General features: G+C 64.8%; 55 protein-coding genes and 1 riboswitch (1 of these 56 running past the window's edge). Of the genes, 14 read left to right on the top strand and 41 right to left on the bottom strand.

Going from position 1 to position 56,567, the window contains the following annotated elements:
• Positions 1-1,593 carry the 3' portion of an ATP-dependent helicase HrpB gene (gene hrpB / locus BV95_RS01890; RefSeq protein ID WP_037446996.1) on the top strand. Its footprint begins 891 nt before the window's first position, so only the last 1,593 of its 2,484 coding nucleotides appear in the window; the start codon falls outside the window, past its left edge; it ends in the stop codon at positions 1,591-1,593.
• A 58-nt stretch (positions 1,594-1,651) separates the two neighbouring features.
• Positions 1,652-1,930, top strand: a complete 279-nt coding sequence (locus BV95_RS01885) for an ETC complex I subunit (protein ID WP_037446665.1) — start codon at positions 1,652-1,654, stop codon at positions 1,928-1,930.
• A 39-nt stretch (positions 1,931-1,969) separates the two neighbouring features.
• Here BV95_RS01885 and BV95_RS01880 read toward each other — a convergent pair whose 3' ends face one another.
• Positions 1,970-2,524 carry a Pycsar system effector family protein gene (locus BV95_RS01880; protein WP_037446663.1) on the bottom strand — a complete coding sequence of 185 codons (555 nt, stop codon included), beginning with the start codon at positions 2,522-2,524 and terminating at the stop codon, positions 1,970-1,972.
• A gap of 81 nt (positions 2,525-2,605) precedes the next feature.
• On the opposite strand from BV95_RS01880, the gene BV95_RS01875 reads away from it, so the two are divergent.
• From BV95_RS01875 to BV95_RS01865, 3 genes are all read left to right on the top strand, one after another.
• The gene (locus BV95_RS01875) at positions 2,606-2,848 is read left to right on the top strand and encodes an acyl carrier protein (protein WP_013847355.1); all 243 of its coding nucleotides are present in this window, start codon (positions 2,606-2,608) and stop codon (positions 2,846-2,848) included.
• 142 nt (positions 2,849-2,990) lie between these two features.
• On the top strand, positions 2,991-4,214 hold the full coding sequence (spt, locus tag BV95_RS01870; RefSeq protein ID WP_037446659.1) for a serine palmitoyltransferase: 1,224 nt from the start codon (positions 2,991-2,993) through the stop codon (positions 4,212-4,214).
• A gap of 122 nt (positions 4,215-4,336) precedes the next feature.
• A complete protein-coding gene (locus BV95_RS01865; protein WP_037446657.1) occupies positions 4,337-6,328 on the top strand; it encodes an ATP-binding protein in 1,992 nt (663 codons plus the stop codon).
• Here the strand turns inward: BV95_RS01865 and BV95_RS01860 are convergent.
• A complete protein-coding gene (locus tag BV95_RS01860) occupies positions 6,285-7,166 on the bottom strand; it encodes a hypothetical protein (protein WP_037446656.1) in 882 nt (293 codons plus the stop codon). The two genes, BV95_RS01865 and BV95_RS01860, sit on opposite strands and share 44 nt — an antisense overlap.
• Before the next feature lie 257 nt (positions 7,167-7,423).
• On the opposite strand from BV95_RS01860, the gene BV95_RS01855 reads away from it, so the two are divergent.
• A complete protein-coding gene (locus BV95_RS01855; protein ID WP_037446655.1) occupies positions 7,424-8,197 on the top strand; it encodes a hypothetical protein in 774 nt (257 codons plus the stop codon).
• A gap of 26 nt (positions 8,198-8,223) precedes the next feature.
• On the opposite strand, the gene BV95_RS01850 is transcribed toward BV95_RS01855, so the two are convergent.
• From BV95_RS01850 to BV95_RS01720, 27 genes are all read right to left on the bottom strand, one after another.
• Positions 8,224-8,871, bottom strand: a complete 648-nt coding sequence (locus BV95_RS01850; protein ID WP_037446653.1) for a DUF938 domain-containing protein — start codon at positions 8,869-8,871, stop codon at positions 8,224-8,226.
• Positions 8,868-10,439, bottom strand: coding sequence for an aminomethyl-transferring glycine dehydrogenase subunit GcvPB (gcvPB, locus tag BV95_RS01845; protein ID WP_037446651.1), 1,572 nt, complete (start codon positions 10,437-10,439; stop codon positions 8,868-8,870). Before gcvPB ends, BV95_RS01850 begins: the two co-directional genes overlap by 4 nt.
• Positions 10,436-11,794, bottom strand: coding sequence for an aminomethyl-transferring glycine dehydrogenase subunit GcvPA (gene gcvPA / locus BV95_RS01840; RefSeq protein ID WP_037446650.1), 1,359 nt, complete (start codon positions 11,792-11,794; stop codon positions 10,436-10,438). The genes gcvPB and gcvPA overlap by 4 nt, the downstream gene beginning before the upstream one ends.
• Before the next feature lie 147 nt (positions 11,795-11,941).
• Positions 11,942-12,313 carry a glycine cleavage system protein GcvH gene (gcvH, locus tag BV95_RS01835; protein WP_037446648.1) on the bottom strand — a complete coding sequence of 124 codons (372 nt, stop codon included), beginning with the start codon at positions 12,311-12,313 and terminating at the stop codon, positions 11,942-11,944.
• Positions 12,314-12,372: 59 nt separating this feature from the next.
• Entirely contained in the window at positions 12,373-13,524 is a 1,152-nt protein-coding gene (gene gcvT / locus BV95_RS01830; RefSeq protein WP_051749586.1) for a glycine cleavage system aminomethyltransferase GcvT, read from the bottom strand.
• 176 nt (positions 13,525-13,700) lie between these two features.
• Positions 13,701-13,800: riboswitch (glycine riboswitch) on the bottom strand.
• 70 nt (positions 13,801-13,870) lie between these two features.
• Positions 13,871-15,028 carry a deoxyguanosinetriphosphate triphosphohydrolase gene (locus BV95_RS01825; protein WP_037446645.1) on the bottom strand — a complete coding sequence of 386 codons (1,158 nt, stop codon included), beginning with the start codon at positions 15,026-15,028 and terminating at the stop codon, positions 13,871-13,873.
• 50 nt (positions 15,029-15,078) lie between these two features.
• Entirely contained in the window at positions 15,079-16,854 is a 1,776-nt protein-coding gene (locus tag BV95_RS01820) for an SPOR domain-containing protein (RefSeq protein ID WP_037446643.1), read from the bottom strand.
• 135 nt (positions 16,855-16,989) lie between these two features.
• Complete coding sequence (ftsZ, locus tag BV95_RS01815) at positions 16,990-18,450, bottom strand: cell division protein FtsZ (protein ID WP_037446638.1); 1,461 nt, start codon at positions 18,448-18,450, stop codon at positions 16,990-16,992.
• A gap of 109 nt (positions 18,451-18,559) precedes the next feature.
• On the bottom strand, positions 18,560-19,846 hold the full coding sequence (ftsA, locus tag BV95_RS01810; protein WP_037446636.1) for a cell division protein FtsA: 1,287 nt from the start codon (positions 19,844-19,846) through the stop codon (positions 18,560-18,562).
• A gap of 5 nt (positions 19,847-19,851) precedes the next feature.
• Positions 19,852-20,799, bottom strand: coding sequence for a cell division protein FtsQ/DivIB (locus BV95_RS01805; protein WP_037446634.1), 948 nt, complete (start codon positions 20,797-20,799; stop codon positions 19,852-19,854).
• Complete coding sequence (locus BV95_RS01800; RefSeq protein ID WP_037446632.1) at positions 20,792-21,742, bottom strand: D-alanine--D-alanine ligase; 951 nt, start codon at positions 21,740-21,742, stop codon at positions 20,792-20,794. The genes BV95_RS01805 and BV95_RS01800 overlap by 8 nt, the downstream gene beginning before the upstream one ends.
• The gene (gene murB / locus BV95_RS01795; RefSeq protein WP_037446629.1) at positions 21,739-22,674 is read right to left on the bottom strand and encodes a UDP-N-acetylmuramate dehydrogenase; all 936 of its coding nucleotides are present in this window, start codon (positions 22,672-22,674) and stop codon (positions 21,739-21,741) included. Before murB ends, BV95_RS01800 begins: the two co-directional genes overlap by 4 nt.
• Entirely contained in the window at positions 22,671-22,868 is a 198-nt protein-coding gene (locus BV95_RS01790) for a hypothetical protein (protein WP_037446625.1), read from the bottom strand. Before BV95_RS01790 ends, murB begins: the two co-directional genes overlap by 4 nt.
• Positions 22,868-24,289, bottom strand: coding sequence for a UDP-N-acetylmuramate--L-alanine ligase (gene murC, locus BV95_RS01785; protein ID WP_037446623.1), 1,422 nt, complete (start codon positions 24,287-24,289; stop codon positions 22,868-22,870). The genes BV95_RS01790 and murC overlap by 1 nt, the downstream gene beginning before the upstream one ends.
• Positions 24,286-25,452, bottom strand: a complete 1,167-nt coding sequence (gene murG / locus BV95_RS01780) for an undecaprenyldiphospho-muramoylpentapeptide beta-N-acetylglucosaminyltransferase (protein ID WP_037446621.1) — start codon at positions 25,450-25,452, stop codon at positions 24,286-24,288. The genes murC and murG overlap by 4 nt, the downstream gene beginning before the upstream one ends.
• Positions 25,449-26,651, bottom strand: coding sequence for an FtsW/RodA/SpoVE family cell cycle protein (locus tag BV95_RS01775; RefSeq protein ID WP_037446619.1), 1,203 nt, complete (start codon positions 26,649-26,651; stop codon positions 25,449-25,451). Before BV95_RS01775 ends, murG begins: the two co-directional genes overlap by 4 nt.
• 22 nt (positions 26,652-26,673) lie before the next feature.
• The gene (gene murD / locus BV95_RS01770; RefSeq protein ID WP_037446617.1) at positions 26,674-28,059 is read right to left on the bottom strand and encodes a UDP-N-acetylmuramoyl-L-alanine--D-glutamate ligase; all 1,386 of its coding nucleotides are present in this window, start codon (positions 28,057-28,059) and stop codon (positions 26,674-26,676) included.
• Between the two features lie 5 nt (positions 28,060-28,064).
• Entirely contained in the window at positions 28,065-29,138 is a 1,074-nt protein-coding gene (mraY, locus tag BV95_RS01765) for a phospho-N-acetylmuramoyl-pentapeptide-transferase (protein ID WP_037446615.1), read from the bottom strand.
• The gene (locus BV95_RS01760) at positions 29,138-30,514 is read right to left on the bottom strand and encodes a UDP-N-acetylmuramoyl-tripeptide--D-alanyl-D-alanine ligase (protein ID WP_037446613.1); all 1,377 of its coding nucleotides are present in this window, start codon (positions 30,512-30,514) and stop codon (positions 29,138-29,140) included. The genes mraY and BV95_RS01760 overlap by 1 nt, the downstream gene beginning before the upstream one ends.
• A complete protein-coding gene (locus BV95_RS01755) occupies positions 30,511-31,953 on the bottom strand; it encodes a UDP-N-acetylmuramoyl-L-alanyl-D-glutamate--2,6-diaminopimelate ligase (protein ID WP_037446610.1) in 1,443 nt (480 codons plus the stop codon). Before BV95_RS01755 ends, BV95_RS01760 begins: the two co-directional genes overlap by 4 nt.
• Positions 31,953-33,653 carry a peptidoglycan D,D-transpeptidase FtsI family protein gene (locus BV95_RS01750; RefSeq protein WP_037446607.1) on the bottom strand — a complete coding sequence of 567 codons (1,701 nt, stop codon included), beginning with the start codon at positions 33,651-33,653 and terminating at the stop codon, positions 31,953-31,955. Before BV95_RS01750 ends, BV95_RS01755 begins: the two co-directional genes overlap by 1 nt.
• A 1-nt stretch (position 33,654) precedes the next feature.
• Entirely contained in the window at positions 33,655-34,308 is a 654-nt protein-coding gene (locus tag BV95_RS01745) for a hypothetical protein (RefSeq protein ID WP_037446604.1), read from the bottom strand.
• On the bottom strand, positions 34,305-35,270 hold the full coding sequence (rsmH, locus tag BV95_RS01740) for a 16S rRNA (cytosine(1402)-N(4))-methyltransferase RsmH (protein WP_037446600.1): 966 nt from the start codon (positions 35,268-35,270) through the stop codon (positions 34,305-34,307). Before rsmH ends, BV95_RS01745 begins: the two co-directional genes overlap by 4 nt.
• A complete protein-coding gene (locus BV95_RS01735; protein ID WP_037446598.1) occupies positions 35,267-35,764 on the bottom strand; it encodes a division/cell wall cluster transcriptional repressor MraZ in 498 nt (165 codons plus the stop codon). Before BV95_RS01735 ends, rsmH begins: the two co-directional genes overlap by 4 nt.
• Before the next feature lie 183 nt (positions 35,765-35,947).
• Positions 35,948-37,204 (bottom strand): Gldg family protein, encoded by a 1,257-nt coding sequence (locus BV95_RS01730; RefSeq protein ID WP_174544429.1) that lies wholly within the window; start codon positions 37,202-37,204, stop codon positions 35,948-35,950.
• 45 nt (positions 37,205-37,249) lie between these two features.
• A complete protein-coding gene (locus BV95_RS01725; RefSeq protein ID WP_013040958.1) occupies positions 37,250-37,555 on the bottom strand; it encodes a hypothetical protein in 306 nt (101 codons plus the stop codon).
• Positions 37,556-37,597: 42 nt separating this feature from the next.
• Entirely contained in the window at positions 37,598-38,593 is a 996-nt protein-coding gene (locus BV95_RS01720) for a cysteine synthase A (RefSeq protein WP_037446592.1), read from the bottom strand.
• A gap of 251 nt (positions 38,594-38,844) precedes the next feature.
• Between BV95_RS01720 and BV95_RS01715 the strand changes: the two genes are divergently transcribed.
• Together BV95_RS01715 and BV95_RS01710 are read left to right on the top strand one after the other, a co-directional pair.
• Positions 38,845-39,732 (top strand): cell wall hydrolase, encoded by an 888-nt coding sequence (locus tag BV95_RS01715; RefSeq protein ID WP_081873245.1) that lies wholly within the window; start codon positions 38,845-38,847, stop codon positions 39,730-39,732.
• A gap of 384 nt (positions 39,733-40,116) precedes the next feature.
• Positions 40,117-40,245, top strand: a complete 129-nt coding sequence (locus tag BV95_RS01710; RefSeq protein WP_025546951.1) for an entericidin A/B family lipoprotein — start codon at positions 40,117-40,119, stop codon at positions 40,243-40,245.
• Between the two features lie 47 nt (positions 40,246-40,292).
• Here BV95_RS01710 and tatC read toward each other — a convergent pair whose 3' ends face one another.
• From tatC to BV95_RS01665, 9 genes are all read right to left on the bottom strand, one after another.
• Positions 40,293-41,078 (bottom strand): twin-arginine translocase subunit TatC, encoded by a 786-nt coding sequence (gene tatC / locus BV95_RS01705; protein ID WP_037446589.1) that lies wholly within the window; start codon positions 41,076-41,078, stop codon positions 40,293-40,295.
• Positions 41,075-41,491 carry a Sec-independent protein translocase protein TatB gene (tatB, locus tag BV95_RS01700; RefSeq protein WP_037446586.1) on the bottom strand — a complete coding sequence of 139 codons (417 nt, stop codon included), beginning with the start codon at positions 41,489-41,491 and terminating at the stop codon, positions 41,075-41,077. Before tatB ends, tatC begins: the two co-directional genes overlap by 4 nt.
• Positions 41,492-41,520: 29 nt before the next feature.
• Positions 41,521-41,760, bottom strand: coding sequence for a twin-arginine translocase TatA/TatE family subunit (locus BV95_RS01695; RefSeq protein WP_037446583.1), 240 nt, complete (start codon positions 41,758-41,760; stop codon positions 41,521-41,523).
• 29 nt (positions 41,761-41,789) lie between these two features.
• Positions 41,790-42,383: an SMC-Scp complex subunit ScpB gene (gene scpB / locus BV95_RS01690; protein WP_037446580.1), complete on the bottom strand. Its 594-nt coding sequence runs from the start codon at positions 42,381-42,383 to the stop codon at positions 41,790-41,792.
• The gene (locus BV95_RS01685; protein WP_037446577.1) at positions 42,380-43,162 is read right to left on the bottom strand and encodes a segregation and condensation protein A; all 783 of its coding nucleotides are present in this window, start codon (positions 43,160-43,162) and stop codon (positions 42,380-42,382) included. Before BV95_RS01685 ends, scpB begins: the two co-directional genes overlap by 4 nt.
• Entirely contained in the window at positions 43,163-44,176 is a 1,014-nt protein-coding gene (gene nagZ, locus BV95_RS01680) for a beta-N-acetylhexosaminidase (RefSeq protein ID WP_037446573.1), read from the bottom strand. It lies immediately after the preceding gene.
• 83 nt (positions 44,177-44,259) lie between these two features.
• Positions 44,260-44,976: an SPOR domain-containing protein gene (locus BV95_RS01675; protein WP_037446570.1), complete on the bottom strand. Its 717-nt coding sequence runs from the start codon at positions 44,974-44,976 to the stop codon at positions 44,260-44,262.
• A gap of 19 nt (positions 44,977-44,995) precedes the next feature.
• The gene (gene argS, locus BV95_RS01670) at positions 44,996-46,723 is read right to left on the bottom strand and encodes an arginine--tRNA ligase (RefSeq protein ID WP_037446566.1); all 1,728 of its coding nucleotides are present in this window, start codon (positions 46,721-46,723) and stop codon (positions 44,996-44,998) included.
• Positions 46,724-46,842: 119 nt separating this feature from the next.
• The gene (locus BV95_RS01665) at positions 46,843-47,451 is read right to left on the bottom strand and encodes a hypothetical protein (RefSeq protein ID WP_037446563.1); all 609 of its coding nucleotides are present in this window, start codon (positions 47,449-47,451) and stop codon (positions 46,843-46,845) included.
• Between the two features lie 139 nt (positions 47,452-47,590).
• On the opposite strand from BV95_RS01665, the gene ispH reads away from it, so the two are divergent.
• Genes ispH through rnhA form a run of 3 tightly spaced genes read left to right on the top strand, consistent with a single transcriptional unit; the run spans position 47,591 to position 49,963 of the window.
• Positions 47,591-48,538: a 4-hydroxy-3-methylbut-2-enyl diphosphate reductase gene (ispH, locus tag BV95_RS01660; protein ID WP_037446560.1), complete on the top strand. Its 948-nt coding sequence runs from the start codon at positions 47,591-47,593 to the stop codon at positions 48,536-48,538.
• A 4-nt stretch (positions 48,539-48,542) separates the two neighbouring features.
• A complete protein-coding gene (gene thrB, locus BV95_RS01655; protein ID WP_037446557.1) occupies positions 48,543-49,520 on the top strand; it encodes a homoserine kinase in 978 nt (325 codons plus the stop codon).
• On the top strand, positions 49,517-49,963 hold the full coding sequence (gene rnhA, locus BV95_RS01650) for a ribonuclease HI (protein WP_037446554.1): 447 nt from the start codon (positions 49,517-49,519) through the stop codon (positions 49,961-49,963). Before thrB ends, rnhA begins: the two co-directional genes overlap by 4 nt.
• 110 nt (positions 49,964-50,073) lie before the next feature.
• Here rnhA and BV95_RS01645 read toward each other — a convergent pair whose 3' ends face one another.
• Together BV95_RS01645 and BV95_RS01640 are read right to left on the bottom strand one after the other, a co-directional pair.
• Positions 50,074-51,042 carry a diacylglycerol/lipid kinase family protein gene (locus BV95_RS01645; RefSeq protein WP_037446550.1) on the bottom strand — a complete coding sequence of 323 codons (969 nt, stop codon included), beginning with the start codon at positions 51,040-51,042 and terminating at the stop codon, positions 50,074-50,076.
• Between the two features lie 9 nt (positions 51,043-51,051).
• Positions 51,052-51,546 (bottom strand): DUF2141 domain-containing protein, encoded by a 495-nt coding sequence (locus tag BV95_RS01640; protein WP_037446547.1) that lies wholly within the window; start codon positions 51,544-51,546, stop codon positions 51,052-51,054.
• 130 nt (positions 51,547-51,676) lie between these two features.
• Between BV95_RS01640 and lptF the strand changes: the two genes are divergently transcribed.
• Positions 51,677-52,897, top strand: a complete 1,221-nt coding sequence (lptF, locus tag BV95_RS01635; protein WP_037446544.1) for an LPS export ABC transporter permease LptF — start codon at positions 51,677-51,679, stop codon at positions 52,895-52,897.
• A 3-nt stretch (positions 52,898-52,900) separates the two neighbouring features.
• Complete coding sequence (gene lptG / locus BV95_RS01630) at positions 52,901-54,004, top strand: LPS export ABC transporter permease LptG (RefSeq protein ID WP_037446540.1); 1,104 nt, start codon at positions 52,901-52,903, stop codon at positions 54,002-54,004.
• A 1-nt stretch (position 54,005) separates the two neighbouring features.
• Here the strand turns inward: lptG and BV95_RS01625 are convergent, their stop codons facing one another.
• Positions 54,006-55,073, bottom strand: coding sequence for a fatty acid desaturase family protein (locus BV95_RS01625; RefSeq protein ID WP_037446538.1), 1,068 nt, complete (start codon positions 55,071-55,073; stop codon positions 54,006-54,008).
• A 158-nt stretch (positions 55,074-55,231) separates the two neighbouring features.
• Here BV95_RS01625 and BV95_RS01620 point away from each other — a divergent pair, with 158 nt between their 5' ends.
• The gene (locus BV95_RS01620) at positions 55,232-56,389 is read left to right on the top strand and encodes a hypothetical protein (protein WP_037446535.1); all 1,158 of its coding nucleotides are present in this window, start codon (positions 55,232-55,234) and stop codon (positions 56,387-56,389) included.
• The last annotated feature ends 178 nt before the right edge of the window (positions 56,390-56,567 follow it).

Raw genomic sequence — 56,567 nt, 5'->3', positions numbered from 1 at the left:
CGGGCGGCGGGCGTGACGCGGCTCGTGACGGAACGCGCCAGTCAGGCGGCTGCGACCCAGCGGGCTGGCCGTGCGGCGCGGCAGCGGCCCGGCGTCGCTTATCGCCTGTGGGAAGCGGCGGCGACGGCGGGAATGCCACCCTTCGATCCGCCCCAGATATTGGAGAGCGACCTCTCCAGCCTGATCCTCGACTGCGCGCTGTGGGGGGTGAACGATCCGGCGGACCTACGCTGGCTGGACGCGCCTCCTGCCGCCGCAGTAGCCGAGGCGCGCAAAAGACTGACGGTACTGGAGGCGCTGGACGCGGACGGACGCATCACCACGCATGGCAAGGCGCTGGCGAAGCTACCGCTGGAACCGCGCATCGGCCATATGCTGGTGCGGGCTGGAGAGATGGGGCTGGCCGACATCGCGGCGGAGGTCGCCGTGTTGCTGGGCGAGCGGGGCATTGGCGGACAGGATAACGACCTGTCGCAGCGGCGGATACGCTGGCGGCGGGAAAGCGGGAAACGCGTCGACGCGGCGCGATCCATGGCGAAGCGCTGGGCGAAGCTCATCCCTCCCCCACCCACCCCTCGAACAGAGGCACGTGACTCTGTTCGACCCTCCCTGGAAGGGAGGGGAGATAATAGTGTCGGCCTATGCCTCGCACTCGCCTTCCCCGACCGCGTCTCCAAACGCCGCTCCGCCGACGGCGCGGACTGGGCGAGCGTCGGCGGGCGCGGTTTCCGGCTCGATCCGCTCAGCCCTCTGGCGCGGGAGGAATGGCTGGCGGTAGGAGAAGTACAAGGCAGCGCCGCTGGCGCCCGCATTCTCTCCGCCGCGCCGATCAGCGAGGCGGAGGTGATCGCCCTGTTCGGCGCTCGCATCGCGGAGCATCGCACCGTGCGCTTCCGCGCCGCCAATGGCGGGATCGAGGCGTTGCGGGAGCGACGGCTGGGCGCGGTCAGGCTGTCCTCCGGTTCCGACGACCGCCCCGATCCGGCGGCGGTCGTCACCGCCCTGACCGAAGGCGTGCGGCAAGGCGGGCTGGACCTGCTCTCCTGGTCGGAAACGGCGCGCTCCCTGCGGATGCGAGCGGACTTCGCCGGGGTGGAGGCGCTGTCCGATGCCGCGCTCATGGAAAAGCTGGACGAATGGCTGCCACCACTCCTGCAAGGAAAGCGCCGCCTTTCCGAGATCGACCGGTCGCAGCTTTCCGGGATTCTCGAAGGGCTGATCGGCTGGGACGGGAAGCAACAGATCGACCGTCTCGCCCCGCCCGATTTCCGTTCGCCCGCGGGCAGCAATCATGAAATCGACTATGCCGCCGAGGGTGGCCCCCGCGTCGAACTGCGCGTGCAGGCGCTGTTCGGCCTGGCCGAGCATCCGGTGGTCGGCAGCCAGCGCATACCGCTGGTCCTCTCCCTCACCTCGCCCGCAGGCCGCCCGATCCAGACGACACGCGATCTCCCCGGCTTCTGGGCGGGTAGCTGGAGCGCGGTCGCCAAGGAAATGCGCGGGCGCTATCCCAGACATCCCTGGCCCGACGATCCGGCAGCGGCCAGCGCCACTTTGCGCACGAAACGCGCCGACGCTCGTGGCAAGCCTTGACTTCCGCTCGCCCGCTGGTGCAACGCTGCGCCAAATTCCCTCAGGAGTCTTTATCGCGATGAGCGCGCGCATCTATCAGATCCAGAAGAACGCCCTGCAATCCGGCAAGGCGCTGACCCGTAAATGGGTGCTGGAATATGCGCCCGCCGAAGCGAAGAAGCCCGATCCGCTGACCGGTTGGGCCGGTTCCGGCGACATGAAGCAGCAGATCAAGCTGAACTTCTCTTCTGAGGAAGCCGCCCGCGCGTATGCGGAGCGGGAAGGCATCGCCTATACGGTGATCCCGACGGCGCCGAAGACGCTGAAGATCCAGGCCTACGCGGACAATTTCCGATAATCTGCCGGGACATTCGTCCCCCTCAATCCTCCGTCATACTCAACGCCACCCCAGCCCCAAATCCACCACCAGGGCGATAAAACTCGCCACCACGCCGGTCAGGAACAACCGGTACGCATGGCCCAGCCAGCGATATTTCCGCCGCTGGAGCACCTGCCCATTCTGGTACATGTCCCGCAACATCGCCCGGCACAGCGCATCGTCATCCAAAACCAGCGCCATCATCCGATCGCTGAACTCCGCCTCGCTCAGGCTGGTGAAGATGCCGAAGAACAGCAGATTATCGCCCGCTCCCACCTCCCCGCGCGACCGGCTGACACTTGGCAACACCGCCATGATCGCGCAGGTCGCGGCCAGGAACACGCCCACCGCCAGCACCGCCACCGGCCACACCAGCGCGCCCGACCGCAACTGCGCCACGCACAGGGTGAAGATCACCATCGACGCGCCGATCAGCATGTTCGCCTTCTGATCGGCCATCTGGCTCAATTGCATATTGGTCTGCACCGCCGTGCGCAGCAGGTGGATCGCATTGGGCACAGGAACATTCGTCGCGTCCATCTTTTCCCCCTCCCCCTTTTTCGCGACAGTCATGCCCGATTGCCGCCTTATTCCCTTGCCAAAGAACGACGCTTGAGGGCAAAAGCCGCTCTTTCACGGAAAGCACCACGGATAATGACGGATCGCCAGCCAATTTTCGACAGCGTTTTGAGCCAGATCGCCCCCTTCAACAAAAAGGGCGTCGAACTGACCGAGGCCACCAGCTTCGCGGGCGATCTGGAATGGGACAGCCTGACCGTGATGGACTTCGTCGCCGCGATTGAAGACGAATTCGACATCATCATCACCATGAACATGCAGGCCGAGATTGAAACCATCGGCCAACTCGTGGACGCCGTGGCGAAGCTTAAGGGCTGAGCCGCCTGAAAATTCAACCGCCGTTCGGGCTGAGCGAAGTCGAAGCCCTTTGCTGAGCCAAGGCGAAGCGTGGAGCCTCGGCTCCGCTCGGCAAGAAGCTTCGACTTCGCTCAGCCCGAACGGTTTTGGGACTATTGAGACAATGACCGACGCCACGCAGACCCGCGACCTTTTCTCCAAATTCGACCCCCTGATCGCCGAGCGCGAGGCGCTGCTGGCGACCGGCGTGCGCGATCCCTTCGCCATCGTCATGGACGAGGTGAAGTCCCCGACCCAGGCGGTGATCAAGGGCAAGGACACGATCCTGCTCGGCACCTATAATTATATGGGCATGACCTTCGATCCGGACGTGGTCGCGGCGGGCAAGAAGGCGCTGGACGATTTCGGCGCGGGCACCACCGGCAGCCGCGTACTGAACGGCACTTATCAGGGCCATAAGGAAGTCGAAGAAGCGCTGAAGGATTTTTACGGCATGTCCGGCGCGATGGTCTTCTCCACCGGCTATCAGGCCAATCTGGGCATGATTTCCACCTTGGCAGGCAAGGGCGATTATGTCGTTCTGGACGCCGACAGCCATGCCTCCATCTATGACGGCTGCTTCCTGGGCGATGCGGAGATCGTGCGTTTCCGCCACAACAGCGTGGAGGATCTGGACAAACGCCTGGGCCGCCTGCCCGCCGACGCGCTGAAGCTGGTGGTGCTGGAGGGCGTCTATTCGATGCTGGGCGACGTCGCGCCGCTGCCGGACATGGTGGCCGCCGTGCGCAAGCATGCCAATTGCATGATCCTGGTGGACGAGGCCCATGGCATGGGCTTTTTCGGCCCCAATGGCCGGGGCGTCTATGAAGAGCAAGGCGTGGAAAAGGATGTCGATTTCGTCGTCGGCACCTTCTCCAAATCGGTCGGCACGGTGGGCGGCTTCTGCGTGTCCAACCATCCCAAGTTCGAGGTGCTGCGCCTCGTCTGCCGTCCCTATGTCTTCACCGCGTCGCTGCCGCCCAGCGTCGTCGCCACCGCCGCGACCTCGATCCGCAAGCTGATGCATGCGGGCGAAAAACGCGCCCATCTGTGGAAGAACAGCCAGCGGCTGCACAAGGGGCTGACCGACCTCGGCTTCAAGCTGGGCACGGAAACGCCGCAATCCGCGATCATCGCCGTCATCCTGACCGATCAGGCCCAGGCGGTGGCGATGTGGCAGGCGCTGCTGGAACTGGGCCTCTACGTCAACATGGCGCGTCCCCCGGCGACGCCTGCGGGCACCTTCCTGCTGCGCTGCTCCCTTTGCGCCGAACATAGCGACGAACAGGTGGAGCAGATTATCGCCATGTTCGAGGCGGCGGGCAAGGCGACCGGCGCGATCGGGTGATCGCGGCCTTTCGTCGCCTGCACGGCAGGACGGGCTTTTAACGCGACGGAATCCGGCGCAAAATCGGAACCTTCCCCCTGCGGCATTTCTCGCTTAATGTTGTTCATCTAGTGTAACTGTCGATGGCGGACGGGTTTTTCATGGATGAGCATGCGACCGGGTGGCGAGCGATCATAGCGCGCTTCCTGCCGCTGGTGCTCGTCATCCTGCTGATCGGATCGCTCGGCACGCTGCTGTACAGCGCCAGCCACGCCGCGCGCGACCATGAGCGCGCGCTGAAGGAACAACGCCGCAGTTTCGAGGTGATCGCCCTCGCCCGCGCATTCGAGGCGAAGACGGCGCGGGCGGAGGTGACGCTGGCCCGCTATGTCATCAGCCTGGACCCTGATACCGGCCGCCTGTTTCAGGATCAGTGGCGCACCGCCGCCAGCCAGCTCAAGACGCTGAGCTACACTACCCGCCATTCCGACTGGCAGCGCGGCAATGTAATGGCGCTACAGGCGGCGTTCGACCAGCGGGGCAAGACGCTGAGCGAGATCGGGCTGCGCACCACCTACGACCAGAAGATGGGCGCGCTTGCCCAGTTCCATCAGGCGGGCAAGTCCCGCGACCTGATGCGCATCACCGCCCTGCTGGACCAGGTCATCCAGGCGGAAAATGCCCGGTTGCAGGAACGCAGCCAGGCCGTGTCGCTGGCCGGGGACCGCAATGCATGGTTCGGCAAGACATCGCAGCTTTTCGGCCTGGTGCTGCTGGTCTGCGTGCTGTTCGCGCTCTGGTTTGCCAACGCCGCCTATAGCGAGCGGCGCAACGCCCGCCGCCAGGCGGAGGATGAGGCTGAACGCGCCGACCGGCTGGAAACGGCGGTCGCGGAACGGACGGTCGAACTGTCCGACGCCTATGAACAGCTCAAGAAGGAAACCGCCGAACGCGCCGCCGCCGAGGAAAATCTGCGCCAGATGCAGAAGATGTACGCCGTGGGCCAGCTTACCGGCGGCATCGCTCATGATTTCAACAACATGCTGGCGGTGGTGGTCGGCGGGCTGGAACTGGCCAAGCGCAAGCTGCGCCTGAAACCGCAGGAGGCGACCCGCCATCTCGACAATGCGATGGAGGGCGCCAATCGCGCCGCCGCCCTCACCCGCCGCCTGCTGGCCTTCGCCCGGTCGGAGCCTTTATTGCCCAACGCCGTCGATCCCGACGCGCTGGTGGCGGGTCTTTCCGATCTGATCGACCGCTCCATCGGCGACCAGATCACCATGGCCTTCGAAAAGGAAGCGCAGGGCTGGCGCATCTTCGTCGACCAGCATCAGATGGAAAATGCGATATTGAACCTGTGCGTCAATGCGCGGGATGCGATGGACGGGCGCGGCCGCCTGCTCATCAGGACGGGTCAGACGCAGCTCGCGCCGAATGAGATCGGGGAATGCACGGGCGGCGAGTATGTGACGCTGAGCGTCATCGACAATGGCTGCGGCATGACGCCGGAAATCCTGTCCCGCGTGTTCGAACCCTTTTTCACGACCAAGCCGGTCGGCAAGGGGACCGGGTTGGGCCTCAGCCAGATTTTCGGCTTCGTGCATCAGAGCGAGGGCGAAATCCGCATCGAATCCGAACCCGGCCAGGGCACGAGCGTACACATCTACCTCCCCCGCCATATCAGCGCGGAAGGGACGGATACGGCCGATGCGCGCGCGCCCGACCGGGAACCGGTGCTGCATCCGCCGACGCGCATATTGGTGGTGGAGGACGATCCCCGCGTCCTGAATCAGACGATGGCGGCGCTGGCGGAACTGGGCCATTTGCCGGTCGCCTGCGACCATCCGTCCAAGGCGGCGAAGCTGCTCGCCAGCCATCGCGACATCGGCCTGATCATGAGCGACGTGCTGATGCCGGACATGACCGGTCCGGAAATGGTCCGCACCCTGCCTGCGATCTACGCCCATCTGCCGGTGCTGTTCGTCACCGGCTATGCGGGCGACATCGCCGAAAGCGCGGATTTCGGCGGGCATGAAGTGCTGCGCAAGCCCTATACGCTTACCGGCCTTGCCCAGGCGCTTTCCAATGCGCTCAACGGATCGCACCACCCCGGAACAGCCGCGGCAGCAGAGTGAGCGCGCCGATCAGCGGCCAGCGGCGCTGCCATGGCTTGATCTCGATAGCCGTGCCCGCGTGGCGGTTGATCTTCCAAGCCAGATAATCGATGCCCCCTACATAGGTGAAGCTGGCCTTGGCGAGGCGGATGACGGAAAGCCATTTGCCCCGTCTTTGCAGCCGCCGCCAGCGGGTCGTCGCGTCCTCTGACGCGGGCGACGGCGGCAGCCCCTGCGCCAGCGCGGCCTCCCCGAAGCGGCGATAGCGGTCGGGATCGGCATCGACGATGGAAAGCGACCGGCCCTTCCGCTCGGCGCGCAATTCCGCGCCATAGGTCAGCGTGAAGCCGGTCCGCCAGAGCGAGAGCGCATCCTGCTCCCCGGCCATCGGGCGGGCGAGCGACAACAGGGTCGGGGCGGCGATGGCGACGGCGGCGATGGCGCGCTGGCGGGCCAGGTCGTCCGCCGCCCAGAGCAGCCGCGCCGGTTGGGCAAAGCGCGCCCAGACCGAGACATTATCGGCGGCGGGGCTGTTCAGCCGGGCGAAATCCGCCTCCGACAGCACGGCATATTTGGCGATCAGGCCGTTATGTTCGAAGGGGAAAACATTGGGCGGGATCAGCCGGTTGGCGGTCGCCAGCCAGCGCTTCCCATAAGCGGCGCGATAGTCCGACACGATCAGGTAGAAATCCAGCATCAGCCCGTCGAGATTCTTCTCCCGCAGGCAGGAGCCGTAAAAGAGCACGGCCCGCGAAGCCGCAGGATATCGGGCGGCCAGCGCGCCCGCCATGGCGGCGGCGCGGGGATCGGCGGGCGCGGAGAGTTCGGCGGCGACGAGCGAGAGGAGGCTTTGGGGCATTCATTCCGTTCAGCGCACGCCGTGCCCCCGCGGAGGCGGGAGCGCAGTTCCGGCGTCCGGTCTGGCGTCCTGCCTTCGCAGGAGCGCGGATGACTTTCAAGCCCGCCGTCCGAATATCCGGGGACGGTTTGCTCGCGGGACGGCGGGACGAACGCCATTGCATCCAGATCCGACCGAAACCCGGTCCGCGCGCCCCAGCGTTTCGCTTGCGCAATGTCTTGATATATGCCCTTATTCTTCCATCAGGGGAGTGATTTATGACCGACAGCCAGAATGCCGAAATGAGAACCCATGACCGCCGGAACGCCTTGGCGGCGATTGCCGCCATCGCCACTGGGGTCGGTCTGGCGTCGGAAGCATCCGGCCAGATCGTCAAACGCACGGATTTGGGAGGGATCGACCCTTTCGACCCCACCAATTTCGTGCCGATCGAGCCGATTCAGGTTCCCAAGGTGAAGATATTCGACGGAACGACCGAAGCGGAGGTCTATTGGGCATCGCTGGCCGAAAAGAAAAGGCGCGCCCTGCTGTCGAATCAGGATGCGAAGGTCACTGTCGAAAAAGTGAATGACGGCGGCGGCCTGACATTCCTGACGGGCGCGCTGACCGGCGAAAAGGGCCGCTATCGCGTCACTGTCGACTATATGCGGTTCATGCAGGACAGCATCATGATGGACGGGAAACCAGCCGGCCGGGCGAAGGTCGGCGTGGGGCTGCGCGTGATCGCGAACATCAACACGAAAAAAGCCGGACTGAATTTGAACGGGCTGTTCCCGATAGGCTTCAACGCTTCGACCGATACGCTTTCGGGAGATTTGGAGATCAAGACGATTGGATTGAATTCAGATCAAATCTCGAAACTGATCACGACTCCATCGGAATTGAACCAGACGTCGATCACCAAGGCGCTTGAGGCGATGGGAGCCGTTCGCGTCCTGGTGGATGCCGAAACCACGGAGAGCGTCCCTCATATATTGGCGGTCAGCCGGAATGTGAGGAATACGCCCGATCTGCTCAAATCCCTCGGTTGAGCCTGGCCGAGTTGCCCGCCGTCCGATCAGGACAGGCGGGGACGGTAAATCAGCATGAGATTGTTGGCCGGCATTTCCACCCGCCGGTCTCGCGCAAGGCCGAATGCGTCGCCGACCCGATCGAGGTCGGCGACGTTGCGAAGTCCCCATTCGGAGTTACGCTCCTTCAACGACCGATCGAACGCCCTATTGGTGGGAGCCGTTGCGACGTCGACTTCCAGGAACGGGCCATAGATTATCAGCGGAGCGCCAGGGGACAGCAGCTTCGCGCACCCTCTGAACAGCCCGGCGGTGGCGGCCCATTCGCTGATGTGGACCATGTTGATGCACAGGACCGCGTCAGCCGCTTCCACCGGCCAATCGATGGCTGCATTGAGCCGGATGGGTGGGCGCACATTGGGAAGGCCCGCTTCCTCCCGCCAGGCATCGATGGACGCCAGCGCCGCCGGATCGGGATCGGTCGGTTGCCAGTCCAGCGCGGGCAATGCAGCGGCGAAATGGACTATATGCTCTCCGCTGCCGCTCGCCACCTCCAGCACAAGGCCGGAGGATGGCAGTTCCTCGCGAAGGACAGCCAATATGGCGTCGCGGTTGCGTCCGGTTGCGGGAGCGTATCGCTTGCCCGCAGCGACGGAGCCGGAACCGGGTTCCCACGGCTCCGGCCCGCCCGTCATTCGGCGGCTTCCGCCAGTTCCGGCTCCGTCCAGGTCAGGACCGGCTTGCGGGCGGCCAGCGTCTCGTCCAGGCGGCGGCGGGGCGCGAAATAGGGCGCCCCCTTCAACGCCTCGTCGCCCGCCTTGGCGCGTTCCGCGAGGCTGCGCAGCGCCAGGATGAACTGGTCAAGCGCGGCCTTGCTTTCCGTCTCGGTCGGTTCGACCAGCATCGCGCCGTGGACGACCAGCGGGAAATACATGGTCATCGGGTGGAAGCCCTCGTCGATCAGCCCCTTGGCGATGTCGAGCGTGGTGAAGCCTTCGGCCAGCCCCTTGTCGCTGAACAGCGCCTCATGCATGCAGGGGCCGCTGCCGCCGAAGGGGGCGTCCAGCACATCGTCCAGGCTGCGCAGGATGTAATTGGCGTTCAGAACGGCGTCCGTGGCGACCTGCCGCAAACCATCCGCGCCGTGGCTGAGGATATAGGTCAATGCGCGGGTGAACATGCCCATCTGGCCATGGAAGGCGACCATGCGGCCGAAGGTCTGGCCATGATGGTCTTCCGCCGTCTCCTCCTCGACCAGCACGAACTTGTCGCCCTGCTTTTCCACGAAGGGCAGCGGCGCGAAGGGCGCCAGCGCCTCCGACAGCACCACGGGGCCGGAGCCGGGCCCACCGCCGCCATGGGGCGTCGAGAAGGTCTTGTGCAGGTTGATGTGCATCGCGTCGACGCCCAGATCGCCGGGGCGGACCCGGCCGACAATGGCGTTGAAGTTCGCACCGTCACAATAGACGAAGGCTCCGGCGGCGTGCACCGCGTCGGAAATCGTCTTCATGTCCCGCTCGAACAGGCCGCAGGTGTTGGGGTTGGTGATCATCACCGCCGCAACATCGGGGCCTAGGCGGGCCTTGAGCGCCTCCAGATCCACCCGGCCATCCGGGGTCGCCGGAATATCCTCCACCTTATAGCCGCAGAAGGCAGCAGTCGCGGGATTGGTGCCGTGCGCACTTTCAGGGACCAGAATGACGCTGCGCGCATCGCCGCGTGCCTCCAGGGCGGCGCGGATCGCCAGCAGGCCGCAAAGCTCACCATGCGCACCAGCCTTGGGGCTCATCGCAACCGAATGCATGCCGGTCAGCGTCACCAGCCAAGCGGCCAGTTCATGGATCACCGCCAGCGCGCCCTGGACAGTGGATTGGGGCGCAAGCGGGTGCAGATCGGCGAAACCGGGCATCCGCGCCACCTTCTCATTCAGGCGCGGATTATGCTTCATCGTGCAGGAACCGAGCGGGAAAAGGCCCAGGTCGATGGCGTAATTCTGGCGGCTGAGGCGCGTATAATGGCGCACCGTCTCCTGCTCCGACAGGCCGGGCAGGCCGATGCCGTCGGTGCGGGCGAGGTTGCCGAGGCGACTGACGACTTTCGGCGCTTCGGCGAAATCGACGCCGGTTGTCTCAGTCGAGCCGATCTCGAAGATCAGCGCCTCCTCCAGCATCAGGGCGCGATTGCCCGTGGCGGTCGCGGGAGTCGTATCGGCTTCGTTGAGGGCTTGCGGCGCGGTGGGGCGGCCTTCCTTCAGCATGGTCATGCCAGTTCCTCCTCAAGCGCCTTGGCAAAGGCTTCGATATCCTCCGCGGTCACGGTTTCAGTGACGGCCACGACCAGCCCGTTGCCGATCTCCGGCGCGTCCGGGAACAGGCGGCCGAGTGAAACGCCGCCCAATAGGCCCTTGTCCGCCAGATTGCGGACAACTTCGCGGGCATCCTTCGACAGGATCAGCGTGAATTCGTTGAAGAAGCTGTCGTTGAGCAGCGTGACGCCCGGCACCTTCGCCAGACGGTCGGCCGCCTGAACGGTCAGTCCATGGTTGAGCACCGCCAGTTCCCGCAATCCCTTTTCGCCCAACAGGGTCATATGGATGCTGAACGCCAGCGCGCAGAGACCAGAATTGGTGCAGATGTTGGACGTCGCCTTTTCGCGGCGGATATGCTGCTCGCGGGTCGAAAGCGTCAGCACGAAGCCGCGCTTGCCCGCCGCGTCCACCGTCTCGCCGCAGAGGCGGCCCGGCATCTGGCGGACATATTTCTGCTTGCATGCGAAGAGGCCAAGATAAGGCCCGCCAAATTGCAGGCCGACGCCGATGGACTGGCCTTCACCGACGACGATGTCCGCGCCCATATGACCCGGCGCCTTGATCGCGCCCAGCGCCACAGGCTCCGTCACGACCGCGACCAGCAGCGCGCCCGCTGCATGGGCGGCGTCGGCCAGCGGGGTCAGGTCGGCGATGCGGCCGAGAATGTCCGGATATTGGACGACGACGCAGCTCGTATCCTTGTCGATCCCGGCGATCAGCGCGTCGATGTCGGTGACGGCTTCCAGCGTCGGGGCTTCATGCACCAGCACGTCGCCGGTGAACTTCGCCATGGTGTTGGCGACCGAGACATAATGGGGGTGCAGGCCGGACGAGAGGATCGCCTTGCCGCGCTTGGTGATGCGCCGGGCCATGCCGATGGCCTCCCAGCAGGCGGTCGACCCGTCATACATGGAGGCGTTGGCGACGTCGCAGCCGAGCAGGCGCGCCACCTGCGTCTGGAATTCGAACAGCACCTGCAACGTGCCCTGCGCGATTTCCGGCTGATAGGGGGTGTAGGCGGTCAGGAACTCGCCGCGCTGGATCAGATGATCGACGCTGGCGGGAACATGATGCCTGTACGCGCCCGCCCCCAGGAAGAAGGGAGCCTCCCCCGCCGACAGATTTTTCCGCGCAAGGGCCGCCATATGGCGCTCGACCGCCAGTTCGCTGGCATGATCGGGCAGGCCCGCAATCTTGCCGGGAAGCCGGGCTTCGGCGGGAACGTCCACGAACAGGTCGTCGACCGACGACGCACCGATAACGGACAGCATGTCCTGCCGGTCAGTGTCGGTAAGGGGTAAGTAGCGCATTTTCCAAAACTCCCCCCTCCCTTTCAAGGGAGGGGTTGGGGGTGGGTGGCGAGCGAAGCGAGCCTGCCGCCATCTCGACAGGGCGGACGCTCCCTTCGGTCGCGACCCACCCCTTCCCCCTCCCTTGAAAGGGAGGGGCTTATTTCATCAAAGGCTCGCCACGAACTTCTTGTAGGCGGCTTCGTTCATCAGGCCTTCCAGCTCGCTGGCGTCGGCGATGCGCAGCTTGAAGAACCAGCCGTCCTCCTCCGCGTCGCTGTTCACCAGCGCGGGTTCGTCCTCCAGCGCGCTGTTCGTTTCGACCACTTCGCCCGAAATCGGCGCATAGACGTCCGAAGCGGCCTTGACCGACTCCACAACGGCGGCGTCGTCGCCCTTTTCGAAGCTCGTCCCCTCGGCTGGCAGTTCGACGAACACGATGTCGCCCAACTGCTCCTGCGCATAGTCAGTGATGCCGACGGTGGCGATTTCGCCCGCGACATCGATCCATTCATGTTCGTCGGTGAAATAACGGCTCATGGATTTACTCCCCACGGAATGATTTTCTTGAAAATCATGACCAATAAAAACCAGGAAAATTATGCCTTGCGGCGGTAACGGTGCGGCACGAACGGCATCGGCGCGACGGTCGCGGCGATGCGCTTGCCGCGCACCTCGATCTCCAGCGCTTCGCCCAGCCCGGCATGCGGCAGGCTGACCCAGCCCATGGCGATGGGCGCGCCCACGGTCGGCGCGAAGCCGCCCGAAGTGACCTCCCCCACCAGCACGTCGCCCGCGTAGATGGCTGCACCCTCGCGGGCGGGCAGGCGACCCTCGATCTTCAACCCCACGCGCCTGGACCCCGGCCCATCGGCCAGTTCCTTCATCACGCGGGCATGACCGATGAAGCCGCCCTCTTCGCGGCGGCGCTTCTGGATCGCGAAGCCCAGATCGGCCCCGATGGTGCTGACCGCAGGGGTCAGATCATGCCCGTAGAGCGGCAGCCCCGCCTCAAGGCGCAGGGAATCCCGCGCGCCCAGACCGATGGGCTTCACCTGCGGCAGATCGCAAAGCGCGTCCGCCAGCAACGTGACATCCCCGGCCGGAACGCTGATCTCGAAACCATCCTCGCCGGTATAGCCCGAACGGCTGATCCACAGCGGCACGCCACGCCAGACGAACGGCCCGGACTGCATGAAGATCAGGTCGGCGGTTTCGGGGATGAGACTGGCCAGCGCCTCGCCCGCTTCCGGACCTTGCAGGGCGAGCAGCGCCTGCTCGTCCATATGGTTCATCACGACCTCATCGGGCAGATGCTCGATCATCCAGCCGATATCGTCATATTTGGTCGCGCCGTTGACGACCATGTAGATGTCCGCGCCGTCGAAGGCCCCGCCACCGAGGCGCGACACCATCAGGTCGTCGAGAATGCCGCCCTCTTCGTCGAGCAGCATCGAATAGCGCTGGCGGAAGGGCTTCAGCCCCTTGATGTCGCTCGGCAACAGATGTTCCAGCGCCTCGTCCACGCCATCGCCGGAGAAGGTCAACTGCCCCATATGGCTGACGTCGAACAGCCCGGCATGTTCGCGGGTCCAGGCATGTTCGGCCATGATGCCTTCATATTGGATCGGCATATGATAGCCCGCAAAGCCGACCATGCGCGCGCCCCTGACGCGGTGCCATGCATCCAGCGGCAGGTCCTGCAGCGGCAATTCTTCTTCGATATGGGCGATGTCGTCATTGCCGGACATATGGCGGCCTTTCCGTGCGAGTAACAAGGCGACACAGACACGCGTCCGAAGCCGGACTCCATGCATTTGCCACCCCCTCTGTCACGGAACCTGAGAGCTTTGACCACCGGCCAATCGACCGGATGGCTTACCCCTTCGGTGGGACGGCATCAGACCGTCCGCTTTCCAGAGTGCCTGCCCATGATGCGGTCCTTTGGCCTGAGAGATTCCGGGGCGGTTGCTCCTTCGGCGACGGGGCGGCCTGAAAGGCTTCCCATGCTCTCCCGCATCAAGTCCGGAGTCGAATCCTCGACGCCGGAGACCCTTTCGCATTGCGTCAAACGCGCCCCGGCGTCAATCGGGCATCTCAGGCAATTTCCAGCCCGCCGAATATTTCGGCATGGCGCTTTTCGGCATAGCGATCAGTCATTCCCGCGATGAAGTCCGCGATATGACGGCTGCGCTGCGGTTCGGACGATGCGCAATCGTCGCGCCATTCGGCGGGCATCAGCTTGGGGTCGGCCTGATAGGCGCGGAACAGGTCGGTGACGATCACTCGCGCCCGGTCCGCCGCAGCCAGTTGCGATGGGTGATGATAGAGCGCCGCATACATGAAGCGCTTCAATTCCCGCTCCTGCGCCGCCAGTTCGGGTGAGAAGGCGACCAACGTGCGACCCGCCCGGCGGACGTCGTCCACCGTCTCGACGCCCGATTCCGCGATATTGGCGCGGGTGGCGGCGATCAGGTCGTTCGCCATAACGCCGATCTGCTCCCGCACCAGTTCGCGCAGCAGCCGGTTTTCGGGAATAGTGGGATAGCGGGCGCGCACCCGGTCCCAGCAGGTCTTGACCAACGGCACGGTCAGCAATTGATCGAGGGTCAGCAAACCGGCGCGCAGGCCGTCGTCTATGTCGTGATTGTCATAGGCGATATCGTCCGCGATGGCGGCCAGTTGCGCCTCCAGCGAAGCATGGCTCGGCAGGTCGAGCGGGAACAGCGCGTCCACCTCCCGCATGGCCCAGCCGGGATGGGCGATGGGGCCGTTATGCTTGGCCAGCCCTTCCAGCATTTCCCAACTGAGGTTCAGCCCCCGGAACAGCGGATAGGGGCTTTCCAGCAGCATCAGCGTGCGCAGCGTATGCGCATTGTGATCGAAGCCGCCATGGTCGTCCATCGCCGCCTCCAGCGCATCCTCCCCCGCATGGCCGAAGGGGGGATGGCCGATATCATGGGCCAGGCAGAGCGCTTCGGTGAGGTCTTCGTTCAACCCCAGCGTCCGCGCCGTGGTGCGGCCGATCTGCGCCACCTCGAGGCTATGGGTCAGGCGGACGCGGAAATGATCGCCGTCGGGCGAGACGAACACCTGCGTTTTGTGGCGCAGGCGGCGGAAGGCGATGGAGTGGATGATGCGGTCCCGGTCGCGCTGGAACATGTCGCGGGGGCCGCGCACCTCGCCGCCGGGTTCGGAATGGAGGCGGCCCCGGCTGCTGCCGGGGTGCGAAGCATAGGAGGCAAGCAGCGTCATACCGGCGCTCCTTAATAGTGTTTTCCGCCTTTTCCGAGTCGTCAATCGCCCTATTTGGCGGGGAGTCGTTCGACTACCTCGCCGGCATCGCTTTTCCAGGCGAACACGTCCGCGCCCGCCGCTTTCAGCTTGTCCTCCAGCGTCTTGGCGCGGTTGAAACTGGCGAACGGCCCGACCAGCAGGCGGTTGGTGCGGCCCCAGCCAGCGACCCAGGCGTCCTGCGGTTCCAGCGAGTCATATTTCTTGCGCAACCCCTTCATGGTGAAGGCCAGCGCGCCCTTGTTCGCACCGGTACCCACCTGAAGCCAGTTGCGCGACGGATTGGCGGCAAGGCGCGCCTTTTCCTCGGCGGCTTTCTTCTTTTCCTCGGCCAGTTGCTTCGCCTTGGCGTCGGCTTCGGCCTTTGCCTTGGCGGCGGCGGCTTTCTTCGCCTTGTCGGCTGCCGCTGCGGCAGCGGCCTCGCGTTCGGCGCGGCGGGTGGCCTGCATCTGCGCGATTTCCGTCAAATCCACGGCGACAGCGCTTGGCTGGCGTTCGGATTCGGGCACGTCGATGGCGTGTATGATGTCGGCCAGCGACCGGGTCACGGCAGGGTCGATCTGCGGCTGGGGCGTGGCGGTCGAAGGCGCGGCTGCGGCCGTGGCGGCGGGCGGCGTTGGGGCCGGTGATGGGGCTGGCGCGCTTTGCGATTGCGGCGCGGATGCCTGGGCCAGCGTGATTGCGTTAAGCTGGCTGGATGGCGGGGTGGCGGGCGCGGCGGGCTGGTTCTGGACGGACTCGAAGCCGGGCGCCGGAGGCCCCTGCACATTCGGAGCGAGCGTGGCTTGCGACGCAGGCGCAGGCGCAGGCGGTTGCGCCGGTTGGGAGGCGGCCTGCCGTACTGGCGCCGGTGCGGCACGAGGCGGCGCTTCCGCTTGGGCAAGCGTGGCGGCCCCTGTCCCGTTGCTGCGCGAACGCCGGTCCTGTCGCGCCGGTTTAGCAGGCTGAGGCGTCTCCGCAACCGGCGGCCTGACGACCGGCGCGGCGGACGCGAAGGCGGGCGGCGTCGGCGTAATAGCGGCGATGGTGGTGCCGACATTGGCGGGGAAATGCCCGAAATGCACTGCCGCCGCCTTCTGGGCAGCGGTCAGATAGGGCATCTTCTGCATATAGGGCAGGATCGCCGTGGCGAGTTGCGACGGCATGGTCTGCTCCGCGATCTTCTTCGCGTCGGCCTGACGGTTGTTCATCGCCAGGATGAAGGCGCGATACCGCCAGGCGGCCCGGTCACTCTTGTAGAGCAGCGGTTTCAGCACTCGTTCCGCCGCGTCCACCTGACCCGATATGCCAAGCGACGCCGCGTAACGATGCGTCAGTTCCACATCGTCGGGCGTCCGCTGCAGCGCGGCCTGATAGTCGCGCTGCGCCCCGGCCTGATCGCCGGTCATATCCCTGGCAAGGCCCCGATCACCCAGCAACGTCGCTTCGGAATAGCCCAGCCGCACCGCCTGATCGAACAGGCGCAGCGCCTCGGCCGGATTCTGGTTCTTCAACATGACCCGGCCAAGGCCTGCCTTCACCTTGCCGTTATTGGGCTGAAGCACGTCCGCGCGGGCGAAGAAACCGGCCGCCGCGCGCGCATCGTCCATGTCGAGCGCCGCTTCGCCCGCGCCGATCAGCGCCGTCACGTCACGCGGATTGGACGCCAGCCGGGCCAGATGATTGTTGAGAATTTCGCCGCTGGGGCGGATCGCCTGCACCTGCGCGGGCTGCGCCGAAACCCATTGCACCGGCACGATGCCCGCCAGAAGCAACGCGCCGAAAATCCATATATTATCGCGTTTCACAGGCAGCCTTTTAGCGGAAGGAGGCAGGGCAATGGAATATGTCGAAAGAAAAAGCGCGCCCGGTTGCCCGTGACAACCGATAGCGCGCCTGTCCTGTAGGAGCGGAGCAGGAGCGGGCTTGGGGCCCGCCTCCTGTTACTGGTTGCTTTGACGGTTGAGGAAGCGCGGAATGTCGGGAGCCGACGCGCCGTCGTCGCTGGCGGCAGCACCCTTTTCCGCGCCGCGGGTCAGGCCCGCCATGCGTTCGAACAACGTGCCGCCGGTGGCCACGCGGGGGGCGGCCTGCGGCGCAGGGGCAGGCGCGGGCTTGGCTTCCGCTTCCTCGGCCCCCAACAGCAGTTCGTCCTGCGACGGGTCTTCATCGGAGAAGACGGCGGCCGGACGCGGCGGCGCGAAAGGCGCGGACTTGGGCTGCTCCGCAACCGGCGGGGTCAGCGGCGCGGGAGCGGGCGCGGCGGGCACGTCCAGTTCCAGCGTTTCCGGCAGTTCCGGCGTTTCGGGGGCCGGTTCCGGCGCAGCCGCAGGCGCCGGGGCAGCGGCAGGCTTGGGCGCGGCGGCGGTCGGCACCGCGACGGCCGGGCGGCTAGCGAAGCTGAAGGGCTGGGTCAGCGGCGCGGTGGCGCCTGCCGCATCGCTGTCGATGCCGGTGGCGACCACCGACACGCGAATCTTGCCGTTCAGGCCGTCGTTGAAGGCCGAACCCCAGATGATGTTCGCGTCCGGATCGACCAGTTCGCGGATATGGTTGGCGGCCTCGTCCACTTCCATCAGGCGCATGTCCTCACCGCCGACGATGGACACGATCACGCCCTTCGCGCCGCGCATCGACACGCCGTCCAGCAGCGGGTTGGCGATCGCCTTTTCGGCGGCCTGCAAAGCGCGGCCATCGCCTTCGGCTTCGCCGGTGCCCATCATCGCCTTGCCCATCTCCCCCATCACCGAACGGACGTCGGCGAAGTCGAGGTTGATGAGGCCAGGCATGACCATCAGGTCGGTGATGCCGCGAACGCCCTGCTGCAACACCTCGTCCGCCATCTGGAAGGCTTCCTTGAAGGTGGTGTTGGGGTTGGCGATCAGGAAGAGATTCTGGTTCGGAATGACGATGAGGGTATCGACATGCTTCTGCAATTCCTCGATGCCCGCTTCGGCCGACTTCATGCGGCGATTGCCCTCGAAGGTGAAGGGCTTGGTCACGACGCCGACGGTCAGGATGCCGCGATCCCGCGCCGCCTTGGCGATGACGGGAGCCGCGCCGGTGCCGGTGCCACCGCCCATGCCGGCGGCGATGAAGCACATATGCGCGCCGTTCAGCGCGTCCTCGACCGAGGTGATCGTCTCCTCAGCCGCCGCCTTGCCGATTTCCGGGCGCGAACCGGCGCCCAGCCCTTCGGTAATTTGCGGGCCAAGCTGGATGCGCCGCTCCGCCGGGGAGGCGTTCAGCGCCTGCGCGTCGGTATTGGCGACGATGAAATCCACGCCCTCGACCGACGCGGCGATCATGTTCGCGATGGCGTTGCCGCCCGCGCCGCCGACGCCGATCACCGCGATGCGTGGCTTCAACTCGTCCACATGCGGCGGGCTGATTTCAATGCTCATAAACTTTAGCTCCCTCCAGCTCCGATGACGTGAGCGAAACTGTCATCGAAGGTTAATGCAACAGATAATGGCGTATTTCACCAAGTAATTTCGTCTATCCACGTTTATTTCAATAGTTCGTCTTCATTGCCTTCACCATTCTCTGCCACCATGCAGGCGCGCTGATACGATGAACCGTCTGAGGAGCGGGCGCTATCGTTCTAAGATCAACCGGGTTTGAAGCGCCATAAAGCGCAAGGCCCGCGAGGGTCGCAAAGGCCGGGCCACTATGAGCCTCCGGCAGCGCGGCAAGGCCACGGGGCCGTCCGATCCGCACGGCGCGCCCCAAAGCGCCCTGGGCATAGTCGGCAATGCCCTTCATCTCCGCCCCGCCGCCGGTCAGCACCACCTGCCGCCCGGTGGGCGTGTTGAAGCCCATGCCCGCGAGCGCCGCGTTAACCTCCACCATGATCTGGTTGAGCCGCTCGCAAATCACCGCCACCAGCGCAGCGCGGGTGATCTTGCCGCCGTCGGCGTTGGGACCGGCGCTCTGCCCCGGAATGGCGACATCGCCATGCGGCGTGGCGATCTCTATCATGTCGCGGAAGTCGCGGCGGTTCTGCATCGCCGAGCCGTAGAAGCATTTGATCCGCTCCGCCTGGCTGCGGCGGATGCCGAAGGCGGAGGCGATGTCGTCGGTAATGTCGGACGCGCCGATGGGAATGCTGTGCAGCCCCACCAGCATCCCGCCCGCATAGAGCGAGACATTGGTGACGCCCGCGCCCAGTTCGACCAGCGCGACCCCTAAGTCCCGCTCCTCTTCGGACAGGCAGGCAAGGCCGGTCGCGATGGGCGAAGCAACGATGGAATTGACGTTCAGATAAGCGCCGCGCACGCACAGGTCGAGATTGGCGAGCGGCGCCCCGTCGGCCAGCACGACATGGATGTCGACGCCCAGCAGATCGGCATGCATGCCAAGCGGCTTCTTCACCGGCACACGGCCGTTGATGGTGAAGCAGGTCGGCTGGGCATGCAGCACCACGCGCCCTTCGGGATCGATCCCCTGCTGGCCGGTGGTGAGCAGGTCGTCAATGTCGGCCTGCTCGACGCGATAGCCGCCCATGTCGCGCTCGACCGTGACGACGTCGCTGACCAGGCTGCCGCCGGAGAAGCTGACCCATACATCCTCTATATTGGTGCCCGCGACCCGCTCGGCCTGCTCGACCGTCTCGCGCACGGCGAGTTCGGTGCGCTCCATGTCCGCGATGAAGCCGCGCCTTACGCCCCGGCTCTCCCGCTGGCCCGTCCCCAGGATCGCCAGTTCGCCATTTTCGGTGCGCCCCGCGATCAGCGCGGACACTTTCCACGATCCGATATCGATCGCGGTGACGAACTTCTCGACCTTGGGCTGGGCCATGGGGTTCAGCCTTCCTCGCCCTTGGCGGGCGTTTCCGCGCTCGCCGCAGGCTTTTCGACGGAACCGTCATTCGCCTGTCCCTGCGGCAGGCGCAGCACGAAGCGGTCTGGATCGCGCATGTCGAACTTCACGATGCCCCGGCCCAGCAAGCGGTTCACCCCATCCATCCGGGCAAAGTTGACCAGCGCGGTGGCGGAGGGCTTGTCGCCTTCGGGCAACGACAGCGTCTCCCCGGATTGAAAGCGCAAATCCCAGCGCCGGTTTCCGACCCAGGTCGCGCCCGCCAGCATCGGCTTCAACGCAGGCGCATTTTCCATCAGCTTGTTAAGGCCTGCTGTCTGAAGATTGGCGTTCGGCCCGACGACCAGCGGCAAATCGGGCATCGCGCCCGCCGACACCGATTGCAGCACTACGCCCTGCACGTCGATCAGGTGCAGCCTGCCGCCATGCTGCCACACCGCCACCGGATCGCGCTCGACAATGTCGACCACCAGCGTGTCGGGCAGGCGGCGGGATATGCGCGCATCCTTGACCCAGCCAAGCCTCAGCATCTCATCGCGCACTTTCGGCAGGTCCAGCGCCAGCATGGAGCGGTTCACCTGCCCCAGCGCGATATTGTAGATGGGCAGTTCGTCCATCCGCTCGACGCCGCGCACCTCGACCTTCTCGACCTCAAAACCGGCATTGGCGGCCAGTTCCGACGCCTTCTGCCCGACCATGGCGGGCAGGCCCATCAGCATGGCGATGCCCGCCACGGCCGCCAGCACGATGCCGACGATGGCCCAACTCGCCATGCGCTGAAGCGTCTCCTCGCTGAAAGGCAGCAGGTCGAGCAGATCGTCCACCCAACTGCGGCGCTTGGCCGGACGCCCCCTCGCCCCGCTGCGGCCGCGCGCGCCGGTCGCATGCGTCAGCCGCGCCGTCCCACCACGCCGGATACGTGCTTCAGCCATGCTTCGCCCCCTTTGCTGCCCCGAGCGCGTCCTCGACAATACGCTCCACCAGCTCGGCATAGTCAATGCCCAGCTTCGCCGCCTGTTCGGGCACCAGGCTGAGCGGCGTCATGCCGGGCTGCGTGTTCACTTCCAGCAGGAACAGCCCCTCGACCCCCTGCGTGTCGTCCCAGCGGAAGTCGGAGCGCGAAGCGCCCTTGCATTCCAGCAACTGGTGCGCGCGCAGGGCAATCGCCTTGCAAGCCTCGCCAATCTCATTGGGAATGTCGGCAGGACAGACATGTTCGGTCATGCCGTCGGTATATTTGGCGTCGAAATCGTAGAAGCCGCTTTTCGGGCGCAATTCCGTCACCAGCAACGCTTCGTCGCCCAGCACGGCGGTCGTCAATTCCCGCCCGCGAATATAGGGTTCGGCCAGCAGCTCATCGAAATGCAGCCATGGCCCCTCGACATCGCGGCCGATGGGCGATCCATAATTGCCGCCCTCCGTCACGATGGCCACGCCAACCGAACTGCCCTCATTGACCGGCTTCACCACATAGGGGCGCGGCAGGGGATCACCTTCGAACAGGCTGGCGCTTGGCACAATATGGCCGCCCGGCATGGGGATGCCATGGGGCACCAGCGCCTGCTTGGTAAGCTGCTTGTCGATGGCGATGACGGAGGTGGCGAGGCCTGAATGGGTGTAGGTCAGCCCCATCAGGTCCATCATGCCCTGCACTGTGCCATCCTCGCCCGGAACGCCATGAAGGGCGTTGAAAACCACATCGGGCCTGGTTTCGGAAAGCCGCAGCGCGACGTCGCGATCCATGTCGATGCGCGTGACCCGATGCCCCCGCGATTCCAGCGCCTTGGCAACGCCCTCGCCCGACGAGAGCGAAACCGGCCGCTCGGCGGACCAGCCGCCCATCAGGACGGCAACATGCCATGGGCCACGGGTCACTTCTTCACTCCCATAAGGTTTTGAGCGGCATCGGCAAAACTGCCCACCCGCTGAATTTCCCATTCCAGTTCGACGCCGCTCTTTGCCTTCACCCGGCGCCGCACTTCCTCGCCCAGCGCCTCGATATCGGCGCTGGTCGCATCGCCCAGGTTCAGCAGGAAATTGGTGTGTTTTTCCGAAACCTGCGCGCCGCCCAGTTGCAGGCCGCGACACCCCGCCTCGTCCACCAGCGCCCAAGCCTTGTGGCCCTCCGGATTCTTGAAGGTCGATCCACCGGTCTTGCTGCGCAGCGGCTGGCTTTCCTCGCGGGCGGCGGCGATGCGGTCCATTTCCGCCTGAATGGCAGCAGGTTCGCCCGGAACGCCCCGGAACACCGCGCTCACCACCACAGCGCCCTCCGGCAATTTACTGTGGCGATAGGTATAGCCCAGCGCATCGAGCGGCAACGTCACCCGCTCTCCCGACCGCAACACCACGTCGCACTCGACCAGAATATCGCAAGTCTCGCGCCCATAGGCCCCACCGTTCATCCGCACGAAGCCGCCGACCGTGCCGGGGATCGAGCGCAGAAATTCAAGCCCCCCTATCCCAGCATCCCGCGCCGTCGAGGAGACGAGAATGCCCGAAGCCCCTCCCCCGCAACGCAGCGACGTCGCGTCGACCTGCTCCACCTTGGTGAAGGGCTTGCCAAGACGCACGACCACGCCCGGAACGCCGCCGTCGCGGACGATCAGGTTGGACCCCAGCCCCAGCGCCATCACCGGTATCGCCGGGTCCAGATCATGCAGGAAATCGGAAAGATCGTCCGCATCCTTCGGCTCGAACAGCCATTGCGCGACACCGCCCGCCTTGAACCAGACGAGGGGAGCGAGCGGCGCATCCGCCTTGAGCGAGCCGCGTACCGAAGGAAGGATCGTCGCGGCCAGCGTCAATCGCGCATCCCCCAGAGCCTCATCCAGCCCTTCATCGCCTTCACGCCCGCTTCGCCCGCCTGATTCGCGGCGAGGCCCGCTTCCACATTGCGCTGCGCGGCATCGACCATCTCCTGCGCGACCTCGATGCCCTGCATCTGGATGTCGATCATCCGCTTCTGCATCTCCAGACCGACATTCAGCAGTTCGAACATCACGCCACCTCTTTCGCCGCCACAGCCGATGCCAGCCCGGCCGCCCATTTGGTGATGTCGCCCGCGCCAAGGCAAATAATCATGTCGTCCGCCTGGACATCGGCCGCGATCACGCGGGCCAGGTCGTCCGCGCCCTCGACCGTCGCGGCGTTGCGATGACCCCGGCGCTTCAAGCCCGCGACCAGTTCGGCGCTGTCCACGCCCTCTATGGGTTGCTCGCCCGCCGGATAGACCGGGGCGGCATAGACGATATCGGCGTCGTTGAAGGCCTGCTGGAACTCGTCCATCAGGTCGCGCAGGCGGGTGAAGCGGTGCGGCTGGACCACGGCGATGACCCGACCCTTCGCGCCTTCGCGGGCGGCGGCCAGCACCGCCTTGATCTCGACCGGATGGTGGCCGTAATCGTCGATCACTGTCGCCGTGCCGCCGCCGACCGCGATCTCCCCGACCTTGGTGAAGCGGCGCTTCACGCCGCCGAATTTGGCGAAACCGGTCTGGATCGTCGCGTCATCGATGCCCATCTGCAACGCAACGCCAATCGCCGCCATAGCGTTCAGCACATTGTGGCGGCCCGGCATCGGCATTTCGATGCCCTCAATCCGGCGGAGCGATCCGTCCCGCTCGCGGATCTGCACGTCGAAGCGGTTGCCGCCGGGAATGGGCTGAACATTCTCGCCGCGAATGTCGGCCTGCGCCGAAAAGCCATAAGTGACGATCCGCCGATCCTGCACGCGGGGCAGGATCGCCTGCACCTCCGGATGGTCGAGGCACAGCATCGCCGCGCCGTAGAAAGGCACATTCTCTACAAACTCGACGAAGGCGTCCTTCACCTTGTCGAAGCTGCCATAATGATCGAGATGTTCCGGATCGATATTGGTCACGACCGCCAGCGTGCCGTCCAGCCGCAGGAAGCTGCCGTCGCTCTCGTCGGCCTCGACTACCATCCACTCGCTGTTGCCGAGGCGGGCGTTGGATCCGTAGCTGTTGATGATGCCGCCATTGATGACGGTCGGGTCGACCCCGCCCGCGTCCAGCAGCGCCGCAACCATGGAGGTGGTCGTGGTCTTGCCGTGCGTGCCCGCGACCGCGACGGTCGATTTCAGCCGCATCAGTTCGGCCAGCATTTCAGCGCGGCGGATCACCGGCACGCGGCGTTCCAGCGCCAGATCGACTTCCGGATTGCCCTTCTTGATCGCGGTGGAGGTCACGACCACGGCGGCATCGCCCAGATTTTCGGCCTTATGACCGATCATCACCGTTATGCCCTTCTTCCGCAACCCTTCCACGACATAGCCTTCGGCGGCGTCGGACCCTTGAACCTTGTAACCCAGATTATGCATCACCTCGGCGATGCCGGACATGCCGATGCCGCCGATGCCGATGAAATGGATCGTGCCGATGTCGGTGCCGACACCCTTCATGCGGGAACTCCCTGGAGATTGAGGCTGGTCGGCGTCGGACCGACTTTCAGCGGATCGTTCATGATCGGCGCGGGACCGATGCTTTCCAGCAGATCGGCCATGTCGCGCGCCGCATCGGGGCGGCCGCAGGCGCGGGCGCGCTTCGCCGCATTCTGGAGGGCGCCGGGTTCCAGCGCCATCTTCTGCATCTGCTTGGCCAGTTCCACCGCCGTGAAACGCGCCTGCGGAATGGTCCGCGCTCCGCCCGCCTCGGTCATTTCACGGGCGTTGGCGGTCTGATGGTCGTCCATAGCGCTGGGCAGCGGGATCAGGATCGCCGGACGACCCGCGCAGGTCAGTTCCGCCAGCGTCGAAGCCCCCGCCCGCGCAATCACCAGATGCGACCAGCCCAGCTTTTCCGGCACATCGTTGAAATAGGTGGCAAGGTCGGCCGGGATTTCCAGATCAGCGTATAGCTTGCGCACCCGCTCGATATCCTCAGCCCGGCATTGCTGCGTCACCTGCAAACGGCGGCGCAGGCTGAGCGGCAACATGCCAAGACCATCGGGCACCACGCTCGACAATATGGTCGCGCCCTGACTGCCGCCGATCACCAGCACGCGGAACACGCTCTCGTCGGTCAGCGCCGGAAATTCCTCCTCACGGAGTTGCTTCACTTCCTCGCGCACGGGGTTGCCGATCAGATGAACCTTGTCGGCATATTTGTCCTTGAGCCGCTGAACGTCCGGATAGGCCGTCGCGATCGCATCTACCCGCCCCGCCAGATAGCGGTTGACCCGGCCCAGCACCGCATTCTGCTCATGGATCGCGGTCGGAATGCCGTCGGCCAGAGCGCCCAACAACGCGGGCATCGCCGGATAGCCGCCAAAGCCGACCACGGCGGTCGGCCGGAATGTCTCATTCAACCGGCGCGCCATCGCCCGGCCCGCCAGAATCGCATTCAACGCCCCCGGCCAGCTCTTCGGATTCCTGGTCATCCGCCCGGCGGGCATGACATGGACCTGAGCCTTATCGAAAATGCCGGGAATCTTCGCGCCGCGCTCATCCGTCACCAGCGCGACATGATGGCCGCGCAGCATCAGCTCTTCCGCAACGGCATGCGCCGGAATCATATGACCACCCGTCCCGCCCGCGGCGAGGACGAAGTGTCGGGAAATGCTCATCGACCACTCCATTTGACGACCGTGTGCCGACCCATGAAGGGATTGCGCCGCGTGAACGCAAGCAGCAGGCCGACGCCGATACAAAGCGCCAGCATAGAGGAGCCGCCATAGCTGATAAAGGGCAGCGTCATGCCTTTGGAAGGAAATATCTGCGCGTTCACGCCCATGTTGATGATCGCCTGCAAACCGAACTGGGTCGTAAGGCCCGCCGCGGCGAGAATGGTGAAATTATCATCCTCATCCAGCATGCGCAGGAACACTCGCACAACGATGGCCAGATAGACGCAGGCGATGCCGATGCAGGCGAGCAGGCCGAATTCCTCTCCGATGACGGAGAAGATATAGTCGGTATGCGCTTCGGGCAGGCGGAATTTGGCCTGGCCGCCGCCCGGTCCCACGCCCAGGAAACCGCCATGGGTGATGGTGCGGAAGGCGAGTTCGGTCTGATCCGGCCCCATATCCTGCGCCACGCCTATCCCCAGAAAGTCGTTGATGCGCTGGCGGCCATTCTCATAGAATAGGTACATCAGAACAAGGCCGCCCAACGCCGCCCCGGCCAGGCCGCCGATGGCGCGCATCGACACGCCGGACAGCAGCAGCAGCCCGCCCCAGCAGGCCAGGAAGATCACCGTCTGGCCGAAGTCGGGCTGCTTCATCAGGATCGCCGCGATCAGCAGCGTCAGCGCGCCGGTCAGCGGGATCACGGGCAAAGTCATATCCTTGCCGCGCAGCGACAGCAGCCAGGCCAAGGTGACGACATAGACGGGCTTCAGGAATTCCGACGGCTGGAATCGGAAACCCGGCAGGTCGATCCAGCGCTTCGCTCCGTTGACCACCGAACCCAGCACCGGCACCAGCAGCAGCGCCACCGCGAAGATGACGCACAGAACGAAGGCCAGCCTGCGCGCCTGCGTCCGGGGAAGCATGGAAATCACCAGCATGACCGGCAAGCCGATGAACACCCAGATCAACTGGCGGTAGAAATAGATGAGCGGAGTCACCGACACCGTGCTGGTCGACCGGTCGATGGCCGCGACGGGGGAAGCGGCGGCCACCGCCACCAGCCCGATCGCCATCAGCGCAACGATCAGCGATAGCAGCACGCGGTCGATTTCCCAGAACCAGATGGCCAGCGCCGTGCGCTCCCGCGGGACGGTGCGATTCCTGAACTCTTTGACAAGCTCGCCTGCCCTGAACATGCCCCGGCCCCTTCGATGCAACCTAGTCCAATGCCGCGACAGCGGCGGCGAAGGCATCGCCCCTCGCCTCGAAATCGCGGAACTGGTCGAAACTCGCGCAGGCGGGCGACAGCAGCACCACGTCCCCCGGCCGCGCCACCCGCGCCGCGCGGCGAACGGCGGCCGACAGCATTTCGCTATCATCCACCGCCATGTGCGGGCGCAGCAGATCGGCGAACATGTGCCCCGCTTCGCCGATGGTATAGGCCTGCGCAACATTGCCGAACCAGGGCGCGCACTCGTCCAGATTGTCGGTCTTGGCAAGGCCGCCGACGATCCAGTGCAACCGCTTGCGCCCATCGACCGGCGGATAGGCGGCCAGGGCAGGCGCGGTCGAGGCCGCGTTGGTCGCCTTGCTGTCGTTGACATAGAGGACGCCGTTCAGCTCCCGCACGCGCTGCATCCGGTGCGGCAGGCTGGCATAGCTTTGCAGGCCCTGCTCGATGATCGCCTCATCGATGCCGAGCGCCTGGGCGACGGCGATGGCGACGGCCGCGTTCTGGGCATTGTGCGGGCCTTGCAGCGCAGGCCAGCGGGCCTGGGCTGCGGGATCGATGTCGCTTGATTTGACCTCAACCACGTCGTTCCCGCGAAGGCGGGAATCCATCTCCCCAACCTTGCTTCCTGAGGTGAGGTCAGGAGATGGGTTCCCGCCTTCGCGGGAATGACGGAGATTTTCGAAAATAGAGCGGCTCGGTTCATCTTCGGTAGCGATCACCGCGACATGATCCACCGACTGCATTTCGAACAGCCGGGCTTTGGACGCCACATAGCCTTCAAAGCCATTATAGCGATCCAGATGGTCCGGCGTGATGTTGAGCAGCACCGCCACGTCGCAATCGAGGCTCTGCGTCAGGTCGATCTGATAGCTCGACAGTTCCAGCACATAAACGCCGCCCTCCGGCAGCGGATCCTGTCCAAGAATAGGCAGGCCGATATTGCCGCCCATGCGCGTCGGAATGCCCGCCGTCTCGATAATATGATGGACCAGAGCGGTAGTGGTCGACTTGCCGTTGGTGCCGGTGATGCCCACCACCCGATGCTTCGGCAGCGCCGGGCGGGCGAGCGCGAACAGTTCGATGTCGCCGATGACCGGCACCCCGGCCAGCTTCGCATGCATGGCGATGGGATGCTTATTGAGCGGCACCCCCGGCGATACGACCACGCCTTCAAAGCCCTTGAGATCGATTTCCGCCGGATCGGCCAGGTCCGCCTTGTCGGCGACAGCGGCGCGGGCTTCTTCCCTGCTGTCCCAGGCGACGACCTGCGCCCCGCTCGCGGCAAGGCATTCCACCGTGGCGAGGCCCGACCGCGCCAGGCCCAGGACCGCATATTTCTTGCCCGCAAAGACGTCCGAAACGATCCCCATGGCGCTCACCGCAGCTTCAGCGTGGCAAGGCCGGCCAGCGCCAGCACGAAGGAGATGATCCAGAAACGGATCACCACGGTCGGCTCGGCCCAGCCCAATTGTTCGAAATGATGGTGGATCGGCGCCATCTTGAACACGCGCTTGCCGGTCCGCTTGTAGAAGAAGACCTGGATGATGACCGACATCGCCTCCACCACGAACAGGCCGCCGATCACGCCCAGCACGATTTCATGATGCGCGGTGACGGCGATCACGCCGATGGTGCCGCCCAGCGCCAGGCTGCCGGTGTCGCCCATGAACACGGCGGCGGGCGGCGCGTTGAACCAGAGGAAGGCAAGGCCCGCCCCAATGATCGCGCCGCACAGGATGGTCAGGTTGCCCGCGCCCGGCACATGAGGAATGCCCAGATAGTTGGCGAAATCGGCGCGCCCGACCAGATAGACGATGGCCGTGAAGGCAAGGCAGGCGATGATGACCGGCATGGTGGCCAGCCCGTCCAGCCCGTCGGTCAGGTTCACCGCATTGCCGAAAGCCACGATCACGAACGCCGCGAACAGGAAATAGAAAGGCCCCAATTCAATCGCCGGACCGTTGTAGAAGGGCACGTAAAGCGCCGTATTGCCATGCTGGCTGACGATCAGCCATGCCGCGAAGCCCGCAATCACGAATTCGAAGGCCAACCGCATCTTGCCCGAAAGCCCCTTGTGGCTGGCCTTCGTCACCTTATCGTAATCGTCCAGGAAACCGATGGCGCCAAAGCCCAGCGTCACGAACAGACAAGCCCATACATAGATGGACGACAAATCCATCCACAGCAGCACCGAAGACACCACGGATGTCAGGATCATCAGGCCGCCCATGGTCGGCGTGCCGCGCTTGGCAAGGTGAGTTTGCGGGCCGTCGTCGCGGATCGGCTGTCCCTTGCCCTGCCGCACCCGCAACCAGCCGATGAAGCGCGGCCCGATGACGAGGCCGATGACCAAAGCGGTCGCAATCGCCGCCCCGGCGCGGAAGCTCAAATAGCGGATGAGGTTGAACACACCCGCGAAATCCATGGTCTGGGCCAGCCAGTAGAGCATCAGTTCGTCTTTTCCTGTAGCGCGGCGACGAGCCTCGACAGGCCGATGCCGTTCGAGCCTTTCACCAATATCGCGTCACCCGCGCGCATTTCACTTTGAATAAGATCGGTCGCCTTTGCCGCATCCGGCACATGATCGAAAGCGATCACGCCGCCCAACGCCTCGGCCAAAGACCGCATTTCGTCCCCGACGAGGATGGCATAGTCCACATGGCTCCCCTTCAGCGGCTCGACCAGCCCGGCATGCAGCTCCCGGCTGCGGTCGCCCAGTTCGCGCATCCCGCCCAGCACGGCGATGCGGCGACCAGCCTGCTCGCGCCCCAATTGCTTGAGCGTGGCGGCCATGCTCAGCGGATTGGCGTTATAGCTTTCATCGATCAGCAGCGCTTCGCCGCCAGCGACCGGCACGATCCGCCGCTCGCCACGCCCCGGCAAGCCCGGCATCTCCGCCAGCGCGAGGCCAGCCGCCGCCAGATCGCCCCCCACGGCCTCGACCGCCGCCAGCACCGCCAGCGCATTGGACACCCAATGCTCGCCAGGTGCGCCGACGGTGAAGCACAGTTCGACGCCCGGCAACGCCGCCGTGACCAGCGTGCCCCCTCCCGCCGCAAGCACCATTTCGCGGGCATGGACATCGGCCCCGCTGTCGAGCCCGAAGGTCAGGATGCGCGCCGCATGCTTCTCAGCCTTCGCATAGAGGGCCGCGACATGCGGGCTGTCATAGGGGATGACCGCCGTGCCGCCGGGTTCCAACCCCTCGAAAATCTCCGCCTTGGCCTCGGCGATCTTCTCCTCGGTGCCGAAAAATTCGATATGGGCGGGCGCGATGGCGGTGACGATGGCGACGTGCGGCCGCACCTGCCGGGTCAGCGCGGCCAGTTCGCCCGCATGGTTCATGCCCATTTCGAACACGCCATAAGCCGATTCCCGCGGCATTCGCGACAGGCTGAGCGGCACGCCGACATGGTTGTTGTAGCTCTTGACCGAACGATGCACCTCGCCAGGGCAAATCCGGTCGAGGGCATGGAACAAGGCTTCCTTGGTGCCCGTCTTGCCGACCGATCCGGTGACGCCGACCACCTTGCCCTGCATCCGGGCGCGGGAGGCGCGGCCAAGCGCTTCCAAAGCCGCCGCGCTGTCCGGCACCAGCACATGGGGCTGGGCGATGGCTTCGCTGACGATGGCCCCGGCCGCGCCCTGGCCGAACGCCTTGTCCACGAAGCGATGGCCGTCGGTCGCCTCGCCCTTCATCGCGACAAACAGGTCGCCGTCCGTCGCTTCCCGGCTGTCGAACGCCACGCCAGAAACGGCGAAGGGCGCCGAAGCGACGCCCCCTGTTGCCTGCGCAATCTCCTCGGAGGTCCAGAGCGCGCTCATCCGGCGCATTCCCGCGCCACAGTCACGTCATCGAAAGGCAGCACCCGGTCGCCGATAATCTGCCCCTGCTCATGTCCCTTGCCCGCGAGCAGCACGATATCATCCGCTCCGGCCTGCGCAATGGCGGCGGCGATAGCGGCGCGGCGTCCGCCAATCTCCTCCGCCCCTGGCGCGCCCGCCATGACGGCGGCGCGGATGGAGGAAGGCTCCTCCGAGCGCGGGTTGTCGTCGGTCACGATCACATGATCGGCCAAGTCGGCGGCGACCTTGCCCATTTGCGGCCGCTTGCCCGCATCGCGATCCCCACCCGCGCCAAACAGGGCGATCAGCCTGCCCTTCGTATGCGGCCGCAGCGCCTCTATGGCGGCGCGTAGGCCATCAGGCGTATGGGCATAATCGACATAGACCGGCGCACCGGCCCGCGTGATCACCGCCCGCTCCAGACGCCCGCGCACCGGCTGCACCCGGCCCAGCAGTTCCAGCACCTTGCCTACATCCTCGCCGCCCGCGATTACCAGCGCGGCGGCGGTCAGCGCGTTGGCCGCCTGATAGGCGCCGATCAGCGGCAGGTTGACCTTATAGAGGTCGCCATCGACCTCGACTTCCAGCGCCTGGCCCAACTGGGTCGGGGTGCGGTTGGCAAGCCGCAAGGCCTGCCCCTGCACCCCGACGCTCAGCACACGAAGCCCCCGCTTCGTAGCCCGCTGGATGACCTTGTCCGACCACTCGTCATCGGCCCAGACGACCGCCGCCCCCTGCGGAGCGACAACCTCGTCGAACAGCCGCATCTTGGCCTCGAAATAGCTGTCCATGTCGCCATGATAATCGAGATGATCCCGCGACAGGTTGGTGAAGGCCGCCGCCGACACCGGCAGCCCTTCGGTGCGATATTGCGCCAGACCATGGCTCGACGCCTCGAACGCGGCATGGGTGATGCCCTCGCGCTTCAAGCCGGACATGTTGGACAGGAAGGTCACGATGTCCGGCGTGGTGAGGCCCGTCGATACCTGATCGACCGAAGTGGTGACGCCCAAAGTCCCGATGGAGGCCGAATGATGCCCCAGCATCCGCCACAACTGGCGCGTCAGTTCCACCGTGGATGTCTTGCCGTTGGTCCCGGTGACGGCGACCGTCACCTCCGGAAAGGGCGCGAAATAGCGCGCCGCCAGTTGCGCGAACAGGCGGCGCGGATTGTCGGAAGCGATATGGATCGCGCCCTCGACCTTCGCTTCGGGCCGGGCAACGACCGCCACGGCCCCGGCCTGCACGGCGGCGGGGATGAAGTCCTCGCCATTCACCCGCGCGCCCTGGAAGGCCCCGAACACAGTGCCCGGCGCGACCTTCCGGTTATCGATTGCGAAGCCCGACACCGGAACGTCCAGATACGCCCCGGCGCCGAGCTTCGCATCCTGCTCCTCGATCAGCGACCCGAGGCGCATTATTCTTTCTCCTTGTCGCCGTGCAGCAACGGCATCAGGTCGGAAATGTCTACGTCCCGCCGCTCGTCGGGCAGCACGCCCAGCATCGGCCCGGTGCGTTCCACCACCCGCTTCACCACCGGCGCGGCGGTCCAGGCCGCCGTGCGCAGGCCATATTGGCCCGTCGCCTCGTCCATGGTGACGAGGACCACATAGCGCGGATTGTCCATCGGGAAGGCAGAAGCGAAAGTCGTCACCAGCGAAGTCTTGTTGTACCGCCCCTCTTGGGGCTTTTCGGCGGAACCCGTCTTGCCGCCCACCCGGTATCCCTTGGCGTCGGCGCTGCGACCTGTACCCGCCGCCACGATCATGCGCAACAGTTGCCGCATCCGGGCGCTGGTTGCGGCGGAAAAGACGCGACGCCCCTCCGGCACCTCTTCCGCCTTCAATTTGCGCAGCGTAGCAGGCCGCCACAGCCCGCCATTCACCAGCGCCGCATAAGCCGAAGCGAGATGCAAAGGCGTCACGGCGATGCCATGGCCATAGGAAACAGTGAGCGTGGTGATGCGCCCCCAATTGGCGGGCCACAGCGTACCGGCGCGCTCGTTGAGTTCGATGGGCGCCCGCTGGTCGAAGTGCAACTCCCGGAAAAGATGCTGCAAAGGCTCCGCGCCCATCTGGTCCGCGATCCGCGCCGTGCCGATGTTGGAACTGTGCACCAATATTTCCGGCACGTTGATCCAGCGGCCGAGTGGATGGTCGTCCTTGATGCGGAAACCGGCAATGCCGAGCGGCGCCGTCGCGTCATAGGTTTTGGACATGGAGGTGACGACACCCCGGTCCATCGCGGCGGCAATCGACAGCGGCTTGAACGCCGACCCCAATTCATAGCGCGCCTGCACCATATGGTTGCAGAGCGGCGATTCGCTGCACGACTTGCCCGCATAATTTTGCAGCTTGTTGGGATCGAAGACGGGAATAGACGCCATGGCGATCACTTCGCCGCTATTGGCGTCCAGGATGACGCCGCTCGCGCCCTTCGCCCGCGTCTGCACCAGTTGCGCGTAAAGCTCGCTCTCCAGCGCGCCCTGCACCCGGCTGTCGATGGACATGGCGAAGGGCTGCCCGCGCAGCGCCGCGTCGGTCAGTCGGTCGTTGAACGCCGCCTCTACGCCCATGCCGCCCTTGCCGTCCGCGTCGGGCGCGAAGCCCAGCACATGCGCCGCCAAAGTGCGCTGCGGATAGAGCCGCTCCTTCTCACGCGGAAATTCGATGCCGATCTCGCCCAGCGCATTCACCGCCGCCACTTCCTCCGGCAGCGCCCGGCGGCGCAGATAGGCCCAACCCTTGCCGGTCAGCTTCTTGTAGAAGGCCGCCTCCGGCTCATCCGGGAAGATTTCATGCAGTTTGCGGGCAAGATCGGCGGGATCGCTGATCAACTTGGACGGCCGCGCCGCGATGGAATAGGCGTCCATCGTCCGCGCCAAAGGCACCCCATTGCGATCCACGATATCGGCACGGGCGGGCAGGCCCGCCGCGACATCGCCCCCGCGCCCGCTCCCCGCGAAAATCCCGACCCAGGTCAGCCGCAGGATCACCACGCCCGTAATGAGCATGAACAGGATCAGCAGCAGCATAAGCCGGTTATGCGCGATCGTCGTCAGGTCGACGCGCTGCTTGCCCGCTCTCGCTCCCCCCGGCTGGACGATGATCGTCGCCATGTCAGCGATCCCCCTTGCGCCGTTCGCGCTTCGCCTGCGCGGTCAGGTCGCCCAGCGTGCTGTCGTCCAGCAGTTTCGCGTCCAGCATCGCCATTCGCTCTGCTCGGCGGGCAACGGGATTGGGTTTCGAAGTATCGGCGTCGTCCTTCGCCTTTTCCTTCGCCGTCTTGACTGGCACGGCCTTGGCCAGCTTGTCGACATTGTCGGCGGCATGGGCTTCGCGGATCACGGCGATATCGCTGCGAATCTGGGTCGCGGCGGGGCTGGCAGGGGCCGCCTGCGGCGCGGAGGGCAAGTCGGCGGGCGTCTGCACCATCGCCACCATCACCGGCGGCGCGACATAGTCCGGCCCGTTCGGCTGAACCCCGTCCAGATGCGCCAAAGCGCGCTCGCCAGCCAGATATTGCTGGGCGGTCGGCGTCGCATACATGAAATCGTCCTGATTCCAGCGCTCCAACTGCCGCATATTGGCCCGCGCGCTGAACTCCGTCTCCAGATAGCGGATGTCGGCCTTCGTCCGCGCAATCTGGACCCGCACCTTCATCAATTCGTTGCGCTCGGTCGCGACCTTCAGCGACACCATATAGGCACCCAGCGCGCCCAGGGCGACGAGAAGAATCCAGATCAGGCTCTGCAATCTCTTGACCGCGATCATGGACGGACACTCCGGGGAGAAACAGGGGCGGCGGTACGAATGGCGCTGCGCAGCGTGGCGGAACGGGCCCTGAGGTTACGGGCCAATTCCGCCTCTCCGGGCCGCACCGCCTTGGCGGGTTTGGCGAAGGTCGGCGCAGGTCCGGAATGCTTCTGCGGCAGATGGCGCGATCCGCCCGCATCCCCGCCGCTGCGATTGCGCAGGAACTGCTTGACGATGCGGTCCTCAAGGCTGTGGAAGGTCACGACCGCCAATCGGCCGCCCTCTTCCAGTATCGCCTCCGCCGCTTCCAGCCCGCGCTCCAATTCTTCCAGTTCGCGGTTCACATGGATGCGGATCGCCTGGAAGGTCCGGGTGGCCGGGTCTTTCTTGTCATGCGGCTTGTGACCAAGCGCCTTGCGCACGACATTCGCCAACTGCCCGGTGCGCTCCAGCGGGCGCGCCTCGACAATCGCCTTCGCCACCCGACGCGAGCGCGGCTCCTCGCCATAGCGATAAAGAATGTTGGCGATTTCTTCTTCAGGGGCATTGTTCAGGAAATCGGCGGCATTCATCCCGCTCTGGCTCATCGTCATGTCGAGCGGCCCGTCGCCCTGAAAGGAAAAGCCCCGCTCCGGCCGGTCCAACTGCATGGAGGACACGCCGATATCCAGCGTCACGCCCGCAACCGAAGTCACGCCGCGCTCAGCCAGCAACGCCTCCATCCGGGAAAATTCGCCCGCGATCAGGGTAATGCCCTGCGCATCGGCCAGCGCCTGCCCTTCGCGGATCGCATCGGGATCGCGGTCGAAGGCGAACACCTTCGCCCCCTTCGCCGCCATGGCGCTGGAATAGCCACCCGCTCCGAACGTGCCGTCGACATGCGCCTCGCCGGGGTTGATGGCGAGGGCGTCGAGCACTTCTTCGATCAGCACCGGGATATGGCGATCCGGGTCTTTGGCAGGATCGACGGAAGCGGTCACTTGCCACCTCCCGCCGCCCGCTGGTCCAGCCAGCGCCGCACCTTGTTGCGGATCAGTTCCGGACGGTCCTTGCTGTCGACCAGCGTTTCGGGCTTCCAGATCTGGATGTAACGGCCCACGCCATAGAAGAAGACGGCATCGGTGATGCCATATTCGTCTTTGATATCGGGGTGCATGGCGAAACGGCCGCCTTCGTCGAAATTTACCTCCTCTATGGTGCCGAGCCGCCGTTCCAGTTCCAGATCGGCGTCGTAATCGCGTCCGGCAGCGCGGGCTTCGCGGGCCAGTTCCTCGACCTCGGTGAACAGGAAACGGCGGTGCGATTCTCCAAAGGCCGTGGCGCAGGGGTTGCCGCCATGGACCGAGAGGAAAAGCCGCGTTTCATTGCCGCTGGACAGCTTGACCTGCCGACGCATCTCCAGGGGCAGCACGAAACGGCCCTTGCCGTCCGCGACGCTGAACGCGTTGCCCGTATAGAGAATGGTTTCCGACACGTTGGACCGCTGCCCCTTTGCTTCAGGGCGCAGGCCGTCGCCAACCGGATCGCCACGACGACGACCCGGCTCACAGGACTAACAAAGCCTGACAAACCCCTATGGCTTTCAAATACCAAGCCACGGGGTTCAAGAAAAGGGATATTTTGGGAAAAGCCGGGAAATCCTGTTTTGTTCTGGTATTTAATCCCCATTTTTCGGTTTCATAAGGGCAGGACGAGGCGAGGAAAGGCCCAAGGGAGGCTTCTTCCGTCGCCAGAACAGCGCCGTTCCCAATCCCGCCCAGAGAATCCCAGTCAAAATCGCCCAACGAACGGCATTGACCAGCACGTCCCCCGACCGGACCCAACGCCGACCATCGGGAAGTTTTGCCCCCAAAACTCCGGCGACGAATTGAGGCGTATCGGCAGTCCACCGATCCGGCTCCAACGGCCTTGCGGGATCGGCCAGCCAGAGCCGATCATCGATCAGGTCCGCATCGGCCACGATGGTGGCGGTCCCCTTCCCCACCATGCAATGCGCAACCAGACCACCCCCCCCGATACGGCAATCCGGCTCGGCCTTGTCGAAACCCGAAGCCGCATAAACGGTCAGAACCCGCCCATCCCCCAGAAAATGGCGCTTTTCACCCGCTTCGGGCGGCAGCAATTTCACCCCCCAATATTCGACCATCGCGCCTAGCAAGGTCACAGCAGGCGGCCTGCGCCGATCGCCCAGCGGCAAGTCCATCGGCCAGCGCAATTCCGGATCGGCCAGAATCAGCGCCTTGCCGGCCTTCCCGATCCAGGCGTCGAGGGCGACCAGTTCGTCCATCGAAAAGGCCCGCGGCTGCGCGAGCAGCAGCAGCTTGGCGCGGCCATTTTTCAGAGCGAGAGGACTGTCGACTGGCTCTACGTCAAAACGCTGGCGAAGGACGGTGATGATGGGTGCATCCGCTTTGACGCCATTCTCGCGCCAGAAGAGCGGCAGGCCGCTGATAACCGCCAGTTGGGGCCGCTTCCCCGGCAAGCCTTCTATGCGAGGCTCACTCGCGAACCAACACGCCACCAAGGTCGACAGAGCCAATCCCAGCGCCACCATCTGCCGTGCTCCTGCGAAGGCAGGAGCCCAGTTCAGAGAGCGGAGTTGGGTTCCTGCCTTCGCAGGACCACGGAACATCGATCCGGCAACCGTCGCCGCCAGAACAACAGCCAGAAACCATAGATTCGGTACCAATCCCGGCACCTGCCAAGCCGTCAGAAACGCGCAGGACAGCACTACCCCAATCGTTCCCAGCCCTGACCACCAGACCGCCCCCTCACCCAGCCACCGCCGGATCAAGGCAGCGGTCGGAACCAGCAACAACGCCGGAACCATCCACCCACGCGGATCGACCTGCCCCGTCCGCAACAGCACAGGCAAGCCGCAGAGCAGCACCAGCACGCCCGGCAGGCCCAACATCAAAAATGTCCGAAACGCAGCCCTCAAGGCCAAACCCGCCGCCAATCAGCGCGAAGCCGGCGGAATCTCGCGATCCATGGGTTTCTTCAAATTCGGGTCCGGCTGCAAATCCGGCACGATCGGCGCCTGTTCCGGCGCGGGCTGCACGCCCAGCTCCGCCAGCGGCTCCTTGGGCGACACCGCATTGACGTCCAGCGTCGGCACTGTCGGTGGCGGCACCGACGGATCGTCGATCCGCGCCTTGTCGATCACGATATTCGCCAGACCCACGAGCAACACCACGCCCGCCAGGCCGGTTAGGCCAATCTGGACACGCTGCAACCCTTCCTGTTGGCGGGGTGTTTCAGCCATGAAGCGCTCTTTTTCTTTTACCGCCGAGACCCGTATCGGCAGTCAACGAGTGTGCGCGAGCCAGGGGAAGACAGTCAACCCCTTCGATTCCAGCCACTCACGATTATAGAGCGTTGAAAGATAACGGAATCCGGTATCGCACAAAATGGTGGCGATCCGCTTGCCCGGCCCAAGCTGCTTCGCCAGCGCCACCGCGCCCGCTACATTGATGCCCGACGATAGGCCCAGGCACAGCCCTTCCTCCGCCAGCAGACGCCGCACCCACAGCAGCCCTTCCTCATCGGAAATGCGGAATTGCGTATCGATCGGCGCGCCTTCCAGATTGGCGGTGACGCGCCCCTGCCCGATGCCCTCGGCCACCGAAGACCCTTCCGCCTTCAACTCGCCATGGGCATAATAATTATAGAGCGCCGCCCCATGCGGATCGCTGAGCGCGATGGTGATATTCTCATCATGCGCCTTCAGCCCCAGACCGACGCCCGCAATCGTCCCGCCAGTCCCCGCCGCGCAGGTAAAACCGTCGATCTGCCCGTCCATCTGGGTCCAGATTTCTTCCGCCGTGCCGATGATATGCGCCTTGCGGTTGGCGATATTGTCGAACTGGTTGGCCCAGATCGCGCCCTCCGTCTCCTCGGCCAGACGGCGGGAGGTGTGCACGAAATGCCCAGGATTCGAATAAGCCGCCGCCGGCACCGTCACCAGCTCCGCGCCCAGGGCGCGGAGCGTGTCCATCTTCTCCCGGCTCTGCGTCTCCGGCATGACGATGATCGACTTATACCCCTTGGCATTGGCCACCAGCGCCAGGCCGATGCCGGTATTGCCCGCCGTCCCCTCGACAATGGTGCCACCGGGCTTCAACAGCCCCTTTTCCTCGGCATCGTTGACGATGAACAGCGCCGCCCGGTCCTTTACCGAAGCGCCGGGATTAGCGAATTCGCACTTGGCGTAAATGTCGCAACCCGTCTCTTCGGACGGACCGGCAAGACGCACCAACGGCGTGTTGCCAATCAGGGCGAGGCTATCTTTCTGAACCAGCATGGCCACCGCATAGCGGACCTGACACGCGCTTGCCAAGCAAGGGATTGATGGCGGGACGAAAGTCCGAATTGTCTTTCCCTTGCTTAACCTTTCCTTCGCCCTTCGTCCCAGACCGGGACAGGCCGAAATCCGCAGGGGAATTGGTAAGGCTTTTCCCCTATAGCGAAGCCAAGGCACGGATTTTCTGGGAAACATATTTGTCGGGCGGCGGCACAGCGAGGGCGAAGGGGGCAAGGCATGGCGTAGCCTTCATGCTGGCTCTGCTTGCGCTTGCCGCGCCGCGCCTGATCACGGCCGCGCCGCTCGACCTGCTGGCCATGTCGGAAGCCGAGGATGATCCGGCGGAAAGGCCGGGCGAAAATTTTCCCGGATCGGCCTTTTTCTTCGCGCAGGGCGCTTTCGACCCCGTACCCGGCACGGTCGGACGAGACAGCCAGCATGTCATGGCCCTGGACGCGGCTCAGACGGCCCCCGCTATGGCATTTCGCGGCCTGACAGCGCTTGACAGCTATCGGGCGCTCAATTGCCTGACCTCCGCCATCTATTATGAGGCCGGAAGCGAGCCGGAGGACGGCCAGCGCGCCGTGGCACAAGTGGTGCTGAACCGGGTGCGCCACCCGCTCTGGCCCAAAAGCGTGTGCGGCGTCGTCTATCAGGGGTCGGAGCGCACCGATTATCGCTGCCAGTTCACCTTCAGTTGCGACGGTTCGATGGCGCGCATGGCCAGCGCGGAAGGATGGGCGCGGGCGCGCCGCATCGCCGTTCAGGCGCTTTCCGGCCTGGTCTACAAGCCGGTCGGCCTCGCCACCTATTATCACACGCTGGCGGTTCGTCCCGATTGGGCGGCGGCGATGCGGCCGGTTGCCGTGATCGGCGCGCATATCTTCTACCGTCCGCCCGGGGTCGACGGCACCCCCGCCGCGTTCCGCGCTGCCTATATGGGGCGGGAAACGCAGTCGGGACCGGCCCGTCTGACGACATCCGCGCAATTCGGCCCGGCCCTGGGGTTATCCCTTCCCCTTCCTTCATTTGCCCCGGATATCCCGGCGGCGGCCGCGCCCCTGCCCGGTGCTGAGCCTTTCCTTCCCCAATCGGCCATCAGACCGGAATATCGCAACAGCGGCCGCCCGCTGATCTGACCGGCGCCGGCTTTTCGGAAGGAAGCCGGGAATATTTTATGCTGAACACCGCATAAAGTTTCTAACATATTGAAAAACAACAATTTTAAAAACGTACGATTTTTCGACTGGGGCGGAACCTTATGGTCCGTCCGATAGTTCTGTTGTCTGGATAGCAAATCTTTTGCCCCCCGCTCTTGCTATCCAAAAAAACATGAGCCCGGAACGCATCTCCCCCCCCGACGCGTTCCGGGCTCAGAATATTTGGGGGCTTATCTCACGGAAATCGCGGATATTTCCGCTTTCGGAACGCTTTTACCGCCGACGGCTTGTCTCTCCGTCACCGGGCAAACGCCCCGGTTGGCGCATCCTGCATGGGATGCGCGGCACAAAGAGGAGACGATGATGACCAGGAAGATTCTAGCCGCCCTGTTGCTGACCGGATCGCTGATGGTCGCCGCCTGCAATACGGTCGAGGGCGCAGGCAAGGACGTGCAGAGCGCAGGCCAGGCGGTCGAGAACGCCGCCAATTGATCCGCCTGAGGGAAAGAAGGCTCGCCGCATTGGCGAGCCTTTCCCATTCAACTCGCGGCGTCGGCCGCTTCCGTCGCCGCTACGTCCTTCGCCTGCTTCCGGTCGGTAAACCAGATGGCGACTATCGTGATCTCATAGAGGGCGAGCAAGGGAATCGCGAGCATCAGTTGCGACACGACATCGGGCGGCGTCAGCACCGCCGCCAGGATGAAGGCGGCCACGATCATATAGCGGCGCAGGGCGATCAACTGCGCCCGGCTGACGAACCCGGCACGGTTGAGCAGCATCAGCAGCACCGGCATCAGGAAACTGATGCCGAACGCCAGGATGAACTGCATCACCAGTCCCAGATAGGCGTCCGCGCTGGGCAAGGCCTCCACCTGCAAACCGCTGCTGTTCCCCTGAAACTCCAGGAAGAAATGGAAGGCGGTCGGCATCACCACGAAATAAGCAAGGCTCGCCCCCATGGCGAAGAGGAAGGGCGTGGCGATGATGAAGGGCAGCAGCGCCCTCTTCTCCTTCGCATAAAGCCCCGGCGCGACGAAGGCCCATAGCTGGTTGGCGATGATGGGGAAGGACAGGCAGAAAGCGCCGAAAACCGCGATCTTCACCTGCACGAAAAAGGCTTCATAAAGCTTGGTGTAGACCAGCCGCCCGCCACCGTCGCCAAAGGCTTCCTTCAGCGGATGAACGAGGATGGCGAACAACTGCTCCGAAAAATAGAAGCAGATCGCGCCAGTGATGAACAACGCATAGACGCATTTGAGCAACCGTCCGCGCAGTTCGATCAGATGGTCGAGCAGCGGCGCCTTGCTGTCGTCAATATCCTTCATGCCGTCGCGTCACCCTTCCGCATCGGTTCCTGCGCGACATAGGGCGGGCCGTCGGCCGCAGCCTGAATGGAGGATTCGCCAGCAACGGGCGCGGATTCCGCGACATGGGGCGGCACATCGCCGCCCGCCATTTCAGCGCCGGGCGCAGGCAGCGCCTCATGCGCCCCGGCCGTTTCCGGCGGATGCTCTTCCATGATCCGCTTGTTCTGCGCGGCCCATTTCTTCTCCAGTTCCTCCAGCTCGACTTCGCGCACCATGGCGTCGATGCCGGTGCGGAAATGGCGCGCCATGCCCTGCGCCTTCCCGACAATCTGCCCCACCTTGTAGAGGGCGCGGGGCAAGTCCTTGGGACCGATGACGATCACCGCAATGATCACGATCACCAGAAGTTCAGACGAATCGATACCAAACATGCGCGCCTACCGCCCCGGCCGGAGGAAAATCAGGCCTTGGTCTTTTCTTCCGTCGCGGTCGGCGCATCCTGTTCAGGCACGCGATGGCCCTCGATGCGCGTGGCGGGCTTGGCCGGGACGACATCGTCCTCATCGTCCGCCATGCCCTTCTTGAAGCTCTTGATGCCCTTGGCCACATCACCCATCAGCCCGGAAATCCGGCCGCCGCCGAAGAGCAGCATGACTACCAGGAGAACGATGACCCAGTGCATCAGCGAAAAGGAACCCATTTTAACTTTCTCCTGAAACTCAGCCTTATCTAGGCGTCTTCCTCGTCATTTTCCACAACGGATTGGGCGCCCAGACCCTCAAGCGCCAAATCCACCGGATCGAGCAGACCAGCCGCCCGCAGGTCGTCGATGCCCGGCAGATCCCGGCGGCTGCCGAGGCCGAAATGCGACAGGAATTCATGCGTCGTGGCGTAGATCAGCGGCCGTCCGGGCACTTCCCGCCGCCCGGCAGGCCGCACCCAGCCCGCCTCCATCAGCACGTCCAGCGTGCCCTTCGCCACCTGGACGCCGCGAATGGCCTCAATCTCGGCGCGGCTCACCGGCTCATGATAGGCGATAATGGCCAGCGTCTCCATGGCGGCACGGGACAGTTTGCGCGTCTCGTCCTTCTCGCGGCGCAGGATATGGGCAAGGTCGGCGGCCGTCTGGAAATGCCAGCGCCCGCCCCGCTCGACCAGATTGATGCCGCGCCCCGCATAATGATCGCTCAGCGTCGCCAGCGCGGCGGCCAAATCGCCCGCCTCCCCCACATGCAGCTTGAGTTCACCGAGGGTCAGCGGCTGTTCCGACACGAACAGCACGGCTTCGACCGCCCGGAGGAAATCATCCTGTTCTTCTATCACAATAGGCGCCCCGCAGTCGGTTCCGGCACGGCGGCGCGCAGGTAGATGGGTTCGAAAATCCCTTCCTGCTGGATTTCCAACCGCCCCTGCCGCGCCAGTTCCAGCGCGGCGACGAAGCTGCTGGCGAGCGCCGATCGTGCCATCGGCCCATCCTGCCCGGTCGGCAGGAAGGCTTCAAGCGCGGTCCAGTCGATCGCCGCGCCGACCAGCGTGCCGACCCGCTGGATCGCCTCGTCCAGCGTCATCACCGGCCGCACCGCGACCATATGCACCACCGGCTGGGTGCGGGCGCGGATCTGGCCATAGGACTGGATCAAATCGAACAGGCTGGCCGCCCATTTCGCCTTGCGGACGAGGCGCAGCCCCTCCGGCTTTTCCCGCACGAACACGTCGCGGCCGACCCTGTCCCGCGCCATCAGCCGCGCGCCTGCCTCCCGCATCGCCTGCAAGCGTTGCAGCCGCAATTGCAGGCGCAGCGCCAGTTCCTCCGGGCTGGGTTCGGGCTGAGCCTCCCTGGGGAGCAGCAGCGCGGACTTGAGATAGGCCAGCCACGCCGCCATGACCAGATAATCGGCGGCCAGTTCCAGCTTCAGCTTCCGCGCACCCTCGATATAGGCGAGATATTGCTCGACCAGCGCAAGGATGGAGATTTCGCGCAGATCGACCTTCTGCGACCGCGCCAGCGCCAGCAACAGGTCGAGCGGCCCTTCCCAGCTTTCGAAGCTGACCGTCAGCGTTTCAGGCCGGGGAACGGCGGGAGGGGTGAAGAAATCGTCCACTCAGGCCATGACCGGCGCCAGCAACGCATCGCGGGTGGCGAGCAATTCTTCGAGCGGCGGACCATCCGCCAGCAGGTGCGCGGGCCCCATCGCCCGATCCAGCCGCTCCCTGGCCTTGGGCGTCATCTCCGGCAGCAGCTCCGCAATCCCCACCATATCGTCCATCCGCCCCCAGCAATTGAGCGCCAGATCGCATCCCGCCGCGACCGTTGCCGCCGCCAGTTCGGGAATGCTGCCCTTCAACGCCTTCATGTCCAGATCGTCGGACATCAACAGTCCATCGAAGCCGATACGCCCGCGAATGATCGTCTCGATCACCGAAGGAGACAGGCTGGCGGGCAAATCCGGATCCCAGGCGGTGTAGACAACATGGGCCGTCATCCCCATGGGCGCGTCCTTGAGCGCCTGGAACGGCGCCAGATCGACCGCCAGCGCATCCTCATCGGCGGTCACGATGGGCAGTTCATGATGGCTGTCGACCATCGCCCGGCCATGGCCGGGCATATGCTTGACGATGCCGACCACGCCGCCGTCGGCCAGTCCCTCGATCACCGCCCGGCCCAGGGCCGCGACCCGCATCGGCTCGGCCCCTAGCGTGCGGTCGCCCATGATGTCGCTCGCCCCTTCCTGCCGCACGTCCAGCAGGGGCAGGGCATCGACGCTGATCCCCACCTCCGCCAGCGTCGTCGCGATGGCGCGCGCATTGGCGCGGGCGGCGGCGATGGCGCTGGAAGGCGCGACCTCATAGAGCCGGTCAAACACCGCGCCGGGCGGAAAGTTCGGCCAGACCGGCGGCTGCATCCGCGCCACCCGGCCGCCTTCCTGATCGATCATGATCAGCAGGTCATCGCGCCCATGCAGCGCCCGCAGTTCGTCGGTAAGCGCCCGAAGCTGCGCCCTGTCGGCGATATTGCGCCGGAAGAGGATATAACCGGCCGGCCGGGCCTGCGCGAAGAAGGCGCGCTCCTCCGTGGTCAATGTCTCGCCGGAAAGGCCGAAGATAACGGGTTTCATGCGAAGCGATGGTAGCGGCTGAAAATCGCTCTGTCGAAGGGCTTATTCCCTCTCCCTCATGGAGAGGGAGTCGGATCAACGCCCTAATTCACCACCATGCAGCTTTCGCCCGCCACCTTCAGCTTGCCGCAAAGCATATTCGCCTGCCCGCCCGCCGCCGCGCGCAGGCGGTAGACGGTGCTGCCGCCGACCTCCGCCTTCTCGATCGACATGGGCAGCGGCTCCAAATAGGTGAAGCGCTTGGACAGCCGCTTCCACGCGTCCTTGGCGAAAGCCTGGTTGCCATAGGCGCCAAGCTGGATCATCCCGCCCCCGGCAGACCGTGCCGTCGCCGCCACAGGCCTGGCGTTGGTTTCATCCGCAACGCGAGCCGTCACGCTCTGCGAAGGCTTGCCCTGTACGGCGGGCTTCGCCGACCCGGCGCCGCCGGTCGGCGTGATCGGCGCTTCCGGCACGCGAGTCGGGTCAATCCGCCCGTCCCGCGCTACGCCTTCACTCGCGGCATAGCTGGCGTCACCCTCGCCATCGAATTTCTTGGCGTCCGCCTCTCTGGCCGGAATCTTATAGTCGCCCACGGGCGCGGCGATCAGCTTGCCCTCGCCCCCGGCGCCGCCCGAACGGTTCTGGATCAGCCAGACGCCCGCGACGACCAGACCGATCAGCACCAGCCCGAAGAGTATGAAGCCCAGCAGCCGCAGCGGCGAAAGCCCCTGTTCCTCCTCATCCTCCATGGCGGGTTCGAGCCAGGGCAGACGATCCTCGTCGTCCAGGTCCAACCTGCCCCGCGCATAGTCGCCCATCAGTCCTAAACTCCGCCGGTCATTGCATCTCGGTCAGGGCCGCGACGCCCATCAGCGCCAACCCGTTACGGATGATTTGCCCGATTCCCCGGCTCAAGAAAAGCCGCGCAGAGGTGGTGGCCGGATCGTCCGTCAGGATGACCCGCGCCTGCGGATTGTCGTTCCCCAAATTCCACCAGCTATGGAATGCCGAAGCCAAGTCATTGAGATAGAAGGCAATACGATGCGGCTCACGGGCGGAAGCCGCCCCCTCCACCACGCGGGGGAACTGCGCGGCCAGCTTCACCAGCCCCAATTCCTCCGTCCCAAGGCGGGACAGGTCAGGCGCAGGCAGGTCGATCCCGGCCTCTTCGGCGCGCCGTCCGAGCGAGGAAATCCGCGCATGGGCATATTGCACGTAGAAGACGGGATTGTCCTTCGACGCCTCCACCACCTTGGCGAAATCGAAGTCCATCTGCGCATCGGCCTTGCGCGTCAGCATGGTGAAGCGGACCACATCCTTGCCCACTTCGCGCACGACGTCGGCCAGCGTCACGAAATTGCCTGCGCGCTTGGACATCTTCACCGGCTCGCCGTCGCGCAGCAGGCGGACCATCTGGATCAGCTTGACGTCGAACCGCGCCCTCCCTTCGGTCAGCGCGGCGACGGCGGCCTGGATGCGCTTCACCGTGCCGCCATGGTCGGCGCCCCAGATGTCGATCAACTGGTCCGCCTTCTGCGCCTTCTGGTAATGATAGGCCATGTCGGCGCCGAAATAGGTCCAGCTTCCGTTGGATTTCCTGATCGGCCGGTCCTGATCGTCCCCGAACTTCGTCGAGCGGAACAGCGGCAGTTCGACCGGCTCCCAATCTTCCGGCGTCTCGCCCTTGGGCGCTTCCAGCACGCCGTCATAGACCAGATCATGTTCGCGCAACCACTTCTCGGCCGCTTCGGGCTTCCCCGCCGCCTGCAATTCAGCCTCGGAGGAGAAGATGTCGTGATGGATGCCCAGCAGCGCCAGATCGCTGCGGATCATGTCCATCATCGCGGCTACCGCTTTGGTGCGGAACGATGCCAGCCATTCGCTCTCCACTGCGCCGACATATTTGTCGCCATATTCGGCCGCCAGCGCCTGTCCCACCGGCACCAGATAATCGCCCGGATAGAGGCCTTCGGGGATTCCCCCCACATCCTCCCCCAGGGCTTCGCGATAACGCACATGCGCCGACCGGGCGAGCACATCCACCTGCCCGCCCGCATCGTTGATATAATATTCGCGGATCACCTTGTGCCCGACATGCTCCAGCAGGGTCGCCAGCGCGTCGCCCACCACCGCGCCCCGGCAATGGCCCATATGCATCGGCCCGGTTGGGTTGGCGGAGACATATTCGACGTTGACCGTCACGCCCTCGCCCGTCGAGGAGCGGCCATATTCCTCCGCCTCCGCATGGATCGCGGCCAGTTCGGCGCGCCAGGTGGCGTCGGTGAGCCTCAGGTTGATGAAGCCCGGCCCGGCGATGGACGCGCCCTCCACCTCGTCCAGCCTCTCCAGGCCCGCGACGATCTTTTCCGCCAGCGCCCGCGGATTGGTGCCCGCGGGCTTGGCCAGCACCATGGCGGCATTGGTGGCCAGGTCGCCATGGCTGGGGTCGCGCGGCGGCTCGACCGTCACCGGCTTGCGGTTGAGGCCAGCGGGCAGCGTGCCGTCAGACTCCAGCGCGTCGAGAACGGCGTCGAGATGGGCGGTGAAGCGATTATACAGGGACAAGAGGGTCAACTTTCCAACAGGGGCCGTTCGCCCAGAGCCTGTCGAAGGGTCGCCCTTTCTTCCAAGAAGTATGGGGCTTCGACAAGCTCGGCCCGAACGGGAAATAAACTGAGCTTAGCTTAGCGTGTCGCGTTATATCGGAGCTGGTCCTGGGTCAGGTTGAACCCCACGAGCAACTCGAAGCTGGTTCGCTGCAACGCCGCCTTGACGTCCGGCTGCGCGAAGGGATCGATCGCCGCGTCGGCGTCGCCCGCCTTGCGCTTCTGGGTGATCATCGCCTGGATCGGTCCCGGCAGCGTGGCGGCAGCCTTGTTGACGTAGGAACCGGCCTTGGCGGTCGCGCTGGCGCGATATTGGCCCGCCGGAAAGTCCAGCACGACCTGCCCCACGCGCTTGGCGACCACGGCATTGCCGCCGCGCACCACCGCCGAATAATAAGGCAGCGTCACCTGCCGCGCCACGCTCGCGTCGCTGCGGCGTGCGTTCACGGTGAAGGTCGCCTCGGTGTAAAGCTGCTCCCCGTCGGAGCAGGTCGAGCGCAAATTGGTGATGTCCGCCACCACGTCGATGGCGCGGGCGTCGGTGCTGCCGGCCGGATCGAACAGGGTGACATCGCCGGTCTGCGCCGGAATCGCCGCCGTCGGGCAGGCCGAACGAACGGCCACGATGCCGCCGGTCGGGTCGATTTCGCCCCGCTGCGAGCAGCCCGCCAGGGCCAGGGCGATCATTCCGGTCAGCGCAATTCGAGAAAAGGTCACAGGCAATCCCTTGGGAACAGGCGTTGGGCTTCTTATCCATAGCCTGCTTCCCACGCAACCGAAAGGAAGCGGCTTTCATCCAAAGCGACATTAGCCTAAGCGGCAAGCCATGACCTCTCAACCGCCCATGAAGCTGCTGATCGCCGCCCCACGCGGCTTTTGCGCCGGTGTCGACCGCGCCATCGTCATCGTCGAACGGGCGATCGAGAAATATGGCGCCCCGGTCTATGTCCGCCATGAAATCGTCCACAACAAATATGTGGTCGACAGCCTGAAGGCGAAGGGCGCGATCTTCGTGGAGGAACTGGATCAGGTACCCGACGGCGTTCCGGTCGTCTTTTCCGCCCATGGCGTGCCCAAGGCGGTGCCCGCCAAGGCGGAGGAACGCGGCCTGGACTATCTGGACGCCACCTGCCCGCTGGTCAGCAAGGTCCACCGGCAGGCCGAACGGCAGGTGGAGGCGGGCCGCCACATCCTCTTCGTAGGCCATAAAGGTCATCCGGAAGTGGTCGGCACCTTCGGCCAGGTCGACGCGGGCAACATGACCCTGATCGAGACGGTCGAGGATGCCGAGGCCTTCACCCCCGCCGATCCCGGCAACCTCGCCTTCCTGACGCAGACGACGCTGTCGGTGGACGACACCACCGCCATCGTCGCGACGCTCCAGCGCCGTTTTCCGGCCATCCACGCGCCCAAGGGCGAGGATATCTGCTACGCCACCTCCAACCGGCAGGCGGCGGTCAAGGCAATCGCTTCCCAATGCGACGCCGTCTATGTGATCGGCGCGCCCAACAGCTCCAATTCGCTGCGGCTGGTGGAGGTGGCGGAGCGCGAGGGCACGCCTGCCCGCCTGATCCAGCGCGCCGACGACATGGACTTCGCGTGGCTGGAAGGCGTGCGGACGCTGGGCCTCACCGCAGGCGCTTCGGCCCCCGAAATATTGGTGCGCGAGGTGGTCGACCGGCTGGCGATGCGGTTCGACGTGACGGAGGAACAGGTGGAAACCGCCCGCGAAAGCATTTCCTTCAAGCTCCCCCGCGGACTGGAGGCGGCGTAGGTCCATGGCCGTCTATACCCAGGTTCCCGCAGAGGAAATCGACGCCTTCCTCACCCGCTACGACGCGGGCCGCCTCGTGTCCGCCAAGGGCATTGCCGAGGGCGTGGAGAACAGCAATTACCTGCTCGAAACGACCGGCCATGACGGAAAGGGCCATCGCTATATCCTGACCCTCTATGAAAAGCGGGTGGATGAGGCGGACCTGCCCTTCTTCATGGACCTGCTCGATCATCTGGGTGCGCGCGGCTGCCTCGTCCCCCGCTTCATCTCGGATCGGGACGGCAGGCGGCTCCAGCAACTCGCCGGACGCCCCGCCTGCCTGATTGAGTTCCTCACCGGCATCTCCGTCACCGAACCGACCGTGGGCCAGGCCCGCGCAGTTGGCGCGGCGCTGGGCGAGATGCACCGTGCGGCGGAGGGTTTCACCGGTACCCGCCGCAACGCCCTCGACCTGCCCGGCTGGCATGAACTGGCGGCGAAATGCGGCGAGGATTTCGACCGGATCGCCTCCGGCCTGGGCGCGCGAGTGACGGAGGAACTGACTTTCCTCGATGCGCATTGGCCCTCCGACCTGCCCCGGTCGGTGATCCATGCCGACCTGTTCCCGGACAATGTGTTGATGCTGGGCGATTCGGTGACGGGCCTGATAGACTTTTATTTCAGTTGCACCGACATCCGCGCCTATGACCTGGCCGTCACGCACAGCGCATGGGTATTCAGCAACGACGGCGCGACTTGGTTCGGGGACCGCGCGGCAGCGCTGGGCGCTGGCTATGCTGCGACCCACGGCCTGTCCGAAGCCGAACGCGCCGCCTTCCCGATCCTGTGCCGGGGCGCAGCGCTGCGCTTCCTGCTGACGCGGGCCTATGACTGGATCAACACGCCCGCCGACGCGCTGGTGACGCGCAAGGATCCGCTCGCCTATCTGCGCCGCCTCGATTTCTACGCCAGCGCCGATCCGGCCATGCTGCTCGGCGCATGAGCGAACTGCCGCAGGTAGAGATCTTCACCGACGGCGCGTGCAAGGGCAATCCCGGCCCCGGCGGCTGGGGCGCGGTGCTGCGCTTCGGCGAGAAGGAGAAGGAAATCTCCGGCGGAGAGGCGCAGACCACCAACAACCGCATGGAGATGATGGCGGCGGTGCAGGCGCTGGAGACGCTGAAACGGCCGTGCAGGGTGACGCTCTACACCGACAGCAAATATGTAATGGACGGCATCACCAAATGGGTGTTCGGCTGGCAGAAGAATGGCTGGAGGACGGCGGACAGGAAGCCGGTGAAGAATGCCGAACTCTGGCAGCTTTTGGTGAAGGCCGTCGCCCGCCATCAGGTGACATGGCAATGGGTCAAGGGCCATGCCGGACACCCGGAGAATGAGCGGGCCGATCAACTCGCCTGCGCGGCTGCGGAGAGCTTTCGGAAATAGGTTGTTTGGGGTGGATTGCGGACGCTCTTATTCCTCCCCATCGTCAGATAGGGAGGAGGACCAGCCGAAGGCTGGTGGAGGGGAACAGGGCACGCCCCCGAAAATCTTCCTTAGGCCGCCAGGCGAAGGAACGGTACCGGTTCGGTCGAGCGCAGGACGATGGGTTTGCCTTCGGACGCCTCGAACAGTTCGCCGTCCAGGATCACGCTGCTGTGTTCGCCCTCGATGCGGATCACGTCGCCTTGCTCCAGATGGATGCCCTGCATCTGCGCCTTGCCCACGCGGTTGGTGACGCTCGCCCAGACGAGGCGTAGCAGCGCGGGAAGGTTCTGGTCGACGGCCATCAATTTCATATTGCCGCGCCTGCTGTCGCCCGGTTGCACGCCCAGCAGCAGCTTTTCCAGCGTCGTCACGATCAGGACAGCGAAACGTCCGGCCAATTGCCCGTCGCGGATCAGCGAGATGCGCACCGGATGGCTCGATTGCGGCAGGAATCGGGCGCGGATGCCGAACAGCAGCGACACCACCACCGCTAGCGCCGTCAGGAAATGGCTGAGGCCGTTGGACAGGCCCAGCGGATAGATCTGGTTGCGGCAATAGAGCATGTAATCGGCCAGACCCGCACCCCCTAAGAACATGCCCAGCACCGGCCGGCTTTCCGCCTGCCCGTCCGACAGGGCGATCAGCTCGCGCGCCACGACATGGTCGTCGACGCCCGCCTTGGCGATCTGGACGATCCTTTCCAGCGCCTTGATCGGGTCGCCATGGATGCCGAGGTCGAGTGCGATCAAATTGGTCTTGCCGTTTGGCAGCACCGCGATGGGCGGCACCCGGCCCGGGAAATGTTCACCCTGATAGAGTTCGGTCAGCGCGGCCTGCACCGTGCCGTCGCCGCCGTTGATGACGATGACGACGGGATCGACGCGGGCGATGGTCTGGAGCGCTCGGCCGATCTGGTCCACATGTTCCACCTCATAATGGAAGATGTCGGGATTGCTGGCGCAATAGCTGCGCACGCGTGGAAGCGTCTGCCGGTTGCCCGTGGATTTGGGATTGGACAGGAGGGCGACGCGAACCATGGCCGGGGATCACATATATTTGAGGTTGATGGTGATCTTCGTCACGCCCGGCCCCGCATAGAAGGCCGCCTTTTCGACCCCCGGCTTGCCCAGGTTGAAGATGCTGATCGACGGATTGTTGGAAAAGCCGCCGCCGTCGCGGGAAAGGTCGGTCTTGCCATTGCCGTCGCGGTCGTGGCGCACGGCGATGCCATATTTGCCCGGTTGCGGCACCGGCACGCAGAAACGCATCTCGCCATTGCTGGCCTTCACCGGCACGTCGATGCGATTGAGCCATTCGCCCTTGGCGAGCCAAGCGGCCTTGGTCGCGGGATAGGATTGCACGCGCACCGTGCCGGTCGCGGCGGAAAAGCCGCGCACGTCGACCAGAACCGCCGGACCCTTGGCTGTGGCGGAGCAGCGTTCCAGGTCGTTGCCGATCTCCATACCATGGGCGATTGCCGGAGCGGCGGCGAACAAGGCCCCCACCGACATCAGACCCATTGCAACTTTGAACATGACCATCCAACTCCGTGAAGCTATAGCCGCCCGTTGAAGAGGACGGCGAGCCCCTGTTCGCCCCGCAAATTGACCTGACTCGCATATGGGGGGGGTTTGCGGCCAAATCATGGTGATGGGACGACCACTTAGAGAAATGCTGACAGCCACCGACAGATATCTCGCCCGCCTGATCGCCCTGCCCATGTTGGGAACGCTGGTGATCTCGGCCATGCTGCTGGTGCTCGACAAGATGCTGAGCCTGTTCGATTTCGTCGCGGCGGAGGGCGGGCCGGTCAGCGTCGTGTGGCGGATGCTGGCGAACATGATGCCCGAATATCTGTCGCTCGGCATTCCCATCGGGTTGATGCTGGGGATTTTGCTGGCTTTTCGAAAGCTTGCCATGTCTTCCGAACTGGACGTGATGCGCGCCGTGGGGCTTTCCTACGGCCGGTTGCTGCGCGTGCCCTATATGTATGCGATTGCGCTGGCCTTGCTCAATTTCGGCATTGTCGGCTTCGTCCAGCCGCTGTCCCGCCATGCCTATGAGGCGCTGCGCTTCGAGCTGCGGTCGGGCGCGCTGGGCGCGTCGATCAAGGTGGGCGAGTTCACCAATCTGGGCAAGCGCATGACCCTGCGGATCGAGCGCAGCCTGGACGAAGGGCGCAACCTTCAGGGCATCTTCGTGCGCGCCATGGGCAAGGATGGGCAGACCGTGGCGGTGACGGCGGCGCAGGGCGAATTCCTGGCGACCGACGATCCCGACACCATCATCTTCCGCCTGCGCGACGGCGTGCTGGTCAATGATGCGCCCAAATATAAATCGCCGCGAATCCTCTCCTTTTCCAGCCATGACCTGCCGATCGACCTGCCGCAGATAGAGAAATTCCGGGGGCGCGACGTCGACCGGGAAAAGACCATCCCCGAACTGGTGATGATCGGCCATGATCCGGGAACGCCCGACAAGCTGCGCAACGAGATACGCGCCAATTTCCATTTCCGCATGGTGGAGGTGGCGATGATGCTGCTGCTGCCGCTGGCGGCGCTGGCCTTCGCCATTCCGCCCAAGCGATCCACCTCGGCGCTGGGCGTGTTCCTGTCGATCGTGTTCATCGTCACCTATCACAAGGTCAACGAATATGGGCAGGGCGTTGGATCGCTGGGCAGGATCGACCCGATCATCGCGCTATGGGGGCCGTTCCTGCTGTTCGCCGGGCTGATCATGTGGATGTATCATGTGATCGCGCACCGGCCAGGCGGCCAGCCGATCGCCGCGCTGGAATATGCCTTCGCCAAGATCGCCAACCAGGCCTTCCGACTGTTGGGTCTTTTCAGACGGCGGCCAGGTACGAAAACCATGGCGGAAGGAGCCGCCTGACCCATGCATCAGTTCAATTTCTTCCCGTCGCGCCAGATCAGTTGGTATATGGCGCGGCTGTTCCTGACCCGGACCTTCGCGGTTCTGGCGATGCTGGTCGCTGTGCTCCAGACGCTCGACCTGCTGGGCGAATCGGGCGACATCCTTGCCTATGCCGGCAATGGCGACGCGCAATTATGGCATTATGTGGCGTTGCGCGCGCCGCAGATCGTGGCGCGGTTCCTGCCCTTTTCCGTGCTGCTCGGCACGTTGATCATGCTGGCCACCCTGAACCAGAATAGCGAGATCATCTCGATGAAGGCGGCGGGGCTGTCGGCGCATCAGATTTTGGCGCCGCTGCTGGCCGCGGCGCTGGGCGTGGCGATGATCAGCTATGCCTTCAACGAACGGATCGTGGCGCGGTCGACGGCGCGGCTTTCCGCATGGCAGGCGGTGGATTACGGCCCCCTGCCCCCTGAAACCGGCGTGAAGGCCAGCCCCTGGGTGCGCGACGGCAATAATCTGGTGACGGCGGCCATCGTCGCCGGGCGCGGCACGGCGGTGCAACTGCGCAAGGTGGAGATTTTCAACCGCGTCAACAATATGCTGACCACCATCGTTCAGGCGCCAAAGGGGCATTATGATCCGGTCGCCAAGAGCTGGGTGCTGGAGGAGGCGCGGCAGTTCGACGTGGCGCGGGGAACGGAGCGGCAGGTCGGCACGGTGCGCTTCGGGCGCGATATCCGGCCCGATCAGTTCACCCTGGCGAAGGTCGATCCCGATGCGCTGACCTTCAGCCAGTTGCGGGCGGCAATCGGCGATTTGCGCGATGCAGGGCGGCCTACATCCGAGTTGGAGGGAAGCTTGTGGCACAAGCTGTCGGGGCCTCTGTCGGCGCTGCTGATGCCGATATTGGGGTCAGTGGCGGCCTTCGGGCTGGCGCGTTCAGGGCAGTTGTTCGTGCGCGCCGTGATGGGGATGGCGCTGGGCTTCGCCTATTTCGTCGCGGACAATTTCTCCCTCGCCATGGGGAATTTGGGGGCTTATCCGCCGTTCCTGGCGGCCTGGGCGCCATTTCTGCTGTTCCTGCTGGTGGGCGAGACGGTGTTGTTCCGGACTGAGGAATAGATCAGCGCTTCACCATCGTGGAGCGAGCGATCTTGCCGACCAGCGGCCACATGCCGGGGTAGTTGCCCTGATGATAGGGCGAATCGCTCGCCAGCGTCGCTACCAGACGGCGGTGCGCTTCGCCCAGCGCGTGATAGGGCACGCTCGGCAACAGGTGATGCAGCGCGTGGTAGCGCAGGCCAACCGGCGCCCAGATCTCGGCAAAGGGCGACGGCGGCGGTACATTGACCGAGTCCAGATATTGGGCGGTGACAGTCATCGCATCGCCCTCATTTTCCCAGAGATGCGCGACCAGCGTGCGAAGCTGGTTGATGACGGTCATGCCCGAATGCACCGCCATATAGGTAAGCAGCGGCTTCCAGCCGAAGACGAAGACGCTGCCGACCAGCGCCAGCGCGAAGAGGCTCGCGCCCGCTTCCTGCCAGGCCCATTGCCGGGCAAACTCTCCCTCCGGCGCGCGACGGCGATAGGCGGGGTTGATGGAGAGCGCGGAAAATTCCGCCACCACCTTCCGCCGCAGCGGCGGGACGATCAGGCTGAGCGGCGTCAGAAGGCCGAAGCGCAGGATAAGGCCGATGGGGGCCAGCGACGCCACCAGGATGAACAGGGGCAGCGACCAAGGCTTCATCAGCGCCAGCGGCAGATATTCCGGATCGTTCGCCGTGCCGTAGCGGCTGCGGGCATGATGCTGTGTATGCACTTCCTCATACATGAAACTGGGGATCATCAGCGGAATGCCGACGATCAGGTTCCAGCCGAAGCGGAAGCCGGGCAACGCACCTTTGCGGATATGGGTCAGTTCATGGATGAAGCTCGCCGCGCGATAGAGCGCCAGCATCGCCACCAGACCGGACGCCAGCATGAGCGACGAACTGGCGGTCATGATCGCCCCCGCCAGCGCGGCATAGCCAACAAAGGCCGACGCCAGCATGTCGGGCCAGTAGATGGCGGCCCTGGCCGTCGACAATTCACGGGTCAGATCGGCCGCAGCGCGCAACATCGCCGCGTCGTCGGGGATCGCGCTCCTGGTGCGTGACGCGGCTGCAATAAGGGGATCGTGCACAGTCATGCCGTGGTTCCTAAAGGGTAAATGCGCTGCAATTGGGGCAGCAACATGACGATTTCGTCATCCTGATCCGATCCGTTCATGTCTCGATTGACATTCCCGAAACAAGCGACGATCCGTCCTGATCAAACTCTCCTGCTCTTGCGAAAGCTCCCCTCGCCGTGGCCAATAACGAACTGGTGATCACCCCCGTCATGTCCAAGGCGGACCGCAAGGCTTTCGTGGACCTGCCCTGGCGGCTTTATGCCAACGATCCCAATTGGGTGCCGCCGTTGAAGGATGAGGTGGTCAGCCTGATCACGCCCGGCAAGAACCCCTTTTTCGGCCATGCCGAGGCGCAATATTTCCTGGCGCGCCGGGGCGGCAGGGTGGTCGGGCGCGTGTCGGCCCATCTGGACCATCTGGCGCTGGCCCAGCCCGCAGAACAGGGCATGGGGCCGGGCACCGGCAATTTCGGCCTGTTCGAGGCGGAGGATGCCGAAACCGGCGCGGCATTGATCGCGACGGCGGAGGGCTGGCTGCGCGCCAAGGGCATGACCCGCGTGCTGGGGCCGATTTCGCTGTCCATCTGGGAGGAGCCGGGGCTGCTGATCGAGGGCTTCGACCATAAGCCGACGGTGATGATGGGCCATGCTAGGCCGGAATATCAGGCCATGGTCGAGGGCGCGGGCTATAGGCCCGTCAAGCAGCTCAAAACCTATGAGCTGGACATCACCCACCCGTTCCCGCCGCTGATCCAGCGCATCGTCCAGTCGGGCGAGAAGAATGCGCGCATCCGCATCCGCAAGGTCGACAAGTCGAAATTCGACAGCGAGGCGGCGATCATCCTGGGCATATTGAATGATGCCTGGGGCAATAATTGGGGCTTCGTGCCGATCACCGACGAGGAAGTCGCGCATTTCGGCAAGCAGTTGAAGCCGATCGTGTTCAACGACCTGATCATGATCGCGGAGCTGGAGGGGGAACCGGTGGCGTTCATGATGACGCTGCCCGACCTGAATGAGGCGATTGCGCCCCTGAACGGATCGCTCTTCCCCTTCGGCTGGGCGAAGCTGTTGTGGTGGTTGCGCAAGCCCCAGGTGCGAACCATGCGGGTGCCGCTGATGGGTGTGGTGCAGCGGCTGCAATCGTCGCGCCTGGCGAGCCAGTTGGCCTTCATGATGATCGAATATATCCGGCGCAACGCCATCGCCAACTATGGCGCGACCAGAGGCGAGATCGGCTGGGTGCTGGACGACAATCAGGGCATGAACGCCATCGCCGACGCGATCGAGAGCAAGGTGAACAAGGTCTATCAAGTGTATGAGAAGGCGCTCTAGCTGGTCGATTTAGGTGGAAAGCGAACCTATCCTATTCCTCCCCATCGATAGATGGGGAGGTGGCAGCGCGAAGCGCTGACGGAGGGGAAGATGCGCAGGTCGCGCCATTTCCCCTCCACCCCCGCCTTCGGCGGCGGTCCCCCTCCCCACGCTTCGCGTAGGGGGGATTAAGAGAGTC

The organism is Sphingobium chlorophenolicum (assembly GCF_000722875.1).
Taxonomy (GTDB): Bacteria; Pseudomonadota; Alphaproteobacteria; order Sphingomonadales; family Sphingomonadaceae; genus Sphingobium; species Sphingobium chlorophenolicum.
The sequence above is the reverse complement of the archived record's forward strand: the minus strand, read 5'-3'. Positions and strand labels throughout refer to the sequence as shown.

Coding starts and splice junctions, on each gene's coding strand:
- BV95_RS01885 (WP_037446665.1), top strand. CDS start 1,652: ATGAGCGCGCGCATCTATCAGATCCAGAAGAACGCCCTGCAATCCGGC.
- BV95_RS01880 (WP_037446663.1), bottom strand. CDS start 2,524: ATGACTGTCGCGAAAAAGGGGGAGGGGGAAAAGATGGACGCGACGAAT.
- BV95_RS01875 (WP_013847355.1), top strand. CDS start 2,606: ATGACGGATCGCCAGCCAATTTTCGACAGCGTTTTGAGCCAGATCGCC.
- spt (WP_037446659.1), top strand. CDS start 2,991: ATGACCGACGCCACGCAGACCCGCGACCTTTTCTCCAAATTCGACCCC.
- BV95_RS01865 (WP_037446657.1), top strand. CDS start 4,337: ATGGCGGACGGGTTTTTCATGGATGAGCATGCGACCGGGTGGCGAGCG.
- BV95_RS01860 (WP_037446656.1), bottom strand. CDS start 7,166: ATGCCCCAAAGCCTCCTCTCGCTCGTCGCCGCCGAACTCTCCGCGCCC.
- BV95_RS01855 (WP_037446655.1), top strand. CDS start 7,424: ATGACCGACAGCCAGAATGCCGAAATGAGAACCCATGACCGCCGGAAC.
- BV95_RS01850 (WP_037446653.1), bottom strand. CDS start 8,871: ATGACGGGCGGGCCGGAGCCGTGGGAACCCGGTTCCGGCTCCGTCGCT.
- gcvPB (WP_037446651.1), bottom strand. CDS start 10,439: ATGACCATGCTGAAGGAAGGCCGCCCCACCGCGCCGCAAGCCCTCAAC.
- gcvPA (WP_037446650.1), bottom strand. CDS start 11,794: ATGCGCTACTTACCCCTTACCGACACTGACCGGCAGGACATGCTGTCC.
- gcvH (WP_037446648.1), bottom strand. CDS start 12,313: ATGAGCCGTTATTTCACCGACGAACATGAATGGATCGATGTCGCGGGC.
- gcvT (WP_051749586.1), bottom strand. CDS start 13,524: ATGTCCGGCAATGACGACATCGCCCATATCGAAGAAGAATTGCCGCTG.
- BV95_RS01825 (WP_037446645.1), bottom strand. CDS start 15,028: ATGACGCTGCTTGCCTCCTATGCTTCGCACCCCGGCAGCAGCCGGGGC.
- ftsZ (WP_037446638.1), bottom strand. CDS start 18,450: ATGAGCATTGAAATCAGCCCGCCGCATGTGGACGAGTTGAAGCCACGC.
- ftsA (WP_037446636.1), bottom strand. CDS start 19,846: ATGGCCCAGCCCAAGGTCGAGAAGTTCGTCACCGCGATCGATATCGGA.
- BV95_RS01805 (WP_037446634.1), bottom strand. CDS start 20,799: ATGGCTGAAGCACGTATCCGGCGTGGTGGGACGGCGCGGCTGACGCAT.
- BV95_RS01790 (WP_037446625.1), bottom strand. CDS start 22,868: ATGTTCGAACTGCTGAATGTCGGTCTGGAGATGCAGAAGCGGATGATC.
- murC (WP_037446623.1), bottom strand. CDS start 24,289: ATGAAGGGTGTCGGCACCGACATCGGCACGATCCATTTCATCGGCATC.
- murG (WP_037446621.1), bottom strand. CDS start 25,452: ATGAGCATTTCCCGACACTTCGTCCTCGCCGCGGGCGGGACGGGTGGT.
- BV95_RS01775 (WP_037446619.1), bottom strand. CDS start 26,651: ATGTTCAGGGCAGGCGAGCTTGTCAAAGAGTTCAGGAATCGCACCGTC.
- murD (WP_037446617.1), bottom strand. CDS start 28,059: ATGGGGATCGTTTCGGACGTCTTTGCGGGCAAGAAATATGCGGTCCTG.
- mraY (WP_037446615.1), bottom strand. CDS start 29,138: ATGCTCTACTGGCTGGCCCAGACCATGGATTTCGCGGGTGTGTTCAAC.
- BV95_RS01760 (WP_037446613.1), bottom strand. CDS start 30,514: ATGAGCGCGCTCTGGACCTCCGAGGAGATTGCGCAGGCAACAGGGGGC.
- BV95_RS01755 (WP_037446610.1), bottom strand. CDS start 31,953: ATGCGCCTCGGGTCGCTGATCGAGGAGCAGGATGCGAAGCTCGGCGCC.
- BV95_RS01750 (WP_037446607.1), bottom strand. CDS start 33,653: ATGGCGACGATCATCGTCCAGCCGGGGGGAGCGAGAGCGGGCAAGCAG.
- BV95_RS01745 (WP_037446604.1), bottom strand. CDS start 34,308: ATGATCGCGGTCAAGAGATTGCAGAGCCTGATCTGGATTCTTCTCGTC.
- BV95_RS01730 (WP_174544429.1), bottom strand. CDS start 37,204: ATGTTGGGCCTGCCGGGCGTGCTGGTGCTGCTCTGCGGCTTGCCTGTG.
- BV95_RS01725 (WP_013040958.1), bottom strand. CDS start 37,555: ATGGCTGAAACACCCCGCCAACAGGAAGGGTTGCAGCGTGTCCAGATT.
- BV95_RS01720 (WP_037446592.1), bottom strand. CDS start 38,593: ATGCTGGTTCAGAAAGATAGCCTCGCCCTGATTGGCAACACGCCGTTG.
- BV95_RS01715 (WP_081873245.1), top strand. CDS start 38,845: ATGCTGGCTCTGCTTGCGCTTGCCGCGCCGCGCCTGATCACGGCCGCG.
- BV95_RS01710 (WP_025546951.1), top strand. CDS start 40,117: ATGACCAGGAAGATTCTAGCCGCCCTGTTGCTGACCGGATCGCTGATG.
- tatC (WP_037446589.1), bottom strand. CDS start 41,078: ATGAAGGATATTGACGACAGCAAGGCGCCGCTGCTCGACCATCTGATC.
- tatB (WP_037446586.1), bottom strand. CDS start 41,491: ATGTTTGGTATCGATTCGTCTGAACTTCTGGTGATCGTGATCATTGCG.
- BV95_RS01695 (WP_037446583.1), bottom strand. CDS start 41,760: ATGGGTTCCTTTTCGCTGATGCACTGGGTCATCGTTCTCCTGGTAGTC.
- nagZ (WP_037446573.1), bottom strand. CDS start 44,176: ATGAAACCCGTTATCTTCGGCCTTTCCGGCGAGACATTGACCACGGAG.
- BV95_RS01675 (WP_037446570.1), bottom strand. CDS start 44,976: ATGGGCGACTATGCGCGGGGCAGGTTGGACCTGGACGACGAGGATCGT.
- BV95_RS01665 (WP_037446563.1), bottom strand. CDS start 47,451: ATGATCGCCCTGGCCCTGGCGGGCTGCTCGCAGCGGGGCGAAATCGAC.
- ispH (WP_037446560.1), top strand. CDS start 47,591: ATGACCTCTCAACCGCCCATGAAGCTGCTGATCGCCGCCCCACGCGGC.
- thrB (WP_037446557.1), top strand. CDS start 48,543: ATGGCCGTCTATACCCAGGTTCCCGCAGAGGAAATCGACGCCTTCCTC.
- rnhA (WP_037446554.1), top strand. CDS start 49,517: ATGAGCGAACTGCCGCAGGTAGAGATCTTCACCGACGGCGCGTGCAAG.
- BV95_RS01645 (WP_037446550.1), bottom strand. CDS start 51,042: ATGGTTCGCGTCGCCCTCCTGTCCAATCCCAAATCCACGGGCAACCGG.
- BV95_RS01640 (WP_037446547.1), bottom strand. CDS start 51,546: ATGGTCATGTTCAAAGTTGCAATGGGTCTGATGTCGGTGGGGGCCTTG.
- lptF (WP_037446544.1), top strand. CDS start 51,677: ATGCTGACAGCCACCGACAGATATCTCGCCCGCCTGATCGCCCTGCCC.
- lptG (WP_037446540.1), top strand. CDS start 52,901: ATGCATCAGTTCAATTTCTTCCCGTCGCGCCAGATCAGTTGGTATATG.
- BV95_RS01625 (WP_037446538.1), bottom strand. CDS start 55,073: ATGACTGTGCACGATCCCCTTATTGCAGCCGCGTCACGCACCAGGAGC.